Raw genomic sequence first — 57671 nt, forward strand, 5'->3', positions numbered from 1 at the left:
CCGAGGCCACCGGCATCACCACACCTGTCCTGTTCTGGCTCCAGGGCCCGCGCCGCGAAGCCAACCTCCGCGCACGGCTGGCCTCCCGCCCCGCCGCTCACCATCTGCCGATCGCGACCGCCTGCCCGTCCGCCCTCGTCGATCCCGGCGACGACTCCCCCGCCGGACGCTTCTGGCTTCCCCTGGATATCGGCTCATCCCGCTGCCGGCTCGCCGCCCTCACCCACACTTGGCCCCAGACGACCTCGAACAAACCCGCACACACGTCGTGATCCTCGCCGGAGCTGGAATCAAACTCGCCGCCGTGGGCGGCGTCCTGGCCGGAGGCGCCGCCGTGGTCACCGGCGCCGCCTCCGGCGGCACCCACCTCAACGACCTGGCCCGCCAACCCGGCACCGTCACCACCATCTGTGACTACGCCTCCTCCAGCCCCGGCATCGCCCGCGACACCAGCACCACCCGCATCCCTGGCCTCGACCTCACCCAGGCCGCCAATGCGCGCATCATCCTCCGGACCGCTGCCCAGCAGCGCCTGCCCACCCGCGCAGCCGTGATCGCCGTCGCCACCGCCCTCCAGGAATCCAACCTCGGCCATGACCTGACCGGCGACCACGGCACCTCCTTCGGCCTGTTCCACCAGAAACCCACCAGCGGCTATGGCACCCGCGCTCAGATCCTCGACCCCCGCCACGCCGCCCACGCCTTCTACTCCCGCCTCACCCACCTGGACGGCTGGCAGCTCCTCCCCCTCACCGAGGCCGCCCAAGCCATCCAGAAATCAGCCACACCCACCGCGTACGCCCACTACGAATCCCAGGCCGCCGACATCGTCCGATCCCTCGGCGCGGCGGCCACAACCACACCGCAGCTGACGGTCAGCGCCAAACACGAGATCAGGGCGGGGCTGATCACCACCGCAGCCGACAAGCTCCCCCGGGCCAAAGCCCTCGCCAAGACCGCTCGCTCGCTGCACAGCGTTCCTCATCCGCCGAGCACCTCCGTCATCGCCGAACAGTTCCAGAAGGACGCCGACCAGCTCTGCACCCAACTGGTCAAAGACAGTCCTGAACAACCCGGCTCACCCACCGGTTCTGGCCGGGGTGTCCTGGCCATCCGCGCCGCCATGACCCAACTCGGCATCCCCTACTCCTGGGGTGGCGGCGGACCAAGCGGCCCGAGCACCGGCATCGACCAAGGCGCCCACACCGTCGGTTACGACTGCTCAAGCCTCGCCCAGTACGCCTGGACCAAGGCCGGCGTCCACATCACCCGCACCACCGACACTCAATGGCACGACGGCCCCCACATCCCCCGCGCCCAGCTCCGGCCCGGCGACCTGATCTTCTTCGCCAGCGATCCCGGCAGCCCCGCCACCATCCACCACGTCGGCCTCAACATCGACGGCAAACGCATGATCCACGCACCCCAAACCGGCCGCACCATCGAAATCACCCGCTGGGCCGGCAACACCTACTACGAGTCCCAATACGCGGGAGCCGTCCGCCCAGTTCATGCAACGAGGCTGCGGTCACTTCCCTGAGCAACACGAATTCTCGTGCCATCGGCCCGCGCACCAAACGCCCCGTTGTGTCTCCCATCCCCCTTCAGGTTGGCGATGCCTCTTTGCGGCGTCGGCGGACCTGGTGATCGTTCCGGTTGGGCCGCAAGGAAGGGCGCACGGGCGGACGAACTCGCCCACACGCTGCTGCGTTCAACCCATGAACGCCGAGGTCGCCTTCACCGCCCTGGGCCGCATGACCAGCCCGCCGGTAGAACATCCGGCCAGGAAGCCTAGGCGGTCCACTGTGCGAACAGTGGCCAGTGCGGTGGCCTGCACGCCGGTGCGCACGACGAACTGCCAGACCAGCGGCTAAGGGCGGGATTAGGGCCTGTTCGCAGTTCAGATCATGGTGTTCGCCCTACGGGCGAACACCATGGCTGGTAGCACGCTGGTATGGCGCGTGGTGATGTGACGGACGACGAATGGGCGCTGATCGAGCCGCATCTGCCGTTGGGTGAGCGGGGGGCCTGTCCCTGACCTGCGCAAGCAGTTCAACGGGTGATGTGGAGGTTCCGGACAGGCACCCCGTGGCGGGACGTCCCGGCCGAATACGGGTCGTGGTCGACGATCTACGACAGGTTTCGGACGTGGGCGATCCAGGGCGTCATGCAGACGCCAGCGACGACGGAGGCTGATCCGGCTCAAGACCGCGCTGCTGGGGCGCTCTCGAGGCGGGTTGACCACCAAGACCCACCTGGCGGCAGACCGGCGCTGCCGCCCGTTGTCGTTCGTCCTCACCCCGGGACAGGCCACCGACAGCCCCAGTTCCAGAAGGTCATCGCCCGCATCAAGGTGTCGGTACGGGCCTGGCCTGGCTCGCCCTGCACTTCGGGATCATCGTCGACCAGGACGCCTCGTCCGGGCTGAAGCTCGGTGCGGCTGGGGTCGTCATCGCCGGGTACTACGCGGTCGCGCGGGCGGTTGAGCACCGCTGGCCTGTGGTCGGCCGGTTCCTGACGTCCCTGGCGTTGACCAGCCGGGGCCCGACGTAGAGGTAGCCTCACGCTGTCGGCGAGTGGGGAAGCTCGACCGGCACGACGGCCCGCCCTCCTTCGGGAGGGCGGGCCGTTGCTTGGACTGTCGACTCAGGCAGGCCAGACCTGAATCATGAATTGCTCTAGCCCCTCGGGGAAGCCGCGCGTGCGTCCCTGAACCTTCTTGCTACCCCGGCAGTAGATGCGGAGCCAATACCAGCCCGGACGCACCGTCAGGCTCGCCTGCGACGGCCCCTGCGTGACTGCCCAAGCTTCCAGCACGTCACCGTCAACCCTGGCGCGGATCTGGCCAAGCTGCGACCACGAAGCTGTGACGGGGCCGGGCTCTTGCTCCCACAGTTGAAGGGTTACCTGCGGGTAATGGTCTTCTCCTGGACTGATGACGTACAGGAAGGGCGCAATGAAGTCCAGACGCTCGCCAAGAGCAGGGGGCGAGCCCTCCGGCCCCTGGAGTTCTGCGATTTCCTGCAAGGTGAACTGATGGGCCTCGACCAGGACAAGGCCACTGCTCTCCTGCACGGGAGACGGCACCAAACCTCCACAGCTACCGGGCTCGTCAACGGGTGAGGCTCAGGGTACGGCTATCGGACCCAGATGACGAAGGGGTCACGCCAAGTGGTGCGACTGACGGGATCCTTGCCGCTCCAGTCCAGGATGCGGTCCTGGGTAAACCAGCCACCGAGCTTGGCACCGGCCCTCCGGTTGTCGGACAGATTGACCGGCCAGACGGAGTAGTTGCCAGGTACAGCCTTGGGATCCCAGGCCGGCGCGTCCGACCCCTCGTAGGTTGCGGCGAAGGGAAATTCATCGCAGTCGTCTCCGTGCGAGGGGTATCCCGGCCACTTCGCCTCACAGGTCCTGACCGACATTGCCCGATTCTCTTTGTACCGGTCGAGAATTCTTGTTTTCCTGCCGACCTTGATCTTCTTTGTTTGAGGATGGTAGAGGCGATGGAGCGGGTTGTTATTATTGCAGCCGGGAATCTTCTTGTTCTTGACGGTTGGGATTGTGGCCGCAGTGTTATGGCAGGCTTGCCACATATGGTTCGCGGATTCGGGCACTCCGTCACGCTTGGCACGACTGAACAGCAGATGTGGTGTCACCTGGTTGAAAATGGCACCCATCTTGCCGGTGATGTAGGCAGCTGAATCGAAACGTGCCGTCTGGTCAATCAAGGGCCTGTCGTTGGCGATAACCATCTCCGGGCTGTTCACCAGGAGTTGCCATCGCGTGAAGTTAACCTTCTCGGCGCCTTGGCCGATGTTACTGGGCGAGGTCATCTTCATGAGATTGTCGTAGGGCGCGTGCATCCACGTCGACACGCGCTTCATCGTGGTTGGACTAGCTCCTTCCTTGCACCCGGCATCGTTGCTGCGCATGGGGCCGCAGTAGATGTAGAACTGGAGACGAATGTCCAGCTTCGTCATGTCTCCGTAGGGTACGATGTCGACAACCTTGATTTGGAAATTGATCTCTCGCTTTCCATTGTGTCCCGCCCCCGTGACGGTGATGTGATAGTGAATTCCCCCTGTAATCTTCTTGTTAATTTGGTGGACGATCTCCCCATTGCCTTTTGTGCAGAAAAGAAAATGGCTTTCGACGATCCCTCTTTGGGGATTGCTGACTTTCTGCTTGGCGCAATCGGCAAGTGGGTCTGCGGCTGCCGCTGCGCTGAGTTCGGATCCAGGGTTGGCTGCATCGACCTCGTAGGAGTTCTCCTGGGTTCTGCGCTGAATCTCCTGAAGGGACATTGATTTGGGGCGCGCGCGAGGATCGGGAGGCGACTTCAGGGGCGCGGGTCGCGATGGATTGATCTCTAGAGGGCGCGAGTAGAAGAATCCAGCCTCCTTCGTCTGTGAAGGAGCTGCGGACGCGGCGGGCGCCCCCAGTGTGAGTGCTGTGATCACGGCCGCGGCCATGGCCACAAGTCGTCTGTGCATGCAGGCTTCCTTACTTCGCTGGTAAGGGGACGTGTCGTCACCGTCAAGGGTGGAGACCAGCTAAAGATCTTGGATCCTCGACGAAGCCTGCAAGAGGCGCGGCGTTAACGGCCAGAAGCGGCCGTCGACCGGCGGGGAACCTTCACAGCATCCGCTGCAGCCTCATGTGTCACTCGCGTGATGCGCCTGTCGCCACCACAGGTAGTGACGTGACGGCCGCAGCCCCTGTTGTCTGGTGCTCGCTGTCCTGCCGGACGGCGTTCCCCTGCCCAGGAGGCTCCCCTTGGCCGCTCGCCGTCCTGCCCGCGCCCTGCTCGCTACCGCCGCCATCACCGCAGCGGCACTGTCTCCGCTGACCGCGACAGCCGCATCCGCATTTACCGACCCCGGGACGCCACGGTCCAAGCCTGCACCTGCGGCGGACATCGACCCGGCACCGTGCGCCGAGCACCTCACCCCCAACGCCACTTACCACGCGGACGGCGCAAGCTACTTCACGGACTCCGAAGGCCGCCCCGAGCGGGCCGAAGCCAGCAACGTCACCCACAGTGATGCCGACCGCGGCTCTTGTCAGAGCAAGGTCGGCCACATGGCCGGCACGACGGGCTACGACGGAGGCCACTTGATAGCCGCAACATTGCACGGCGTGGACAGGCGCTATGATCTGGCGCCGCAGTGGGCCAGTGTGAATCGCGGGGCCTACCAGCACATGGAAGCCGGCGCTAAGCGGTGTCTCAAACAGCCCGGCGGCAAAATCCTGCACTACCGGATCAAGCTCACCTACCCCGACGCGACGACCTTGATTCCCGATGCCTTCCACGCGGATGTGGAAGTGGTGACCGCTGGAAATGCCCAGCAGAACATCAAGCTAGACTTCCCCAACCGCGAGCTCACCAAGGCGGAGTACGGGCGGCTGCGTGGCTCATACGAGGGGCTGTACAAAGCTGCCGGGTGTGGCGCTCCGGAGGCGACTGCCACCCATTGAGGTGGGTGTACCTGAGCAGCAAGGAAGCCCCGGCCAGTGGCCAGGGCTTCCTTGTGCCTGCCCTCAGGCGGGCAATGAACGCTGTCGCGAACCCTTGAAGGGGCGATGAGACGTGCAGTTGGGCCGATCAGCCCTGGTCGAGTGCGGCGCGGATCGCCTCGACCTCCTTCTCGGACGCCTCGGCCTCGCGGAAGGCGATCTCCCCGAGGACGTCACCCGCCTCGCTCGCCAGCGTCACCAAGAGGTAGACGTCCGGGTCGTCCACGACGGTGTTCGAGTTGCTGGACATGCTGCCTCCCATGAGTACGGATGGACGGTGATCCCTCAGGGGCGATGAGAGCGGCCTCGTGGGACTCAGCTCGGGTTGTGCGCCTTGGGGACTCCCGTGGATCCTCGGCGGCTCGATTCATGCTCGCACTCTGCGGAGTGCCACGTCTTGCTGTCAGCGGTCCGAAGGATGCCGCCCCCCGCACTCCGCCTCCTACTCAACGCACACCCCGCACACCAGACGCCCGAGCTTCAGCTCGGGCGTCTCGCTCCCGCTGAACGAACCGACCACGACATTCCCGCCAGACCGGATCACCGCAGAGCTTCAGAAGATCGCGACGGCCCCGCAGCCCCATTGGGAGCCGCAGCTCCGCGGGGATCTGCTTGCCCGGACCGCTGGCCGCATCCTCGGTGCCTCGGCTGGCGGGGTGGATTGCCTCCGCGAGCAGGCGCAGCTTCGCCACGACGTTCTCGTCGAGGCGGGCGCGGACCCTGCCGAGGTCAGGCGCTGGGTTGAGATCGGCCGGGAGCGGGCCGCGCGTTCTGGGCCTCCGCTCAGCGGGCTCTGATCGCGTCCCTGAGTGACGGGCCACAGTCGGCCCAGCCCGTGGGAGGGCATTGCCGCCGCGGCAACCTGGCCAACTGGAGGGGGAGGACGGGAGACATCGCAGGCGCCGCCACCGCCCTCCAAAGACTGCTACCCGACATGGTGCGGGTGCTGGGACCCGACCACCCCTACACCTTCCACACCCGCAGCGACCTGGCCAACTGGCAAGGGAAGGCGGGAGATGCCGCAGGCGCCGCCACCACCCTCCAAAAACTGTTGGCCGACCGGATGCGGGTGCTGGGCCCCAACCACCCCAACACCCTCAACACCCGCAGCGACCTGGCGTACTGGCGGGGCATCGCGGGTGAGGAAGGAGAGACTGCCCCCTAGCGCTCTCGTAACGACCGATTCCGAGAGAGCCCGGCAGGTGGCTCGAGAACAGGCCCACCGCCCCAGAATGTTTTCCTCGGGTGGCGCAGGCCTGAGCACCTGGCCATCCGCAGTAGGCCAGGCGGCGCCGTGCTGCGTCCAAACGCCAACCGCCCTTGAACAGGATCCACACGGCCCTCACGTACGAGAATCGACCGTGAGGACGTGAAGCAACACAGAGCCGACTGTGGAGCGGGTGGGGCGGAGAGCGATGGTGACGATCTCGGGGCCGTCGAAGGCGGGGGTGCTGTCAGGGCGGCGGGTGTAAGGGACTCTGCCGTAGTCGACGCCTTCGTTCAGGTCGCCGGTGGTCCACATGATGACTTCCTGTTCGCCCTCACGCAGAGGGAGGTTGGAGACCGGGCGGGTGGCGATGGAGTGTTCGGTGATGAGCCAGACCATGGGGACGGCCAAGGCCCAGCGGGTGGCACCGGTTTCCTTGGCCTTCTCGGCGGCGCGGAGTTCGAAGGCGCGGGCGGTGGTGTCGTCGCGAAGGTAGTCGTAGTCGCTGAGGATCACCCGGGGACGCCCGTCCAGGACGACGATGGCGGGACAGTCTTGGGCTCGGATGGCTGTCTTGACGCGCTCCACAACGTCGAGCAGTAGCGCCTCTGTGTGTTCGTTCATCCGGGCCTCCTGGATGGGGCGGCCGTGCGGCCTGCTGTCCTAACGGTAAGTGGACGCCAGGCCGCACGGCGGGATACGACGCGATCAGGTGAGTTCACCTCGGGCTGTTCCACCGAGCTTGCCGTCGCCGAGGTCGGCGGAGCGGCCTGCGGTGTGGCCTTGCCGGTATGCCTGTCCGTCGAATTTGCGGGCGCGCGGGGCTTTGCCGAGCTTGGGGAAGCGGCGTGTGAACTCGGCGTGGACGAGCTGCTGGCGGTTCATGAGCACCAGCTCACGGGATGCGGCGCCGGTATCACCGGCTGCCGCTTCGGTGTCCAGTTCCTCGGCGAACCGGGCGCGGGCGGCTTCCAGCTTGTCCTTGATGCCGTTGCCGAATCCGCGCATGAAGCTGCGGCGGACGGTGGAGGTCTCCGTGGTCCTCTCGCCAGGGGTGAGCCAGGCCGGCAGGTTCCGGGAGTGTGCGCGGGCAGCGTTGGCGGCGCTGTTCTCCATCTGGATCAGGACGGCGGGCAGCAGGAGCTTGAGGTTGTCGATCGTTGCGGTTGGGCCGACGATCAGGATCCAGCGGATGCGGTTGCTGGAATCGTTGGCGCGGAAGGCGACCTGACAGCCCATTCCTTCGGCTACGTCGCCGAGGGCCCAAGCGCGTTCCCTGCCGTGGCCGCCGCGTCCGGGCACGGCGTGTTCGTACAGGACGATCTCCTCCCGGGCGTCTCCGTCCGCGGCGGCTTCGAGGTCGGCGTCTTCGATCTCGTACTTGAGCATGAGCATGCCCGCCCGCGCGAATGCCGCCTGGCGTTCGGAGTCGGGGGTGTCGGGATGTTCGGCGAGAGTCAGGAGCTGTCTGATCCTCTGGATCTGCTTGGGCTTGTCCGCAGCCATGGAGAACCTCCGTCCGCTGGGATGCGAGAGGCACGGGCCGCCCTGGTGGGCGGCCCGTGGTGGAGATGGTCGGGGTCCTGGTCACCGCGCATACGACCGGTGCGTAACCCGCCGGCTTGCTCAGGTCGACCTGGGCGGGGTGCCGTAGGCGTCGCCGAGATTCTGCTGACCAAGGAGGTCGCGCAGCTTCGAAGGAGGGACGGCCTCGCTGACCACGACGCGAAGGAGAGCGGCAAGCGAGTAGGACGAGTCGGCCTCGTCGGCACGCTCAAGCGCGACGAGCGCCATCGCACCATTGCCCGCCATGTACGCCGCGAACGCGAGCAAGGTCGCGGGCGGGGCGGCGAAGTCGGGTGAGGTGCGGCGAAGGACATCGGCCCACAGGTCGATGTCGGCGTTGTCGCCTTCGCCGATCCTGACCACGGCCTCGTCCCGAAGGCGCAGGTTGCCAAGCAGAACGCTGAGCTCCGCGATCTCCTCGATACTGATCGGATTCTCCCTGGCGCGCGTCCTCGAACGCAGGTCTTCGAGCCGCTGGACGAACTCGGACACCGCTTCGGCCGGTGTCTTCCTCGGATCGGCGGACCAGACTCGCCAAAGGCGCCGTTCGGCGCGGCCGATGGCCTCCTGGACCTCCTCCTGGATGGTCTGGTCCGGCTCGATCATCTCGGCGAGAGCCTCACGCGAGGGCGCGGCGGCAAGCCCCATGTAGGTGGCCGTCGCGGCGACCACGGAGCCGGTCGCGTCGAGGGGCTTCCCCTCCAGCGGGCAGCAGGCGAGGTTGGCGCAGGTGAGCGACCACCAGCGTCCCTCGTGGACGCGCAGGCAGTCAGCGACGCTCACCCCGGCCCGCTCGAGCGCTTCATGGGCCCGATCGGCACAGGGCAACACGGCCTCCTCGGTGCCGTAGCCGATCAGGACGGCCTTTGCGAAGTGGTGGCCCGTGAGGATCTTGGCGATGCCCGCCTCGATCTCGAGTCCGAGCGGCTTCGCCTCGGGGCCTGGAAGGTCGATCCGGATGGCGGCGAAGTTGCGCGGTCCGTCGAAGGCGGCGACCACGAGGCTGTCCCGGGGGTGGAACCCGAGGAGGTAGGGCACAACGTTGATCACGTCCTCCGGCGTCCGGATCTTCATCGGTTCCAGCGGCTCACCGTCGGGACGGCCAGGGGTGGGAGGGAGCGGAGTGCTCATGTGTTTGCCCTTTCTGTTCGCCGGGCCGCACACGCCACGGCGCGCACAGGCCCAGCGAACGGGATTCGGAACGATCGGAGACCGCCGGAAGGGGCAGCGGCCGATGGGGATATGGCTGGTGGAACGGGCCGGAAACCGTCGGGATCAGCAGCGTTCGACGCGGAGGCCGTCGCGCGGTCCGCAGTGGATCCGCCGACGGGGGCACGCCAGGTCGGCGTCTGGGATGAGATGGACGAAGGTCTCGCCCTTGGTCGCGACCACGGGCAGAAACACCCGCTCGGATTCGTGCTCGACGGAGCCGAAGGTCTCGCTGTGGTGGCCGTCGCTGCGGTTTCGGCTGTACAGGGCGTCCTTCGCGGTGGACGGGTTGGTGAACCGCTCGGGCTCCCCCAGATAGGGGCGGCTGTAGCTGGGGCCGCCCCACCTCACGCCGTAGACCGTCATCACGGCTCCCGCTCGCGCATCCAGCGCCGAATGATCGCCTGGTGGCGCGTCGTCGTGGCCGAGTAGTACTCGTCCGGGATGACGGTCTGGCCGTCCCGCCGCACCCACGCGATGGGCGTGCGGTACGACAGGGCGACGTATCCGATCCCGGGCTGCTCGAAGTCGGCCCGGTAGCGGGTCGCCCACTCCTCCGGAAGGCGTCCTACCGCGTAGGGAGCGTCGGTCACCGCTGAGAGTCCACTGCCGGTCCTGAACGCCTTGCGGTGGGCGAGAAGCCGCCCGAGCATGCTGGAACGGCTGGAGATCTTGGGCATGGGTGAATCTCCTGTCGGCGTCGGCGGACGGGGATGGCTCAGCGGTTGGAGCACGCGGGCGAGATGTGCATGGGCGATCCGCAGTAGCCGCACATGTCGTCGAAGCTGAACGGTGCCAGCTCCTCGGCGTGCTCCTCACGCCAGTCGATCTGTTCAGGGGTGAGGTGCTCGGGGTCCTCCGAAGGCGTGATGAGGAAGGTCAGGATGGCCTTCGCCGCCTTCAGGTAGGCGTCTGTGGACAGTCGCTCCCCGACGGGCGAGCCCACGTCGCGCGCTTCGAAGATCGCCTTGCCGTCGCGGGTCAGCCGGTAGCCCCAAAGGATGCGGTCGTCGTCGGTACGTTCGGCCGGTTCGAGTTCGAGTGTGTGGGCGATGTCGATCGGCCAGCAGGCCGTGAGGTGGGACGAGATGCGCCACTTCGGCGGAAGTTCGATCACGTGGCTGGACGTCATGGGTCACCGTCCTGGGTGTGGTTGCGGGTTCGAGTGGCACGGCGCCCCCGGAGTCGTGGGCTCCGGGGGCGCCGTGTATCGGCCGTGAGTGGCGAAGGCCGCGCCGCTCGCGTGGGCTTCAGGTGAGGCGGACGGCCTGAACGTTGGCTTGGTAGCGCTGTCCGCGCACCGTGACCTTGCCGTTCGCCAGATAGCCCGATCGGCCGGATCGGAAGTTCTTGTGAGCGAGCGCGCGGGATGTGAGATCGACCAGCGCCGTCCCGATCTCTTCCGTCGACGCCTCGGGCGTCAACTCGGGGTCGCCCTTGGAGCCGACCAAGATCGCTTGTGCTTGCGCCTGGTAGCTGATCCCTTCGAGGACGACCCGCCCGAACGCATGGAATCCCTTGGATCCGGTATTGAAGGTCCGCTGTTCGAGCCTGTTGGAGATCATTCCCGCAAGGGCTTCCCTCATGTCCATTCTCGCCTCTCAGCGATCTCAGCCCGAAACAGTCTTCGGGACACGCGTTCAGGGAATCGAGGTTCGATCGCCAGAATGGAGCGCGGAGCGGGCTGGCGAACTCACCGTCACTTACATACGTCCGCGATCTCCGCTGGAACGTCCACCGCCATCATGATTCTTTTGAGATTTATGTCGATCAACATGAAACGACCCCCGGAATCTCCGGGGGTCGTCGAGGAAATCTCTAGGTGTTGCTCTGACCGTCACCCGCTATGCTTTCGCGCACCGCGTCCAGTCGGCTGGACAGCTCATGCCATTCGGCCTCGGCTTCGCGACGTGTGCGGATGACCTGGCGGCGCGAGCCGTAGGCTCCGCCGTGGCATTCCTGTGCCACGGCGGCGAAGACTCCCGCACGCCTGAGGTCGTCGGACTTCTCGGCCGTGTCGAGCATCTGTCGAAGCGTCGGGAACTCCGAGCCGTTACCCCACGCCGTCCGGAAGGTGATGGCACTGTTCTGCGCGAACGTCGTGTCGCGCAGGAGAGCGTGAAGAGTGCCGTCGGCAGGCTGCTGCGTGACCCGGTAGCCGTTGCGCTGTGCGGCATCCCGCACGGCCCAGCGGCGCAGCGTCGCACGCGTGATGGCCATCTGTTCGCCGTCACGACGCACGTAAACCCACTCCTGCGTCTCGGGCCCGGCGCCGCTTTCGGGGGTCGGTTCGCAGCGTGCGATGACGTCGCGCAGACGCTGAGCGAAGATCAGCACGGAGTCCTGGGCCGTGTCGTCGGACGCGTCGTCGGTACCGAACAACGGGTACCCGTTCTTGGTCACGGTCGCACTGCCGTTGGCCAGCTTGCGCGAGCGGGTCGCATCCACCTTGCGGCAGTATCCGCGCGCGATCGACCGGATCTCCGTCCAGTCGAAATCAGTGACGCGCGCCATGTCCTCGAACGTCAGAGTCTCACCCGGGATCTTACTCGGTCCATTCTCTCGAAAGTTCACGACCATGACCATTCTCCGTCCTGTCGACGCGCCGTGACGCGTGATCCTTTCTGGCCGCTCCTGGTGGGATCTTGATTGACCGGACACCGCGTCCGACCAACCCACTCGCTGATCAGACGCCATCTTCGGCCTTGACGTACTCGCACGCCGGTTTGGCGGTGCGACTCATCCGGTGAACGACCCACGTCCAGCCACTTCCGCACTGGTCCTCTTCAAAGCATCTGACGCACACCATCATTCGATTGGAGACCGAGGGGTCGGATATCAGGGTGCGCGTCACGTCCAGCCAGCGATGCGAATACCACAAACAAGAACGGCAACGAATCACTTCGACATCCATCGGAATCCCCTCCCTTTCGCCTTCTGATTCAATTGTCCTCCATCGGGTCACAGAAAGCAGGTGTGCGCGAAGGAGTACTTCTATGACCGAAAGGCAGGCACGCCTTCATCACCCCCGGAACTCACCCACGATCCGCGACTGCCGAATGGCCCCACCCACCAGCCGCCCGCCATTCGATCAGGGTTGACAGCGATCGATGCCCTCAGGACAGCGAAATATTCAAACGAATAGACCACCTCAGATCGACTTGAATACATTAAAGAACATCCCGTCCAATATTCACTGCGACGGGACGTTGGCGCATCCCCCACCCCGCCCTCTATCTCTCCACGGTCCCAGCCAGTCGGAGCGCCCAGCAGGACACCTTGCAGGTGATTTAGCTGGGCGAATGCACCCGGCAACCCACCCACCTGAGCAGGATGCGAAAGGGGGAGGTATTAGGGCACCACGCGGGAGAGCAGGTCGGCATGGCTGGGAACAGCCGATGACCTGGACAAAAGCCCTCCGCCCGCTCCCCCGGCCAGGCAGGCAGACGGGGGAGGCAAAGGAATGTCAACTGGGCGAGCTGGCAGTGCGGCTCGCCTGGCCTTGAACCGCCCCGAGCAGCCGCCGGTTCTGTTCGCACGTCCGTATATGCACAGGGCGCGGGGAACGGTGCCCCTGCACGCGGCTGGGGCATGGACTTGGCCAGGATTCCTGCACGGCACGGCCTTCTCATCCAGGCTAAAGAAGCTTTAGATCGCCACGGAACACGCCGATACAGCGTGACCTTCTCATCCGACAAGAATTCACCTGGCATCCCCAGGAACGCAGAGCCCCACCGACTACGAACAGCGACCACCGGGAGCGCCCGCCACCGGTGGCGAGGGTCCGGTCAGATCGGCGGCCCAAGATCGTCTCAGCGCAGACCCTAAGCAGGTTCGGTGCGCTCGGCGTCCAGGGGACCGAACAGCGGTCTTCAGCCTTGTCGCCACCGTGCTCGGTCTGGTCCTGGCGGCCTGGCAGAACTTCCTTGCTCGGTGCGCCAGGCGTGCTCGGCTTGTTTTTCTCCCTTGGGCGGCCAGGTGGCCGTACGATCGAATCGGCCTTCTCTTCTGCGGTGGAACAGGAGTCAGGATGTCCGACCTACCGATGACTGTCGATGAACTGAACGGCTTGGCTGAAAAGGGCGCCATCGCCGTGGTCGGGGCGTTCGCTACCGGCCTTTTCGCTACGGCGCGTGCGGGCATAGCCAGGCTGTTCGCCCGTGGCGGTGAGGATGCCTCGGCGGTGATCCAGTTGCTGGATAGCGATGAGGACGCGGTCAGCGGTGAGGAGGCGGAACGGCAGGAGGAAGCTCGGCGCATGCTCGCGCCCGCTTGGCAGTTGAGGTTGACTCAGCTGCTGCGAAGAGACCCTGACGCGCAGTCGGAACTCGACGACCTGTTGACCGAGCTTCAGGCCGCGCTGGCCGGAGAGCAGGCGACGTCGGTTCTGAACGTCGCCGTGCGTGATCACGGCACTGCCTATGCGGCTCTGCACGGCAACGTCATCCACCACGAGAGCGGGACCTACCGCGAAGGGCCGCGTGAATGACGACCCAGCGCATCCGGGTCGCCAGCGGGTTCGCCTACGGGGCGGTCGGGGCGGACATCCATGTGTTCGGGGACGGGACGCCCGTCTATCTGCTGCGACGACGGGTCGACGGGATCGAGCTCGATTCGGCGTGGATGCGGGCGCAGCCGAGCAGGCTGCTGGACGCGCGGGCCGAGGTCGTCGACTTCACCGGGAGAGATGGCGAGCTTCAGACGCTGCGGGCCTGGCGGGACGGTGAGCCGCACTTAGCGGTGCGGTGGCTGCACGGCGAAGGCGGTCAAGGGAAGACCCGGCTGGCCGGACAGCTCGCCCGGGAGTCCGCAGCGCGCGGCTGGCTCGTCGTCGATGCCGTGCACGGCACAGACGGGGCCCCGCCCGCCGAAGGCAGCCAGGATCTGAGTCTGGCCGGCAAGAGCGGTGTCCTGCTGGTTGTCGACTACGCCGACCGATGGTCGCAGACCGACCTGACCTGGCTGTTCCATAACAGGATTCTGCGTGGGCAGGTGCCCGCCCGTGTCCTGCTCATCGGCCGCTCGGCGAGCGGCTGGCCCGCGCTGACCGGGGCGCTCGACCGCTTCCGGGAGAACATCGACACCTCCGACCAGTTCCTTGCCCCGCTGCCCGACGACGGCGACGTCCGCAGGCGTATGTTCGATGCCGCACGCGACAGCTTCATCCAGCACTACCCGCAGGCTCGGGGGACGATCGGCCCGCCCACCGTCCTCACCGACTCTGGCTTCGGCCTGACCCTCACCCTCCACATGGCCGCGCTCGCCGCGGTGGACGCCGCCGCGTTCGGCCGCACGCCCCCTTCTGACATGGTCGGTCTCACCACCTACCTGCTGGGCCGAGAACACGAGAACTGGCAGAGCCTGTACGAGAGCGCCGACCGCGGCCTCGACCACCGGACGTCCGGCGAGGTGATGGCACGCGCCGTCTTCACGGCCATCCTCGCCGGCCCCGTCACGGTCGCCGAGGCTGACACCTTCTTGGCCACGGTCATGCCCGCGGCCGACGCCGGGCCGATCCGCGTCGACCACGCGCGCTGCTACCCGTCGACCGATGCCGTGAGCGTGCTACAGCCGATGCTGCCGGACCGGTTGGCGGAGGACTTCCTCGCCCTGATGCTCCCGGGGCACACGATCAGCGCGTTCCAGCCCGACCCATGGGCGACAAGCGTCCCGGGTCTGCTGCTCTCGTCCCCTGCAACGGCTGCCTGCGCACCTCGGACCCTCACGTTCCTGGCGGCCGCCACCGACCGGTGGCCGCATGTCGGGACCTCGGTCCTGTACCCCCTGGTCAAGGACCGACCGGCCACCGCCGTCGGCGCGGGCAGCGCCGCCCTGACCGCAATCGCGGAGATCGGCGCCGCTGACCGCACGCTCGACCCGGACCTGCTGGCCGTCCTCCAGGCAATCGAGCCGCTGCTCCCCGAGCACGAGCACATCGACCTCGACATCGGCGCCCTGCACGTCGCCGAGCGGCTGACCGCGCACCGGCTCAGCCACACCACCGACCCGCAACACCGCGCCCACCTGCATGCAAGGGTCGGCAGGCGCCGGTCGAGGGCGGGGTTGTGGAGCGAGGCTCTGTCCGACGCGGAGGAGGCCGTGCGGATCTACCGGCGGCTCGCCGACACCGACCAACGGTACCTCCCTCCCCTGGCGATGGAGCTCGACTTCCTGGCCGACACCCTGTCGCACCACGGGCGTTCGCGGGAGGCGCTCGTCCAGGCACGCCAGTCGGTCGCGATCCACCGAGGCCTGTCGGAGTCGGCGCCTGAACACGCCGGCACCCTCGCGACCTCCCTGCTGAACCTCGCGAGCCGCCTCACCGACCAGGGCCTGGCTGACGACGGGCTGATCGCCGCCGCGGAGGCCGTCGAGATCCGCCGCCGCCTCGCCGACGCCGACCCCGTCCACCTTCCGGACCTGGCTGTCGCCCACAACGACCATGGTGCGCTGCTGAGCGGTGCGGACCGGCACGAGGAGGCCCTGGCGGCGGCGGGGATGGCGGTCGAGATCAGCCGCGACCTGGCCATGACCTGGCCGGCGGAACACCTCCACCTCCTCGCCGGATCGGCGACCAACCTCGGTCGGCCCCTCCACGCCCTCGGACGGCACGCCGAGGCACTGGCCGCGACCGACGAGGCGATCGGTGCCTACCGCCGCCTCGCCTCCGCCAACCCGGCCGCGTACCGTCCGGCTCTGGTGCTCGTCCTGCTGAACTCCGGCATGATGCTCGGCCACCTCGGCTCGGTACCCGAGGCCCTCCAGCGGTCGGAGGAGGCCGTCCAGCTCGCTCGGCAGCTCGCCGAGATCGACCCAGTGCTCCATCGCCCCGTCCTGGTGAAGGCCCTGGCCGGCCACGGCGGGCTGCTGCTCAAGGCCGGGCGCAAGGACGAGGCCGTCGCAGCGCTGGATGAGGCCGTCCGTCTGGATGAGGTCGTCCGTCTGGACGAGGACCGGCGCGAGGCAGGGACCAGCGAGGAGGAGCAGGCGTATTGGCGCCGCATCCACCGCCTGGCAGGGCTCTATGAGGACCTCGGTGACCGGGCGAACCAGGCCCGCCTCCTGCTCAACCTGACTGCCGCGAGGTGGAGCAATCCGCAGGATGTCGTGGCCGTCGGCAGGCGAGCCGCGCAGCTCTACGCCGAGCTCGGCGACCGTGAGAGCGAGGTCGTGGCACTGACCAACCTCAGCGTTCATCTGGAGCACGTCGACCGCGAGGAGGCCATCGCCTTGAACGAGCGCGTGGTCCAGCTCTACCGCGAGCTCGGCAACCGAGATTTTGAGGCGGCGGCGCTGACGAACCTCAGCTCGATGCTGATCGGCGCGGGCCGTCACCAGGAGGCGGTCACAGCAGCCCGGCTGGCGCGCGGCCTATTCGCCGAGCTCAGCCATCCCGACACCGAGGGCGCTCCCCTCTACAACCTCGGCCGGGCGCTGCTCAACGCGGGCGAGACCGACGAGGCGATCGAGGTACTGCGGCTGGCGGCGAACGCCGACCGGGAGAAGGGGCGCGGCGAGCACGAGGACAGCGGCAGGCCCCGCGCTGAGGCCGACGCCCTTGAAACGCTCGCCGACGCCCTGGCCGCCGTCGGAAGGTTCGATGAGGCGGCGACCGCTCAGCGGCAGGCGGGGGTCCTGTTCGAGCAGCTTGGGAACAGCAACGAGATACGCCGGGCCCACCTGCGGCGCTGCGGCCACATGATCGAAGGGGGCAGGCGGACGGAGAGCATAGCGCTGGCGGAGCGGGTGATTGCCGCGTCTCGCTCGGCAGGGGACGGGGAGAGCGAGGCCCAAGCGCTGTCGTACTGCGGCGTCGCACTGCTAGATGACGAGCGGATCCAGGAGTGCCTGCCTCCTCTCCGCGAAGCAATCGCGATCTTCGGGGAGCTGGACGATCCGGCTCTCGCCGACCACGAAGCGGCCGCGCTGAACAATCTCGGCCAGGCGCTTGGTTCCCTCGGCCAGAAGGAATCTTCCGCCGCGGCATACAAGCGCGCCGCACAGAAGTGGCGGCAGTGCGGGCGGCGGGCCGATGAGCAGGCCGCGCTCTACCAGGTCGGCATGCAGAGCTTCGCCAATCACCGGCCGGAGGCAGCCGTACCGGCTTTCGAGGCCGCCGCCGAGATCTGCGCCGACTTGGGGAACGCCCCCGGCGAAGCCAATGCGAGGGTCGGCCTGGCCGCCGCGCTCAAGGAATCCGGGAAGTTCACGTCCGGAGCCGCCCAAGCCCGCCGTGCCCGCGAGCTGTTCATCGCCGAGGGCGACGCCAGCGGCTCAGACTTCGCGCTGCACATCCTGCGCGCTGCCCTCCACCGGAACAACCCACCGAAGGACGCCAGCCTCGAGCTATTGACGGCACGCCGATTCGCCGAGGCTGCAATCGCTGCGGAGCGCTCGGCAGCCGCCTACCGAGCGCTCGGCGACGACTGGGGCGAGGCGGACGCCCTGATCCGGTTGGGGATGGCGCTCAACGCGATCGACCGCCCCGCCGACGCGATCGCACCGCTGACCCGCTCGGTCGCCTACTTCAGTGCGACCGCCGATCCGGAAGGCGAGAGCCGGGCACTGTTCAGCCTGGGCGACTCCACGGCCGCCGTCGGCAGCCTCCGCGAGGCCGCCGCGCTCTACCGCCGCTGCTACGGCCTGCTCCGCGTCACGGGTGCCGAGTCCCTGCAGAAGCCGGTCCTGTTCGGCGAGGCCCGGGCCCTGTTCACCTTCGCGGCCAAGTTGACCGCCGCCCGGACACCGGGTTCGACCGCCGAACGGATCACCGCATTCCAGCGCGCGGCCGAGTGCTACAAGCTGGGAGGAGACCCGGTCAGCGGCGCAGTGGCCCTGGCCAACCTTGCTTGGGCGTTGATCGAGGCGGGCAGCCCCGACAAAGGGATCGAGGCGGGGCGCGAGTCCTTGGCCGTTCTCGGGGCGGCAGACTCTCCGAAATACGAGCAAAAGGCCCTCGACGTCCTGGGCAGGGCGCTGATGGCGGCCGGACCCGAGCACTACGAGGAGGCGATACCTGTGCTCAAACAGTCCGCCGAGCTCGCCCGCCGCCTCAACGACGACATCGAGGAGGGAGTCACGCTGATGCTCCTCGGCGCGATCCTCGTGGACACGGGACGGTACGCCCAGGCCCTGCCCGTCAACAAGCGAGCGGCGGAGTGCCTCGTCAGGGCGGGCCTGCACGGCCAAGCGCAGATCGCGATTGAGCAGGCGGACAAGGCGGCGAGCCGCCTGCGGAACGCGCCCGGCGGCCGCTAACCGCGTTCGTGTCCAGCGGCGCCTACGGCGTGTCCAACCGCCGCAACTCGGTGTTCTCCGCGAGCAGGCGCTTGATCTCCTCAGCCTCAGCTGTGGTCACGCCCGGCCGCTGCCCGGCGTCGATCTCGGATTTCCGCGCCCACGAACGCGCCGTCTCCGTCGTTTTGCCCCCAGCTTGGCGGCGACGGCCTTCATCGCCGACCACTCGCTGGGTAGTTCTGACGCACTTCCGCGAGCATGCGGACCGCACGCTCACGAAGCTCAGGAGGGTAGGGGACGGACGTGCCTTGGCTCGTTCTTCTCAGGGAATCGAGCCTCCATCAGAGCCGACGCGGTTCAGGGTCTTCCGGCGGATGGTTCGCCTCGCGCCAGTGCCCAGCCATCAGGTCCTTCACTGGAAGCCTGTGCTCTGGATCATCAGCGTGGGCGTCCAGACACTCCCGGCTGATGGCGAGTGTGGCGGGTCGTTTCAAGGAGGGCGAGTGTTTCGCGTTCGGGTTCCAGGCCGATCTCGTGCAGCCGCTTGCGGAGAAGGTGGAGCGTTCGTTTCGCTGCGTCGGTGCGACCGAGGCCAACCTGGATCTGGATGATGCGGCGGTAGACCTCCTCGTTGTCGGGGTCTAGATCGCGCGCAGACTCCAGCATCTGGAGCGCTCCTTCAGGCCCCTCGGATTCGGAGAGTTCGGCGAGCTGAACCAGCGCGTCGCATTGGGCGCGGGTGGCCGGGTAGCGGTGCTCGTCAAGCCACTCGTAGTAGGCGCCTTCGGCCAGTTCGCCCCGGCAGAGGGCGCTTGCTCGCTGGAGAGCGGAGACGCGCTCGTGGTCGGTGCGAGCGTTGCGGGTGTCGGCGAGGGCTGCATGGAAGTTCCACAGGTCGACGCTGATCGCTGTGCGGTCGATCCTGTATCGCTCGGACTCGGCGTAGACGAAGCGTGATGGGCTGTCGACGGTGTCGCGAAGCGCGTCGCGCAGGTGTCGCAGGGTGCTGTGGAAGCGGTCGCCAGGGTCGATGTCTGGCCAGAGGGCGGCGCAGAGTTCGTCGCGGGTCGCGCCTTCGGGGTGCAGGGCGAGGTAGATGAGCAGTTCCATCGCCTTGCCCCGGGCGCTGAGGGAGACGGATGCTTCTGCTTCCAGACGGGGGCGGCCAAGAACACGCAGGTGAATCGGCTGCGTCTGCGCAGGTTCCCTGCTGGTCGGGCCATTGCCGGACGCGACGAGGATGTCGCCTTCCTCGGAGAACATCGGGCGCTCGTCCGTGTTGGGAGAGCCGTCGGGCACATCGTCGATTTCGGGGTCGAGTGCGGCGTCGCCTGCGTTGATGATGCGAAGCAGTTCGGGAGCGTCGTCCTCAGTGACCAGGAACAGCGTGCTGCCTTGCAGAACGTGGGCCAAGGGGCCGGTGGCGCTGGTGACGGTGCCGTCCGTGCTGATGGTGCAGGTGGGAGCACCCACAGGGGCAGGCAGCAGGACGGATCCAACGCCCTGGCATCCGGCGTCGGGCAGGCCACGGACCACGTTCTGACCGGTCTTGGCGAAGCTGCCCATGGTGACGATGGTGGGTAGTGGTTCGCCCGGGTCGCCAGCCCTAAGGTCGTCGATACCGCTGGCGTGAGTGCTGGCGGCCATGGCTGAGCGGGTGCGCAGTTCGCGGGTGATGCGTTGGGCGACAGCGTCAGGGGTCGGCAGGATCTTCAGGCCGGGCATGGTGAGCCCGAGGGCTGCCGGGCCGAAGAGGGCTTCTGCGTCTGCGGCGGCGATGAGCAGGCGCGCGCGATGATGGCCGGAGTCGTTCAGGACGGCCAGGGCCAAGGCGCGGGCGACGTCCTGGGCGCCGGGGCCGTCCAGTCCGAGTATGAGGCCGCTGAGGTCGAGTTCGAGCGTGGAGCCGTCTGGCCGGACACCGACGGCGATCTGGGTAAGGGCGTTGATGGTGAAGGCGGCGCGGACCCGCTCGTAGTCGGTCGGCGGCGGGCCGGAGTCCGGGTCGTGGGCTTCGAGGCGGCGATGGGCTTGGCTGGTGTGGTGGACTGCGGGTTCGGCGGCAGGCTCGGGTGTGATCTGGACGCCGTGCGATGCCGGTGGGGTGATGTGGCGCCTGCGCCTGCGGAGTCTGGTGGCCGCGAGTGCGGTGGTGATTCCGGCGGCGAACGACAGCGCCAGCATGCTTCCGGACGGAAGGCTGACAGCATTTCCCGAGCCCCGCTCTATCCCCTGGTCGTGGTCGGGGGTGTGCTTGGCGTTGGGAGGCTTGTCGGGGATCCGCGGGAACGGCGCGACCACCGGGGCACGAACATCTTCGCGTTCGGGTGAAGGCGTGAGATGCGTCCGTGTCGGGGTTGCGGGAGCAGGTGTCGGCCCCGGCTGGCGCGTCGCGGCGGCCGGAGAGGGCGACGGCTTGGGCCGGCTCGGCGGGGCCTTGTGCGCTGGATGGGGATGCGGGGTGGGCCGTGGGTTCGTCGTGTGGGGAAGGCGGAGTTTCCAGCCTGGCCGGATCAGATCAGGGTCGCTGGCGACTTCCCCGTCAGGTTGCCGCCGGTCCTGGTTGAGATGCCAGACCTGCCTCCAGCGGGAGGCATCGCCGAGGTGGTGTTCGGCGATGCCCGAGAGGGTATCGCCTGGTTCGACCTCGTAGCCGTCCCCCTGCCGAAGGGCCTCCAACCCTGCGGAGGCTGGGGCCTGAACGTGGCCAGGCGGGGCAAGTTCGTGCGGCGGCGTGGTGAGCGTGACCGGCGGTGGTGTGCCCGCGGTCGCCGAGGAGGCCATTGCGGGCCCTCCGGCACCGAGCACGGCCGCAGTGACCAGGCTGGCCGCCAAGCGCTGTGGCGCTCCCAGACCAGGAAGCCTGGGCACTGCCGACAGTCCTCGTAGGCGCGCGATGATGTCGGTGGCAACCGCAATGGCGAAGGCTGTCCAGGCCGCCCACGCGATGAGCTTCAGGGCATCAAGCAGCAGCGTCCCGTCGTCTGGGCGCAGGAGCCGTCCGCTGACTTGGGTGAGGTCCGGAACGTGGCCAGGGACGGGCGAGCCCGCTGCGGCGAGCAGTCCGAGTGGCGCGCCAATCAGCAGCACGGCTAGGAGGGCCTGGGCGAGGACGGCGCGGATGATTCGAGTGGCCTTGATCCTCAACGTTGCTCCCCTTCCACGCCGGTCGCGAGGTCGGCCGTCGCGGCGGCGGTCTGCGTGACCGAGGAGATCCCGACGACGGACAACATCCAGGTCGGTTTGGTTACCGTCACGCGGACTTGAAGGGTCCGTGGTCCAGTGACGCTGACGTTGCCGCGGTGTCCCGTGGCGCTCAGGTAAGACTGAGCGGCCCGCGTCGCCGCGCCTCGGTCGACGACGAGGCGTTTGCCTGCGTAGGCGGCGGAGCGGTCGATTTGGCCGGCTCCGGCGCGAGCGGCTTGTTCGGCGACGCCGACGGCTTCCCATCCGGCGCGGAGTTTGGCTCCTCCGTCGACGGCCAGGCCGATGAACATGGTCAGGATGACGATGAAGATCAGCGCGTACGGGGTGATTGAGCCTTGGTCGTCGCGCAGGCATCTCATGTGCGCCCCCGGAAGGGGTCCAGGGGGCTGATGGAGTGGGCGCGTTTGGTGAGGCTGCCGATCATTCCGGGGAATCCGAGGTCGGAGAGGGTGATGCGGCACGAGACTGTGGCCGCGACGGTCGCGGGAGTGCCGGCCGGGCGGGCGAATCCGGCGGTCTCGACGTCGACGGCGGTGGATGCGCAGTGAACGCCGCCGCTGGTGAGGGAGGCGCGGGCCCCGGTGACGGCGGCCTGGCGGGCGGCCCACGGAGTGCGGGCGATGGAGGCTTCGCGGGCGGCGTCGCGCGCGGCGGCTTCGATGGTGCCAAGCGCAAGGGTCACTCGTCCGGCGGCGACGGCCAGCAGCAGGAGTAGGACGACGATGGGGAGGACAATCATCGTTTCGGCGGTGACGCTGCCGCGGTCGCCGGTGAGGGTGCTCATCGCGACGATCCGGTGGGGGTGGTGAACTTCTCGATGGCCCCGGCGGCATCGGCGTGGATGGGTAGCGATGGCAGGAACGGCACGAGAGACAGAGCTCGTCCGCCGACCCGGACGTGGACGGTGGTCGCGTCCGCGCGGGAGGTCGCGGTGACCGAATGCAGGAATCCTCCGGCTGTCTGGACGGCATAGCGCTGCGCGACCGAGCCACCCGACCTATGGGCGGCATGTTCGGGACGGGCCGCGCGGACGCCTTCCTGGGCCGCTGCCAGGGCGATGGAGCGGGCGAGGAACAACAGGCAGACCTGCGTGCACGCGAGGATCGTCATCATCAGGACAGGGACTGCGAGCACGGTCTCGACGCTCATGGCGCCGCGATCGTCCACCGTCGAGCAGCTGGCCCAGTTCCGCCGCCTCACTTCAGGTTGATCGAGTTGGCTTTGGAGATGATCTTCTGGCCGATGATCCCCAGGGCAGTGACCGCGGTGGCGACCAGGATCCCGATGATGATCATTGCTTCGGCCGACATCGCACCCTGGTCTTGGGCGCGGAGGCGACGCCAGCGGTCCCGGGCCAGCGTGACGGCGGTTGCCAGGTAGTCGAGTTCCCAGGGGAGCATGGCCGAGGTCCTCCTATGCGATGAAGAGGCGGTAGATGGCGGGGTAGGTGACGAGCAGCAGGAAGCCGCCGATGGACATGGCGATGGCCACTGGCATCTCGCTGGTGCGGGAGTTGGCACGAGCTCGGGCGTCGGTGAGGGCGGCGGTGCGCATGGACTGCGATTTCGCCAGCAGCGTTGGCAGGACCTGGGCGCCGATCGATCCGGCGTCCTCTGCGATGTCGGCGAGTTCGGTGAGCTCGGGAACGCCGACGCGTTGGCCGAGTTCGGCGAGACCGCGCCAGGGCTGTTCGCCAGAGCGGCGGGCCTGGCGCAGGACGGCAGAAATACGCTCAAAAACCCAACCTGTGCAGACGTCCGCCGGAGCGTGCAGCGCTTGGCTCGGCCCGGATCCGGCCGCGCGTTCCAGCGCCACCAGGTCCAGGTAGATGGACAGTGCGGCTCGGAACTCGCGGCGCAGTTCTGCCGCCTGGCGACGAACCGCGATATCCGGGGTGACGCCGAACGCCGCTCCCAGAAGCACCCCGGCCAGGGCCGGAAGCTGCCACGCCAGTGCGTTGCCGGTCGCGAGTGTGAAGGCGAGGTTGAGCAAGGTCGGGAACACAAGGCCGAGGAGTGCGTAGCCGAGGCGTTTGAGTACGAACGCCTCGACCGGCAGCCCGAGGACGTCCAGGTCAGCGTGCGGAACGTGGAAGCTCACCCAGCGGGTGAGCTGCTGAAGCCGGCCTGTCGCTTCGACGGGTGCGGCGCCTTCCAGGCGGGCCAGCGCGTCGGCCAGCCGCGGCGGTGCTGGGTAGAGCTCGCTGACCAGCACGGTCACCCCGAGGCCGATCAGCCCTCCTCCGGTGAGGGAGAGCAGGCTCATGTCCCCTCCCGGTCGGCGGAGGCGGGCGGGCCGGCCAGGAAGCGGCGTCCGATGTCAGGACGGCCGAGCCGGTGCAGCCAGGTGAACGCCCCGGCGTAGCACGCCGCGATCACCGCCAGGACGCCCTGGCCAAGCGCCGTGTCGAAGGGCTGAACATAGGAGCGTTGACACACGGCCGCCGTCGTGAGCACGAGCAGGATCCCGATGACCCAGCGGACGGTGGTCCGGTGCTCGGCGCGCGCGGCTTCGACTTCGCGGCGATCGGTGACGTCGCGGGCGACGAGTTCAGCCAGTCCGTTCAGCACCGCGCTCGCGCCGGTCCCCCGGCGGCGGGCGACCAGGATCAGCGCGGCAACGATCCGATCGGCGACCGGATCGTCCAGCTCCTCGGCGAACAGCCGGACGGCCTGCTCAGTCGGCATCCTCGTCACCGTGAGCCGCCGGGCGAGCGTCCGCACCTGCGGGGCGATCGGGGCCGGGACATTGCGGGTGGCGCTGGACTCAATGGCCTGCTCAAGCCCGCGCCCCGCCGTCAGCATGTCGGCGAGTCGACGCGTCCACTGCTCGAGCGCTTCCAGTTTGCCAATGCGGTCGCCGGCAGTGCTGCTGTTGACGATCCGCGGGACCACGATCGACGCCGCGGCCGCCGCAAGTCCCGCCACCGGCCATTTCGTCAGCGCCAGGACGACCAGGCCGACGGTGCAGGCGACGAGGAGACGTCGGAGCGAACGCGGGTCGGACAGGCGGCCCAGCATCTGTCTTGGCCCGGTCGGTGCGGGCCGGTTCTGGGATGGGCTCCAGCCATTCCAGCCCGCGATCACCAGCCAGAGTCCTCCCAGCACGGCGGGCACGCCCAAGGTGATCAGCAGGACGGACGCGTTCATCGCCCACCGCCTCCCGAACCCACCGGCGGCCAGATCGCGGCGCGAGCGTCCAGTGCCGCCGCGTCCAGGCCTGCCTCGAGCAGGTCTTCCAGGCACTGCGGGGGAACGTGCGGGACGGCGCGTCCGCCAGGTCCGGTGGGCCGGTAGATGTGGTTGCGGGCGGGCAGGTCACTGTCGGCCGGGGGCAGCACCTCGATCACTTCGGACACGACGCGCTGGTTGGTCCGGCGGTCCACGCGCAGGTGGACGACGAAGTCGATCGTCTCGCCGGTGTTGAGGTGGATCACCGAGGCGGGTGTGCTCGCGCCGCCAGCGCCGCGCGTCCACAGCATGACGATCCGGTTGAAGATCTGCTCGGTGCCGTCGGCGTGGATGGTGCACATCGATCCGGGGTGGCCGGTGTTCATGGCTTCGAACATCGGGATGATCTCGTCCGCACGGACCTCGCCCACGATGAGCCTGTCCGGGTTCTTGCGCAGCGCGTCCGGGATCAGCTCGTGCAGCGTGATCGCGCCCGCGCCCTCGGAGTTGGCCTGACGCGCCTGGTAGGCGACCACGTTGCTATGCCGCCGGGGCATCTTGTGCAGGAACAGCTCGAAGTCGCTCTCCAAAGTGATCAGCCGCTCGGCCGGGTCGATCGCCGCTGCCAGCGCGCGCAGCAGCGTCGTCTTCCCGGCGGAGGTCCCGCCGGTGACGATGATGTTCTTGCGGGCTCGGACGGCGGCGGACAGGAACGCGTGCAGGCTGCGGTTGACCGTGCCGAACCGCATCAGGTCATCCAGCGTGACATCGACGAGGCGATGGCAGCGGATGCTGACACAGGGGCGCTGGGTTACCGACATCGCCGCGCTGAGCCGGACACCGACGCCGCTCACATCGCGCTCCCCCGGCAGCAGTGCGGCGTTGGCCAGCGGGCTGGCCGTCGAGAACTCACGAGGCCTATAGCTCTTGTGGAGCACCCACATCTGGATCATGTTGATCAGGTCGTCATCAGACGCCGCGACCGCCGGGCCTTGCACGCGGGCACCATCGCTGTAGGTGATCCAGACCTGATCGCACGCGTTGATGTCGATGCTCTCCACCTGCGCGTCCCTGATGTAAGGCGTCAGCACACCCAGTTCGAAGCGCTCGTCATAGACCGCGTTGGCGAGACGACGTTGAGTGGCGAACCCGACCGGTGTCTCATCCACGAGCCGATCACGGGCCCAGCGCTGGACGTGCCCCTCGATGAGCGGACGCGCCGCCTCAGCATCGACCGTCTCCACGTCCTGAAGGTCATCGGTCACCGCCCGGGTGATCGCCACGACCGCGCGCCGGAACTCCTTGCCGGTCAGGTCGGCGGCGTCCGGCGGGTCCGGGGGCATCCGCTGAACGCCTGGTTTCGGTGGCGTGCGACTGGTCGCGCGCAGGGCCGGGGTGTTCACCGTCGACGGCGGCCATGTCGAACGCGGCGGTCTGGGGTTCACCAGTTGCCTCCTGCCATGGCTGCGACGTCTTGGTCTCCACGACCGGACGTGGCTTCCACGTGTGTGCGCATCGCCGTCGCCAGTCCGGCCACACCGTTCATCAGCGGCATGCGGCGCGATGCACGCCCGTGCCCGCGACCGTCCGACAGCAAGTCGGCCGAACGCGGGTCGTCCGGAATCTCGGCGATCACGGGTAGTCCGAACAGGGCTTCGCTCACCACACGCGCTGGATACTCACCCCAGCCGACCAGGCACAACGCCACCGGCACGTCCGACCCGACATGTCTCCCGAGCGCATCAAGCCGGCACTTGGCCGCTGTAACCTGCCGCAGGGTCGGACGCAGCAGCATCACCGCCATGTCGCTCGCCGCGACGAGATCCATCGGGGTATCGGCTCCGCCGACCCGCCCGATGTCGGCCACCACGTCAACTCCCGCCGAGGACGCCACCTCGAACGCTCCCCCGACATGGCCCCACGCTCCCTCAAGCTGAGCAGCCTCACGCGGATCACGCAGCCCTGGAAGTAGCAGCCACTCACGAGCAGATCCGTCGAGCGAGATGACGTTGTTCCACAGGCGCGCGGGATCCGGATCGTGCGCGATCGACAGCGCCAGATTCAGAAGGCCGGCGTCCGCTGCCCCCATCCGGCCACGCAGGAAGCCGGCCAGCACGTCGCCGCCCTTGGGATCGCACTCGGCCAGCAGCGCACGGCCGCTCCAGGAGTAGGTGAGCGCCAGCGCAGTCGTGGTCACACCGGGCGACTCCCCCGGCGACATCAACGTGTACAGGGCCATCACTGCCCCCGGCTCGCCAGGACCAGCGCGACCTTGCCATCAGCGGCACGCTGAGCGAGCTGGGGACCGTCCACGCTGGGCACGAGCAGATCGACGACGAGCTGCCCGTCCGCGTCTGGCGTGCCGGTGACCCGGTCCACCGTCCCTGAGACCTGGCCCGGGACGCCCGGAACCGGTGTCTTTTCGCTTGGAGCGTTCCCGCCGTCGTCCGGGGTGGCGACCACGATGACCCGGTCTCCCGGGTTGAGGCCGCGTGCTGGGAGGCGGCTCTGCTTCATCGCGACCGGAACAAGCTGCTGCCCCACAGCAGGACGCGGGTCTCGTGTGATGGCCGCCGGTGGAACGATCGTCCCCCGCCGCAGATCCACGGCCGCGAAGCTGCCGGCAAGACCGGCAGCCTGCTCGCCGGGGACCGCTGCCACCGGGCCTTCGATTCCGACGTCAACGGTGGCCAGGTCCGCCGAGCCGATCTTCTGCCCGATCGCCACGTCACGGGCCATGACTACTACCGAATGACGGTCACTCAACCGCAATGCCGCCTGGTTGGAGATCAGTGCACCACCCGCCATCACCAACACCCCCACCGCGATCACAGCCCGCCTGTGCTGCCGCGGCTGAGACGGCAGTCGCGGTGATCCCGCCTGCAGCGGCCCGCCCCTTCCTCCAGCCGAATCGACGGGTGCCCTCGGAACCCCCGTGCGTCCCAACTACGACCTCCTTTGGGTCAATGCCTGCCCCTCGGCAACCCGGACCGGGAAGCTGGACGATCTCGTTTGTGAAGGCAATGCGCCGCCAGCTCCGCCAGAGCCCACCCAGGTCGCGTTCCAAACGGCCTCGGCTGTGACCCGGTAGGCGGAGCCGGGCATCCCCGCTGAAGAGCGCTGGTAGAGGTAGGTGCAACCGGTGTCCTGTGAGGCTGGCGAGCGCGAGAAATCAAAAGGGGTTCCCGGCCCGTCGCACGTCACCGAAGCGTCGGTGCCCGGCCTCACGACAAGGTGGGATGGGGTCGCCGTGACCTGCGCCCAGACACCACCAGCCTCAGCCCGTTCGGTGAGCGGATGCCATCCCGACTTTGCGGCCCAATAGAACTCCCGCAAACCCACCAGGCTTTCCCGCCCCCGGGGTGGCGCCGTTTGCACCTTGAGCGCTGGAAGCACCAGGCGGCTAAGCGCCTCCTGCGCTAGCTCCTGCGGTGTCACCGAAGCAGCGGCGGACTCTATCGATGCAGCGTGATCCGCCGCGTCCGGCGAAACGTCCCGGCTGCAAACGTCCACGGTCGTCGTCGTGCCAGGCTCCACCACGCAGGTCGGGCGCGTCTCAGTGTTGTCCGTGGCACCTGGGACGTGGCCCTGGATGCTGCCGCCTCTGTGCGGCTTCGATCCCGGGACCTCAACGAATGCTTGGTACCCCCACGGCTCCGTCTTCGCGCCCTGGCGAGGGCCAGGATCAAGGGAAACGGCCGGGACCACAGTCGCCTGCCCAACCAGCAAGACGGATGTCAGGAACGTGGTGCCGAACACGGGCTCTCCAGGATCGATAGTTGCTTGAGCCGCCAGCGACCGTCCGGGTCGTGCTGCATCTCCGCAGCGATGTGCACATCCGCGCTGCCGGTCGTCCCAGAGATCACTGTGTGCGTCTTGGCTTTGGCAACTGCGGCATGCGAGGCGTCCTGGCAGTCAAGCAAGCGAGCCGTAGAACCGTTCACCTTGACCGACTGCACGTGGGCAACGACGTAGCCCGACGGCTCGATCCCCTTCCGCCCCCATTTCGCGACACCTTCCAGAAGCTGACCGGTGTGCTCGGGCTCGGAGTACGGAGTGATTGCCGCCCTTCCCTGATCAAGCGGCATGGTCGCCACCCGGGTCGAGACCGACCAGTACGTTGTGTACGCGTCGACGACTGCCTGTTCAACCGCCTTTGACGAAGTCGAGAGGCTTGCGGACGGGCTGCTGACAGTGCGGCTGTCCGCTGGATGCGCCGAGCATCCAGCGGCAAGCAAAGCTAGGCCTGTCCCTCGGGCAGCCCACCTCCGAGCGAGAGCACGCCGATCCGCCATCAATCCCCCAGACGACATTAAGTAGTCGTGCGAGTGCAATGAGTAGCGTAAGCAAGCGGCCTCTGCCTTGACAAGGACAAACCAGGAGTCCCTCCAGGGCTTGACAAGACCGCAATAAAGAAGCACGAGGATGCAACCTCCCAGCAGCCCCAAGTGCCCAGGCCCACCGGCCGGTCCAGCGCACACGCGGTGGCGGCGATACGGGGCACCTCCAGGCGCCCGGGACGCTGGACTCACCCATCGCGTCGCCGCCTTTTCCAGGCGAACTGCAGCGTTCTGCCAAGTCGCGCCGCCACCTTGGCGGCCAGAGCGCGGTGAGGTTGGGCACCGCAGCGGTCACGTTCGGAATGTGGCTTCGGCATCAACGAGATGGTGCGGGCGCCTTGGCGGTATCGGGAGTACCCGCGTTCCAGAGCGGGGAGCGGCATGAGCGGCCAGATCACCACCTGGCCGGTGACCTTGTCGACCAGAAGCACACGTTCGGACGACGGCTCAACGCGGATGGGTACCGGCGGCGGCTCGATCACCATGCTGCGGACGACATAGGCGTCGGCGATCTCGGTGACCGTGGAAACGACTTCACCGCGATCGGCTGGGCGTCGGCGTGGGTGTGCGCGTCGCCATGCCTCTGCGGCATCCACGCACGGCAACTTGTCCAGCTGGTGAGCGCCGAGCACATCGGCCATACGCCCGAGGGTTCGGCAGGCCGCCACCTTGCTTGTGCCGCATTCGCGGCATCCGGCGCCGGGATCGGGCGAGCCGGCCCAGGGACGGTGAAGGTCCAGGATGGCGTGGAGTGCAGCGGCCAGCACGATCACCGTCCTGGGAGCCTGCTGCAGAAACTCGGCCGATGCCTGGTCCAGAGCCCCGTCGGCGGCCAGACGGCGCCCAGTCCGGTCGAGGGCGAGGTGATCGGCCCGCACAGCCAGTTTCGCGGCAGCGTGAACGTATTTGACCAGCCGGGCATGGCTGTCGTCTGGCGTATCCGGCATGCGAACTCTCCAAGTCACGGGTATCGGCAATGGCGACGGAATGGCCAGGGCGCAGACGCGGCGGCGTTTCGCAGCACCGCGTCTGCGCCCCGGGTGCGCCTCGTCCAGCCCAGCCCTCCCGCCGGGCTGGGCGAGGCAGCTATCGGTGATCAGCGCGCGGTGCGCCGAGAGGACTGCTCCAAGGTGGCGACCACGTGTTCGGCGGTCTCCTGCAGATCGATGTGCGGATGCCGGTGGAGCACGCCACCGCGCGAGGTCCAGGCGAATGTCGTGCGGCACACCCACACGTTCAGGCTGGACGTCGCGACCAGCGAGATCCCGGTGGCCTCACTGGCCCTCCGCGCCGGGACACCGCGAGCAGCCAGGTTCATCGCCAGCCGCTGCGCGGCGACCACTGGGAAAATTGGCGTGGTGAGGCGCGGCCAGGCGGCAGGCAACGAGACCGCCATCCACACCGCCTTGCCTGACACGTGTTGGGTGGCGAGCCGGGGACGAGACGGGTGTGAGCCCCACCGGCTGGTGACCGCATCGACGATCGTCATGCCGCGGCCGCTCTCAGCCAGCAGGTCGCCGTCGTCAGGCTGCGGCAGCGTCTGGCGATCGGGGTCGAACACGCTCACCACCAGCTCAGGTGCAGGCCATATCCGGGCCCACACCGCCAGTTCGGACATGCTGTCCGGCTGATCTGGGCAAGTCCGGGAGGCGTGCAGGTGCGCGTTGGTCGCCAGTTCACTGACCGCCAGCTGGGCATTCTCGACAGCCTCGGTGCCGAAGCGCAGTGTCCGCATGACGTGACCGAGGTGAGTCCGTGCCGCCTGCGCACATCGGTCGTCGCCAGGCAGGGCCCATGCGCAGACGCCTCCGTATGGCAGGTCGGCGGGCTGGTTGATGGTCATCGCGACCTCCCGCTCACATCGGCTCGGTGGGAGTGGCACGGCCCCCGCCACCCCTGGCGGCCCTTCCACCGCAGCAGGCGAGCCAGCCATCCAGCACGCCGAGGACTCTCACCGCATTCGGAGCAGGGGCAGACGGACGAGGGAAACTTTGCGGACGCACGGGCGCCCTTGAGCTCGGGCACGGCTCGCGGCATCGCCGGATGGAGACGGACCATGGCCGTCGGCGTTCGCGTGTGATCCTCGGCCTGGGTGATCTGGTGGGCGAGGTCGTCGGGGTCAGTCGCGTCCCACAGGCGATCACGGCCCAGCGGGCGACGGCGCACCGCCCAGTAGCGGCCAGAGTGCTCTCCGAACCAGAAAGTGCGGGTTGGGAAGCGAAGGTGCAGGATGGCGAGGACCTCGTCCGGATCGCGTTCGACAACGGACCAGGGAGCGTTCGTCGCGTATGGCGGCGGGTTGAACGCCACGACGTGGCCGTGCAGAACTGGATCGCCCCTCACGGCTGCGAGATTCGTAGAGTTGTACATGGGGCTGGACCTCCTAGCAGTCCGGTCTCTAGGCCCCGGCAGGTGGTGCTACACCTGCCGGGGTCGCCCTCGTTCTTGGGCGGGGAACCGAGCGCTGATATGGCCGGGGCTACCCCCGGTCTGCCCGCGCAGGTCGAGCAGCGCGTCGAAACCAGAGGCTCGCGGCTGCGGTCGGTGGGCAGAGCCTGCTAGCCCCTCGAAGAGGACATGGAGAGGCAGGCCAGCCCAACCGACCACGACGACTAGCGGGCAGCGCGATAAGCAGTGCCCCTGCGGGCGCGGACGACAGCTCAGCAGCGGGGTCGGCCAGCAGGAAGCCTGTCAGTTGGCGGCCAGATCGCATGGGCGCCGACAGGTACCGACTGCGGCAGCTGATCACCAGCTCCGCTCACTTACCTGGCACTGAACCCGTTAGCCGGAAGGCAGCGTTGGAACTCAGCAAGTGGCCTGTCCACTCCGGCCACGGCCAACTCCGACGGCTGCCCGGCCGTGGCCGTCATCGCGTCGTCTGCTGCGCTATCGCCTCGGCGGACCTAATCCGCTCGGCCAGCAGGTTCTGCGCTTCGCACAAGATCACCAGCTCACTGACCGATCCTGCGGCGATCTCCTCGAGACAGCCGCGATCAAGCTGGTAGTCCGACAGCCCGCGCAGCCGGCGCGCGAGCAGCCGTTCGCCGATTCGCTCGGTGTGCCAGCCCGGGCACATGGCTCCCAGATCGACCCTGCTGTCGCTGAGCTCATCATTCACCGCCCGTGGCGCGTCTACCATGGCGGCACCTCCTTCGTGAGGTTGGGCCGCGCGGTCAGGCTGGGTTCCTAGGCCAGATGCCTGACCGCGCGGCGATCTTGTTCACCGAGTGCCTTCCAAGAAGCCGCCGACGAGTGCGTTCCGCAGCGCCGGTTAAAGCGCGGCAACGCATAGACCACGTCTCCTCGCTCACGATCAGTGATGTGAGGCACACTTCTAGTAGTGTGAAACAGAATCAGGCCGCGGGCAACATCTAGCGAGAATATTCTCCGAACATCGGAGGGTGGCTATGGGCACAAACCGGAACAACCCATCTCCAACCATGCGGCGACGACGACTTGGGGCTGAGCTGCGGCGACTCCGTGAATCAGCCGGGATGGTCGGCGACGAGGTCTCGTCGCGCCTGGGGTGGTACAGCGCCAAGGTCAGCAAGATCGAGACAGGCAGGATCACCGTCGGCTGGGGTGATGTCGCAGACCTGCTCGATCACTACGGCGTCCCTGCGGGAGAGCAGCGCGATCGCCTCATCGCGCTCGCCCGCGAGTCAAAATCGAAACGGCGTGATGAGTGGTGGCAACCCTTCAACGACATTCTGTCCCGCAACTACAAGACAGCCGTTGACCTGGAGACATCCGCGGTCTCACTCCGGATCTTCGAACCCTTCGTGATCCCCGGGCTACTTCAGAACGACGACTACGCACGAGCGATCATCAAGAGCCGCCAGGAGTACAACGAGGAGGAGGTCGAGCGGCGTGTCGAACTCCGCATGAAGCGACAAGCGGTCGTCGCCACCGGCGGCAACCTCGACATGTGGGTCATCCTCGACGAGGCGGCACTGCATCGCGAGATCGGCGGCCCCGAGATCATGAGCAGACAGCTCCGGCGCCTGCTGGAAGTCGCCAAGGCTCCGGGGGTTCAGGTTCAGGTCGTCCCCTTCAGCACCGGTCCGCACGCGGCGATGTCGGGATCGTTCGGGATCTTCTCGTTCTCAGAGGAGGCCGACCCCGACGTAGTGTTCGTCGAGACGATCGCGGGCACTCTCTACCTTGAACGCAAAGAAGACATCGCCGCCTCTAAGCTCGCTTTCGAGCACCTCCACGCGGCAGCTCGCGACCTGGCCGGATCCCTCGAACTGATCTCAGCGGCCGCGCGGACCTATGAGCAGCGATAGGGAGAGCAGAGCCCATGCCCCACAACTTCACAGATGCACAGTGGCGCAAGTCGAGCCGTAGCGCTCAGGCCAACGACCAGTGCATCGAGCTCGCCGACTTGGCGGATGTGGTCGCCGTGCGCGATTCCAAGGACCCCGACGGCCCGAAGCTGACCCTTGATGCCACCAGCTGGCGTACTCTCGCGCGCCGCATCAAGAACCTTAACCACGGCCGAGCCTGACGAGGCATTGGCACATCGAAGGGCCCTCGCCTCTCACCCAGCTGGGGGCCGAGGGCCCTTGAGCGGCGAATCCAGGAAAGCGATTTCCTAGTCGGTCCACGAGACCTCCGGCGTCAGCATGGTCGAGCACGCCGTTGCCACCCAGCCTGTTCAGCAGAATCCCCCAGCGTCATGGGGTGAGGCGCTGACGGATGGAGGTGATGACCAGGCGGGCCGGGCGGGTGAGGAGTAGGAGGCCGGTGACGAGGGCGGCGGTGGTCAGGACGCTGACGAACAGCCAGAGGTCCTGAGAGCCGAGTGCCTGGAGGAGGGCCAGGGCGATGCCGACTGGGACGGTGACGAGGGTAAACAGGACGATGGCGCTGTTGACGTGCCGGTTCTCGTTCTCGCGGCTCAGGCGGTTGAGGTCGTTGATCTCGGCGAGGATCTGGTCGAAGCGGGCTGGCAGCCGGTGGTGGCGGTGCAGGGCGTCCAGGATCGCGTTGGGTGTGCCGGACGTGGTGAGGTGCTGCCACCACAGGCGGTTGCGGAACGTGGTGAGCTGACGCTCCAGTTCCGGAAGCGTCCGCGTGTGGTCGTGGGCGAGCGCGTCGGCCAGGGCGTCTTCAAGAGTGCTGATGCCGTGTAGCTGGAGCAGGCCGATGAGCAGGGCGTCCAGGTAGATCGTCTGGGCGTAGAGCGCGGCGTGGTTGTAGAAGCGGTCGTGTTCGCCGCGGTCGGGCCGGGTGGCCAGCAAGGCGGCGCCGTCGCGGAGGACGAGCCCGCACCAGTCGGCTGAGAGCCAGATGCGTTCTCCAGCGGGGACACGGGTGCTCGGACGGTCGGGTGGGATGTCGGTGCAGTTCGTGCGGGTGGCCAAGGCCCAGAGCCACTGGTCCTGGCAGGACCAGCGGAGATATCGGGGGTGGCGGTAGATGCGCGGAAGCCGTCGGCCGTCGCTGGTGACGAAGGCCAGCGTGTAGGGGACGGCCTCGGGGCGGACTCGTGCCTGGCCGTCGAGGAACGGCTGTGGGGTGAAGCCGGTTGTGGTTCCGCGGCGCCGGGATAGTGACCGCACGACGTCGAGCGGATGCGTTGTCCGGACTGACAGGTGGGCGATGACAAGCCCTGTGGCGTTCGGGTGTGTGTCCGGGCTCAGTGCTTCGAGGCCGAGGACGGTGACGTCACCATCGGGCTGGTGCACGAACTTGTGCCAGCGGCGTGGCCGGTCCGCGGTGCCGAACAGCAGCTGGCTGGTGCGGGCTGGGTAGTAGGTGCTGCGGCCGACGGTGTCGGCGATGACGTCCTGATGGCTGAGTGGGAGGGGGCCTTTCGGCCAGTCCGGCGGGCAGGGGAACGTCGCCGGGTAGATCGCGATGATGATCTGCCGGACTGGGCGCGCCATCAGTAATAGGCCTCCACCTCGGGGAGATCGAGCTGGACGATGTAGAAGGCGTGACCGGGGCGTCCGGGGTCGGTGAGGAAGCGGACGCGTTCGCCCTTGCGTAGGTGGCGGAAGCCTTCGGTCACGATGGCGGTGTAGGCGAAGCCGAAGTCCTCACCGGTCTCATCGTCGTGGACGAGGTAGGTGGCGGCGCGTCCCGACGGTCCGGCGCCGTGGGCGCGGTGTTCGATGATGTGGCCGAGTCGCTGGTTCAATCGAGGTCCTCCACACAGCGGAATCCGACGACGTTGCTCGAGCGGTGGCGTTGGTAGAAGCCCTTGGAGGACGCCTGCATGGCACGGTAGGGGTTGTCGAAGGCCCCGCCGCAGATCACCACCATGTCGTCGTGACCGTTGAGGGTGGTCGAGGTCAGCTCCCATACGTTGCCGACCATATGCCGCACGCCGATCGGAGAGCGGTTACGCGGGTGCGTGCCGACCTTTTCGGGGAGGGCGTGACGGAGGCTGCCGCGTTCGTGTTCGGCGAGCCACGCCTCATAGGTGACCAGGGCGTGGCCAGCGTAGGCGTCGGCGCAGTTGGCGGCGTCGAGGTCGATGTCGTCACCCCAGGGGAAGAGGCGCCCGTCGGTGCCCCTGGCCGCGGCCTCCCATTCCAGGGAGGTCGGCAGGCGTTTGCCGGTGAAGCGGGCGTAGGCGAAGGCGCTCCACCAGTCCACGCAGACCGCTGGGTGATCGGAGTAGGCGGGGTTGAGGTAGTAGTCCTGGAGACGGAGCCGTTCCTGCCACGGTCGGTGCGAATGCCCGGCCGGCGTCTCCGGATGGTCCCATTGCGCCGATCCGTGCTGGTCGACGGCGGCGAGGAAGGCGTTGTACTCCCCCACTGTGACTGGGTACCGGTCGAACCGGACGGGCTGGGTGATCGCGCGGAGCATCAGATGGTGGGACGGGCCGACCAGGTACGTCCCCGCCGTCAGGACGCGGTCATCACGATCGAGGTCATCCTTGGCACGGTGATGAAGAAGGGCACGGATCTGTTCGGTGAGACGACCACCGGCGGCGGCCTGGCGGGCATCTGGTGACCGGAGGTGCTCGGCGGCGAGCAGTTCCTGGTAGGCGAGGTGGCTGAAGGCGACGCGCTCGGCGCCGATGCGGCGGAACAGTGGATTGAGCTGGTAGTTCTCCCAGCTGATGACGCCCTGGTCGAAGCAGCCGATACCGAGGGTGTTGCAGATCTCGGCCAGGCTGAAGGTCGTCCGTCCTTCGAGGACGGCCGTGCCGAAGAGCTCGACCGCCCGGGGTAGCCGCGTGATCAGGCTGGCGTCGGAGAACACTGAGATGAGGCGTGCCCACAGCAGGTCGGGCAGTGACTGTTCCAGGCCGGTGACGGCGGTCAGCTGCCGCTCCAGAGGAGAGATCTCCTCGTGCAGCCGGAGGGCCGAGAAGCGCGGGACCGACAGGGGGTCGATGCCCTGGGCGTGCAGTTGCTGCACCAGTCGTTCCGACATGAGCGTCGTGCCGTCCATCAGCCGCCGCACGTGCGGGGAGTCCTCAAGGAACGACACTCTCGAGCTCATGATGATGGTCGAGTTGGCCGACAGCACCTGTGCGAGCTCGCCGAACAGCTCGAGGAACCCGGCCTGCGTGTTGTCGGCGACGGCCTCGTCGACACCGTCGAGGGCGCACAGGATGGATCCGGACCGGGCGAAGTAGTGGAACACGTCGAAGACGTGCGAGGAGTCCACCGACATGAAGGGCGCGAGCGTCCGGGACACGAACTCGGGGAAGGTCTCATCGGGCCGCTTGAGGCTCATGTCGAAGTAGAACCGGTACCGGCGTGCGTCATCGTCGCGTCCGGCGGCGACGAGCCTCTGAAGCAGGACGGTCTTCCCGCTACCTGATCGGCCAACCAGCAGCAGGTTGCCGCTGCTTCTGGCCACCTCGTCCAGCAGTTGGTGAGCGTCCCCGATCCGGGAGACGCTCATGTCCGCGCTCTGCTGGCCAGCCGTCAGCAGCTCCGCCGCCAGTGGTACGAACTCACCCGGCATGGACAGCGTCACGGCCTGAAGGTGCGCCTCGATGTCGACTAGGGTGTCCATGAACCTGGAGTAGGCCACGACCCGATAGTCCTCGAACGCCCCGGTCACCACCTCGTCCGACTCCAGGACCAGGAACCGGGTCAGTTTGGGCAGGCGCGTGCGCAGAAGCTCGCCGCCGGTGCTGTCCAGCACCTGGTGGACCTCATCGACGTCACGGCTCATCAGCAGCTCGACGTACTCAGTGCGCAACCCAATCTCACGGCTGAACAGCTGGTAGACGGTGTGGGGCGTCAGCTCGAACCGCTTCACAGACTGGAATCCGAGCGTCAGGTAGAGCCCGGCGAGGAACTCAACCTTGGCCGCCACCTCCGGCGTCAGACGCGGAACCTCCCCGGTAAGCGCCTGGCTCCCGGTCGTGCTGAACCACGTCAGCACCTGCACCAGTCGCCGGACAGCCGTCAGACCGTCCTCCTCAGCGATGGTGTACCCGTCGTGCGCCGAACGGTTCCGCAGCGTCTGGATGTCGTGCAGCGCCTCCAGCACCGAGCCGCTCGAGATGTGCGGACGGCACCCCCGGATCAGCTCGCTGAGCGACTTGCCCGCCGGATCGCCCTGCACCTGGTGATGCCGCCACAGCTGCTTGAGGATCCGCTCGGTGATCTTCCCGACCCAGGAGACGGCGTTCTCCGGGTACCCGTCCCCCAGTGATCTGATCGGCCGCTCGAGGTCCAGCCCGAGATGATGAGCGACCCTCGAATGATCGTCCAGCTCGTCCTTGAGGTGCCGCAGGCGGGAGTCCAGCTCCACCGTCACGACGGCTTGCTCCCCAGGACGAACGCGAACCGGTCGACGAACTCCAGCCGCTCGCCGGGATGCTTCTCCTCGATCTCCGCGATGCCGCGTTCCAACTCTTCGTGGCTGAAGGCCGACAGCAGGGACATGTATCGGTTGCGCACCATCTGCAGGTACCGCTCCTTGCCGAACGACAGCGGGAACGACTCATAAGTCAGATGAGCCGACAACCCGGCACGTTCCAGATGATCAGCGATATCCCGCGGATCCGGCTGACGCTCCTCAAACACCCGCAACGCCGCCTCGAACAGCGGATACCCGATCGTGCTCGGCAGCATCACCACCAGCAGCCGTCCACCAGGGGCAAGCCGCTCCGCCAAGCCCGCAAGCACCACGCCAGGATCCTCAACGTGGTGGACGGACTCCTTCATCAGCACCACGTCGAAGCGCTCGCTCGGAAGGTCCACCCGACCGAACACCACGTCCTCGGCCGACGCCGTCACCGGCTCGAACTCGGCCCCGACCGGCAACTGCCCCAGCATCTCCGCCGATGGGTCGGCACAGATCACCCGTCCGGCGGCCTCGGCGAGACCACGCGAGTAGATACCGGTCCCGCACCCGAGGTCCAACACCCACTCCCCTTGCCGGGGAAGCAGCCGTTCCAAGATCCGCTGCGTCATCCACGAGACGAACCCCGGGCTGTACTCCCAGGCATCGTCGTAGTCTGCGGCCAAACGTTCGTAATGCGCCTGCGTCTCACGTGACACCACGGACTCGTCCTCCCAAAGGAACAGCGGGACCGTCCCTCACGCTAACCGCATGCACCCCCGGCATGGACGCCCCCACGATGGCCTCACCCGGACGCCCGAACCCCATACCGGCACTGACAGGAACAGCGGACGTGGACTGCGAATGCCTCTGCCCAGGTACGGCCTCCTCCCTCCGGCACTGCAGAGCTGAGAGGTCGGGAGCGGATTCACGCCAGGCGCGATCACGATGCCTCTCCCGACTCGATCCGTCCCTAAGATGAGTGCCCATGAGTGGGCCTGAGCGCTGGACAGCCGTCCTTGATGAAGTCTGCGCGGAGGTCGCCGCAGCAGCGCTCGGCAGCGACGAGGTGGCCGAACGACTCATCGTCGTCACCAAGCGCCGGGCGAGCATCCCGCACGCCGCAGGACTCGACGTCTACGAGAGCGGCGGAACGCTCGCCTTTGTCAACAGCTCCGGAGCCCCGTTCGTCGAGCAGGCCGACCATCTGATCAGGCGGCTGGCTCCCCTGGAGCCGGAAGCCGTGCTTCTGGCGGGCTCAGCCCTCACCGGACGGCCTGGCGGGCAATTCCGACGCGTCTTGGCGGTGCAGTTGTTCTCCCGTGTCGACGCGCTGCGGATGGCGAGGATCGCGCAGGTGGAGCCGTCCCAAGGCGCTGTCGAGACGATCCTCCCCTGGAAGGATGTGAAGCCTGGTCCCCCCGTGTGGGCCGAGCGGATCCTTCTCGAAGGCGGGCGACGATGACAACGCCGTCCGGTAACACCGCTGATCCGTTCACACAACACCGGATACGGATCATCACGCTCTCTAAAGCTGGAGAGATCACCTCCGACGTCCTTCAGCCCTGGAACTCCGTCTCCGTCACCAACACCCACACCAGCGAATCGCCAGGCTTCCCTGCCGCAGAGATCCCATCCGGAGTCCTCCATCGCACTGCTGACGGACGCGAGATCCTCCTGACCGTCGACGGGATCCGCCTGGAACTCGATGGACACGGCTCCGCCACGGCGCACGACGACCTCGGTGAGATTTCCGGTCCGGGCATCTTCATGGTCGTGGAAGTCCTGCCTCCGGACCCAAGCTGATGGAGGCACTGCCCTCCCCGGCCTCAGCCAGGGCCGCACACTGGGTCTCGGATTGATCGAGAACCGGCCGAACGTCAGAGGGAACTCCTAACCTCCTGGTGTGAACCTCCCACTTGATCAACCTCTGCTGCCCAGTACCGAGACGCCCACACCAGCGCCAGATGCTGAACTGTCGCAGGTCGCCGAAGAACTTCTCAAGCTCGATCCGCGGGGTGAGCGGATCGCCTCAGTCCTGCGGGCAACTTACGATCTGCTGCTGGATGGCCAGCACACAGGCCGGTACAAATGGAGCGAGCTTTACAAGACCGAGAAAACACATTTCGGCACGCTTCTAGAGATCAACCTGCAGCGCGAGTTCGGCTTCGCCGACGGCGACGCAATGGACTTCGCGATCCGTGGCATCGATGTGGACTGCAAATTCTCCGAGCGCAAGGCCAGGTGGATGATTCCACCCGAAGCGATGGGCCACATCCTTCTGGGGCTTTGGGCCAGCGACGAGAAAGGGATCTGGTCAGCCGGGCTCGTCCGCGTCCATGAGGATCATCTGAGCACAAGCAAGGGCAATCGCGATCGCAAACGCAACCTGTCGGCCAAGGGCCGAGACAGCATCCACTGGCTGTTCGAAGACAGGCCTCTGCCCGAGAACGTCCTGCTGCGGATTCCCCCGAAGGACGTCGACGTGATCTTCAACTGCTCGCCCCACGGCACCAAGCGGGTCGACATGCTGTTCCGCCTCGCTCACCAGCGCCCGATCCGCCGAGCGGTCGTGGCCACCGTCGCCCAGCAAGAGGACTACATGAAGCGAGTCCGCGGTAACGGCGGGTCACGCTCCAGCCTCCGCCCAGAGGGAATTGTCATCCTCGGCCAGTACACAAGTCACGCCGCGATCGCCGATGCCCTTGGGCTCCCTGTGCCAGGACCCGGCGAGTTCGTCAGCGTCCGGCTTGCCCGCCACACCAGCGATCACGCCGACGCTCCGTCGGTCCTGCTGGAGGGGACCCGCTGGGTGGTAGCCAGGCCAGACGACCCAGTCGAGTCGGCACCGAAACTTCCGAAGGTAAAGAAGAAGGGCGACAAAACGGACTGACCAACCCAGCATGGTCTGCCCAGCCAGGGATGGCCGATGGGTACGGCCTACCTGCCGGACAGCCACCTCCCTTCCGTCAGTCCTTCCTTGTAACGTCACCCTCACGCGCTGTGGAGGCCGTCGGCCCGACAGTATCCGTCACAACTTCGACAGCCTTCGGGAGAGGGACGTGCTCCCACAGCCGCACTACCCGCCATCCGGCAGCTTCCAGCGCAGCATCGGCGATGCGATCACGTTCGACGTTCCTGCGAAGCTTGGGTGTCCAATACCACTCATTGCTGGTCGGCTGGCGGCCATGTTCGGGACACACATGCCAGAAGCATCCGTCGACGAACACAGCCACCTTGCGGGCTGTGAACACGATGTCGGGCCGGACACGCACGTGATCCGGCAGATCAAGCCGGAAGTCCTTGCGGTACCGGTACCCCAGAGCATGCAGTGCACGCCGGAGGGCGATCTCGGGCTTGGTGTCAGAGCGCCGGTTGGCTCGCATGTTCCGCGAGCGTCCCTCGCTGGCCGGTTGCGGATAGGCTCCGGAAGCCCAAGCTTCCTGCCGCTTCTTGTCGCTGCTGTCGGCGGACACGATGACGTCGCTACTCACTTGTCTGGCTCGTCAGGGGGAGTCGTGCATGAAACTACTGTGTATGAGTACTACCCCGCTCAGCTCAACGCCATCAGGAGGCCGTAGTGTCAAGCTTTAAGGTCGTCGAGATCTGCGCTGGCGCGGGCGGCCAGACCCTCGGCCTGGAGCGCGCCGGCTTCCGGCATCGACTCGCTGTCGAGCTAGACCAGAACGCAGCCCGGACCCTTCGCCACAACCTGGTCCATGTCCTGAACTACAAGGAGAAAGAAGCCGAAGACACCGTTCGTGTCGGAGACGTGGCTGATCCCACCGTCTGGAACCCTGACGAGTACCACGGTGTTGATCTGCTCGCTGGCGGTGTTCCCTGCCCGCCGTTCAGCATCGCCGGCAAACAGCTGGGCGCCAACGATGAGCGAGACCTGTTCGCTTGGGCTGTGGAACTGTGTGGGCGGATGAAGCCCAAAGCACTCCTCCTGGAAAACGTCAAGGGCCTGAGCGGGAACCGGTTCACAGCTTACCGGCAGCACATCATCGACCAGCTCCAGGAATACGGGTACATCGCCAAGTGGGAGCTCTTCCAGGCTGACCAGTTCGGCGTCTCCCAGCTTCGGCCCCGTTTCGTCCTTGTCGCATTGCAGCCTGAGTACGCCGAATACTTCGAGTGGCCGACCCCTCTCACGGAACGCCCTCCCACGGTCGGGGAGTTGCTGCGAGATCTTATGGCCCAGGGTAACTGGAGCGAAGAACAGCTGGACCGATGGGTCAAGCAGGCGAACGGCATCGCCCCTACCATCGTCGGAGGCTCCAAGAAGCACGGCGGGGCTGACCTTGGCCCAAGCCGAGCTAAGGCAGCGTGGGAAGCGATGGGAGTCGACGGCAAAGGCGTGGCTGATGACCCGCCCGGCCCCGCCAACCCTCGAGTTAAGGGCGAGAAGCATCCAATGCTGACCGTTGAGATGGTCGCTCGAATCCAGGGCTGGCACGGCAAGGAATTCGCGGACTGGGAGTTTCTTGGCGGAAAGACTTCGAGATACCGGCAAATCGGTAATGCATTCCCACCCCCTGTCGCCAAAGCCATCGGCGAGAAAATCAGGGAAGCCCTCGAGAAGGAAGGCGCAAAAGTCTCCCTTGTAGAGAACTCTGAAGTCGTCTACGATCCGGTATACAAGTTCCTCCGAACTCGTAAGCGTCCAATCACAGTGGAGCAGCTGGTCGTCAAGCTGGCAGAGAATGGTACACCACTCAGCCAGCCCGAAGTTGAACGTCGCCTGGTGCATATCGAGCATGATTTCGATCTGAACAAGACCGAACGCTCCAACGGCGAGATCGCCGTCAAACTCGGCGACTTCAAAGCCTTCCTTGGCCAGGGAGATCACAGGCGGCACGAACAGTTCCTCAAGCATCGAGCGCAGATCAGCTAGCGTCTCGTATCTCCTGGAATCGATCGCCGAATACTGCCAACGAACTAACGACTCAGGGCACTAGTACTCCAGCCGTAGATCGCGATCTTCATGTTGCTTGGTTGGTCCGCCGTTTGTAGTGGCAGCTCTGGGCTGTGGTTTGGTGGCGATGCTGTGGCCCGCGGCCACCATCTGCTCATCTGTCTTCACACACCGATGATCACTGGTGGCCGTCCCCATGCCCGGGCCCTACCCGACCAACAAAATCACGATCTGCGGCTGGAGTACTAAGCGCGAGCCTCAGCCGAGGCTCAGCATCCGTAGGGCCTGTAGAGGGTGCAGTATCCTCGCCGACCCACGCGCCTCCAAGGGTGAAGGTGTCGCGTAGCAGTTCGGAAGTTTCGGACATCCCCATCAAGGTTGATCGGCTCCTCCAAAAGACTGACTGTCGGTGCCTGCTGCCAGACTGCTGAACATGACGATTCAAGCAGGCCTGCCATTCCCGCAGGATGCCGCTCAAGACTCGCGAGCGTTGGCAGCGGTGCACTCGCGCCGCAACATGTTCCGCACCTGGGAGCTCACAGGTGTGGCTATGAGCAAGATTCCGCGTGAGTGGCGAATTCAGTCTGGTCTTACGCAGCAGGTCCCTGACGACCTGGCCCCGTTCGTGGAGTGGTTCGACAGCCAGCCCGGGGCGCGAGAGCGCTTCCGGTGGGCGCTGCGTGACTCCCTCGATGAGTTGCTCGACGGTCAGCGGACAGGCCGCTGGGCATACCAGCACCTGACGAAAACCGAGAAGACGTATCTCGGCACGGCTGTTGAGGTAAACCTCACCAAAGAGTTCGAGATTTCGAACGGCGTGGACCTTGACTGGTCCATCGCGGGCCTCGACATCGACTGCAAATTCTCCAAGGATCTCGGTGGCTGGGAGATCCCGATGGAGATGTATCTATGTACTGACCACGGCGAACGGAGTGGTCGTGCCGACCACGCGGCAGCCGTGACCTGGATGAATGACGACACGAGCCATTGGGCCGCAGGCATCGTGCGGATCACCGATGAGCGCCTGCGCTGGAGGCAGAGACCGGATGCGAACGGTGACCGCGTGCGTGCATACAACCGAGACAACAAACGCAGGCTCTCGGACAGCGCCAAATCTGAGGTGTACTGGCTCTGGGGCGGCCTTCAGACAGATCTTCCGAGAAACTTGCTGCGCCATCTGGATGAGGATGCGCGCGAGCGGATTCTCACTGCCTCCCTGCCAGGACGCCCGTCGTCGGGCCAGCAGCGTCTGAATCAGTTGTTCCGCGAGGTGCAGGGACGGATCGTCGGCCGGCAGGCAGTGTTGACTGTTGGCCAGCAAGACGACTCGCCGAAGCGGGCCCGCGACACACGGATACATCTGCGCCCGGAGGGCATCGTCGTGTTGGGTCACCAAGGATCACATCCGCACGCCGCCCGCGCGCTCGGACTACCGGTACCAATCAAGGGTGAATGGATTTCCACCCGGCTCGTTACTGTCTCACCCGACGATGCTCGCCCGAAGTTCTCCCTGGACGGAGAGTGCTGGGCGCGTGCTCGTGAGAACGACCCGGTGACTCCTGCACCCGACCTTCCTGATTCACGGAAGATCGATGGACCCCAAAAAATAGATCATCAAATACCGCATGTCCGCGTAGTTGAAACAGTCTCTCGAAGGGAGATGCGCCTACCTTGATCTCCGGGATCTCGCGGCGATGGCCGCTCGGAGGGTGCCGGGCTCCTATCGGGACCAGGTCCAGGCCTTCGCTGCAGCAATAAGGACGACGGCTCGAAGCCGAGGCAGTACCGACGAAGCAGACGCCAGCCCTGACGACAACAGTCCCACACGGCTCACCATCGACAGCCGCTAGACACCGTCTACCTCGGCACGTTGCACGTGATCACGGTGGTTCATACTTTCGAAGAGCGGATGGTCAACTCTTCACCCCCTCCCCTGCCTACCTCCATATGCTGCAGGAATCAGCGTCCGACCTGCGATAACAGAGACGGGCGCCTTCTTGTTCCTCCGGTGCGCCATGGCGAGGGGCGGCAGCCTACGGTCGTCCGCGCCCATTAGTACTCCAGCCGTAGATCGTGATCTTGCTGGCGGGGGCCGCTGCGGGAACGCGAACGGCCACCGCTGATCATCGGTGTGTGAAGACTGAAGATCACGCGGTGGCCGCGGGTCACAGCGTAGACCCTGCCCGTTGGCAGGAGGCGTTCGAGGTCCTGATGGACCGGATCGCGGGACGGTTTGCGCGGGTTGAGCCCCAGCGGCGGGTGCGGCAGTTGGTACTCGGACTGCTTTCGGACCTGCCGCGCAAGAACTGCTGGACGATCGCCGAGTGGGCCGGTGAGGCGACTCCGGGCGGGATGCAGCACCTGCTGGGCCGTGCCAAGTGGGACGCCGATCAGGTGCGTGACGAGGTGTGCGACTACGTGGTGCAGCATCTCCACGACGACCAGGCGGTGCTGGTGGTAGACGAGACCGGAGACGTGAAGAAGGGCACGCACACGGTCGGCGTTCAGCGCCAGTACACCGGCACCGCCGGCAGGATCGAGAACTCGCAGGTCGGCGTCTACCTCGTTTACGCGGGCCGTCGCGGCCACGCCGCGGTGGACCGGGAGTTGTACCTCCCACGCTCGTGGAACTGCGAGCCCGAGCGCTGCCGGGCCGCCGGACTCGGCGATCAGACCGCGTTCGCCACCAAGCCGGAACTGGCCGCCCGCATGATCGGCCGGTTCCTGGACGCCGGACACCAGGCCCCATGGGTCGTCGGCGACGAGGTCTACGGCGGCAATCCGAAACTGCGGGCCGCACTGGAGGAACGGGGTTGCGGCTACGTACTCGCCCGCGCCCATCAGGTCCCCACTCACGCCGGGAAGTTCCGGGCCGACGCTCTGGCCAAGAAGCTGCCGCAGCGGGCCTGGCAGAAGCTGTCCGCTGGGGTCGGCGCGAAGGGGTACCGCTTCTACGACTGGGCCGTCATCGACCTCCCCCACCCCGGCCCCGGCCGCCACCAGCTGCTGATCCGTCGCAACCGCAGCACGGGTGAACTCGCCTTCTACCGCTGCTACTCGGCCCACCAGGTGCCGCTGGCCACGCTGGTGAAGGTCGCGGGATCACGGGTGGAGGAGACATTCCAGTCCGGCAAAGGCCTGGCCGGACTCGACGAGCACCAAGTCCGCCGCTTCGCGTCCTGGTCCCGCTGGGTCACCCTCGCCATGCTCGCCCATGCCTTCCTGGCCGTCGTCCGAGCCGACGAGCACACCCGACACCCCGCAACGGCCGACCTGATCCCGCTCACCTGCAACGAGATCCAGCGCCTGTTCACCACTCTCGTCGTCAGACCGGCCCACGACACAGCGCACCGCCTCCGCTGGTCCAACTGGCGCCGCCGCCATCAAGCCCGCGCGCAGGCAAGTCATTACAGCCGACAAGCCGCGAATCATGGATGAAGATCACGATCTACGGCTGGAGTATTAGGCGCCCAATTTTCCTGCCCAGTCCATGCGCGCAACAAAAGATTCAGGATCCAAGCCGCAAGGGCGCGGTGCCCGATGTACGATCCCCCGGTGACGTTGAAGCAGACGTTGCACCCGTGTCCTCTTCGGAGCGCCGACTCTAGAAGCAGGGCGGTAAGATCCGCCACAGGCGCCGATGAGCGCCGGAGGTCGAACCAGCGGGTGTAGATCTTGCTTCTCTGCCGCTCTCTGCTCACGGGCCCTGATCCGTGGTGTGGAGAAGCGAGAGCCGGTTCGGCGTCTCCCGGTTCCCGCCGTTCAACCTTGCGGGAACAGTTCCCGAAAGGTATGGGAGCCTGCGGAGGCCACCGTGACCAACACTGCGCCCGAACCGCACGATCTTGCGCGTCTTACGCGCCCCCTTCGGCGCCTGCCGGAGCTCGCCAGCCCTGTGGCCTATCGGCAATTGCGTGCGGCGTTCAAGAAGCACGAAATGAGCGATGCTGCTGCTAGCGCGCTGTCGACCATCTGGGTCGATCCTGAGGCTGTGGTGTCGCAGGTCGCCCATCCTCAGCGACGCCGCGTCCCCGGCGGTTATCTGTTGGTCATTACTGGCCGTGTCTGGTCAGGTCGGATCACACCAGACACAGAGAACCCCCGAAACGCCGATCACGTCCAGTTCGCGATCGCCGAGACCCTCGGCATCTCGCCTGTCGGACTGCCATCTGCGCGGGTCCACGGGGTCGGCGAGATGGCTATCCGCGCCAAGAGCCGGACGGCGTTGGCCGAGCAGCTTGAGTGGACGGTCGAGACGACACGATCCCGCAACGAGCCACACCCGAGCATCGCCGAGCAGGGCATCATGGACCCGCCCATCGGGGTGGCAACGACCATTATCTATGAGGACCCGAACGAAGCTCCGACCACCCACGTCTTCGTCCGCGAGGGATCGTCTCGGGTAAGCCATGCGCATTACCACCTCGGCCTGACGGCGGAGAACGCTCTCTTCGGCCTGCCTCGAAACGCTGCGACGATGCAGCAGCACGTCGACGAGATCAACCGTTTTGCCGGCAAGGATGCCGCCGAGATCGAAGAATCGGAGAAGGCAGCCATCCGGTGTGCGATCACAGAGTTCGAGCTGGTCATCGGGGTCGAGAAGGACGCACCTGACAGTACCGATCTCGCTGAGGCGATCAAGGCTCGGGTAGCGCAGGATCACCTCAACCCGAAGAAGAAGTGGACGGAGTCGTCGCGCCTCACCTCCCTCGCTGAAGAGTGTCTGGGTGCGTTGCGGAAGGCAGGCGCCATCCGTTCCGATGCTGAGGCTGATTGGCTCGGCGGCCGACTCACTCGTGCCGAAGCGATAGCCCGCAAGATTCCCGCTCACGGGGACCAGAGAGCCGCCCGTCTCGTCCATCTCTTCACGACGAATGATCCTCAGGCGCATAACGCCATACGCAACCCGATTGCCCTCGTCCTGCTGGACGAAGCCGACGGTAGTGTCACGCGGAACCGGCAAGTCCGTGGGAACACCAAGCTTCCTCTGGGTGTCGAACTCGTAGTTCGTGAGCTGCTCGGCGTTGCACCGGACAGGGCAGTGGCTGGGTTCCGAAAGTCTTTCATCGATGCTCTGCCGACGAACCTCAGCACACGCGCTTGGAGGCCGTCGCGCAGATCTCCCGAAGCTCTTTATGCGGCCGCGGCCCAGGAACTGGCGGCAGACCAGACAGGTGGGCCGGCAGGAACTGAACTGTGGGTGCGCGCCGCCTACGTGCTGGCAAAGCACAACAAGATTGGCGGGGGGCGCCACGACACGGGAGGAGGCGGCGATCGCCGTACCTCACGCGAGTTGATGGAGGACCTCCTGGGGTCGGACCTTGGCCTCCGTCAGCTTCGCCAGGCCGTGGAAGACGACCGCGATGGTAGTGAGCCTCGCTTGATCGACGCTCAGGGCCTTCCACGCCAAGACGCCACGGGCGAGGAAATCCCGATCACTAACGAACGCCTCCGCGTCAAGATCGCCCCGAAAGATGCCTTGAACACGGGCCCTTCCAACGGCGATGCCCAGACTCGCTTCAGGAACAAGGTCAAGGTTATGCGGGACAGTCTGCGTAACATGGAGAGCAGCATGCGCGACGTGGAGGGAATCGTTGACTCGGGCGGTGACCGAGTCATCGAGACGACAGGCCGAGAAGCCGCTCTGCTGATGAGCAAGCAGTTGTACAAGCTCTTCGAACGGGCCAACGCCTGGTACGGGGCAGCCTTCGATGGGCAAGCGAATCCCTTCGCGGACGACGAGCCAGAGAATCAGGACTCGGCCTGATGGACAATGAGACCTACCTCGCACTGTCCAGAATCTGTGGACATCACCTTCTCAGACCCTGCCCTGGGCCCTATGAAATTGACCCCGAAGAGATGCCCACGGCGTCCGCCGCGGTCTACATAGCCGCGGATGAACGTAATCAGGTCTGCTACGTCGGCTCGGTTTGCCGCCCCAGGGACCCCGAGGGTTTGGCATCTCACGTTCGCGAGTACCTCAAAGCGGTTCAGAAGACCGCTCGGTGGCGCTACCTCTATGTGCTCCCGCTTCGGTCCAACACTGCCGAAGCTGAAGTACGGGGAATCGCCGGCGAGGTCTCCGGATGGCTCCTCCCGTACGACAGGGAGCGTTGGTCAGGCTCTGACTAAGTTAGTCGGCAGTAACCGTCCTGGCTACGTGGTGCCAGGACGGTTACCGACCCGCGATCTGCTTCCCAACGCCAGCGAGGCCGGGGCGTGCGGCGTGGGCACTGGTCTCCGGCTACACGCGACCGTCCGCACATCCGCAACGTCCCAGCTCTCCCGCCAACGACCGCCGCCAGGAGCACCACCACCGCCGCCTTCGTCAGCGCCGGTTCATACGGGCTCGTAGCCGCCCTCTGCCCTCGCAGCGAACGCACGGCCCAGAAACAACAAACGGCAGACCAACCAAGCGACATGAGGATCACGATCTACGGCTGGAGTACCAGGAGGCACGCAGAACCGCCTAGTGCCCGGCTCTCTGCACGATCACTGAGGTCGTGCCCGCACCCCGGCCTGCGGTTTCGCCATGCCGTCAGAACAGCACCCAGTCGCAAGAGCCGTCAAGACGCGGACGGCAGAGGAAGACTGCACTCAGCAGTCTATGTAATCTTCTATCCGGATCGGACGCAGTCGACAAATCCGTCCGATCATTCGATTCCGAGGATCTCCTTAAGCTCAGCCTCGGCCATGAACCTGTACTGCTTATCCCTGGCCGTGTTGACGATGATCCTGGGGATGAATGATATGTCGAGGTCGAGCGAATCTAGCCGGTAGGTGTTGGCCCCTGCGACTTTTCTGGTGCGGATATCCAGGCCGAGCTCACGAAGCTCGCGAACGCGGCGCTCGGTGTGTACCGAGTCTTGGGTGACAAGCCGCAGCAGGTCCGCAGGGACCTCGCTTCCTTGACGCTGAAGCAGAATGAGGAACAGCTTCTCATAGAGGGGTGACCCATAGGGGACACTCAGATACGGAGCTGGCACACGGTCGCCGTACTGATCCTCCATGGTGCCGCGGAGCTGTCTTCTGAGGTTATGGAAGGTATCGCAGGGCCGGTCGAGGTCGATCTTGATGCGAGCTTTCATCGCGTCAGCGAGGACATGCTTGGCGTAAAGGTAGACGTCGAAGATGTCCTGGGAGAAGCTGTCGGACTCCAACTGACCGAGGAGGTCCTTGACTGCCAGAACAGCCTCAGGCCGGAGGCGGTTCCAGTCGTCGTGAGGGCTGGATGTGCTCGAGGGCATGCGATCTCCAGTCAGCGCACAGGCGATGTGGGCGGATATCTAAGGATATGCGCATCCTCACCAGCGTCCTGCACAGCTTCGAGGTCGCCCAACCATTCCCGCAGGAACTGCGCTCCTTGTGCGTCCTCGCTGCCCGCTCTGATGAAGCTGACCTTGTTGCCGAGCTTGACCCGGGGCATTCCGGGATCGGACCTGCTGAGCTTGTCCTGGAGGTCCAGGCCGGCGGCGAAGCGGCGGATGTCGGAAACGAAGTCCAGGACGATGACCTTGTCCTTGCCGGGGGCGAGCCGCAGTCCGCGGCCGAGCTGCTGGACGAAGATCCGGCGGCTATGGGTGACGCGCTGGAATACCACGATGTTGACGTCTGGTACGTCAACACCCTCGTTGAGGATGTCGACAGCGCAGAGGATCCCAGTCCGGCCATCGGCGAAGTCCCACAGGATACGGCTGCGCGTGGGTACGTCCATCGCCCTACCGTCGCCGCGCTTGGAGGCGATGACCTCGGCGTGAGTGAAGCCGAGGGCGTTGATCCGTGCGGCCATGCGCTCGGCGTGATCGATGGTCCCGCAGAAAACGATGCCGCGCGGATTGGGCTGCTCCTGCCACGCCTCGGCAAGGCGTTCGACGACGGCATCATCCCATTCCTCGATGAAGAGGGTGCGGTTGATGCCGCGGGGAGACAGGGCCGGGTGCTTGGACGAGAGTCCTTGCGCTAGGGCGTCCCAGTTGATGTTATCGGTGAACATCCGGTAGTCGACGTTCGAAAGGTAACCCTCGCGTAGTCCCCGCACAAGGTCGATGTCTACGACAGGGTGGTCGAACCAGCGGCGCAAGTCCGCGCCATCTGGACGCCAGGGGGTAGCGGTCATACCCACGAGGAAGGCGCCGCCGTCCCCGGCGGACAGCTCGCTGAGGACAGCGTCATATGCGCGGATACCAAGATGGTGGCATTCGTCAACCATGACGAGGTTGAAATCCGGGAGGCCGCGGCCCGCGGTGACAGCGGTGGCAACGCTGTCCACGCATGCGAACACGACATCAAGCTTGTCCAGGGTTCCGGGATCTGGACGTTCGTGCCCGTTCCACACACCAGTGGCTGCGGTGGCGGGAAGCAGCGGCCAGAATGACCGCTCAAGCTGGTAGACCAGTTCATTGCGGTGAGCAAGGACGAGCGTACGCGAGCCTGGACGGAGGGCCGTGAACCGGCGGTGGAACTCGGCAGCGACAAAGGTCTTGCCGAGCCCTGTGGCGAGGACGACCAGAGCGCTGCGGGCGCCATTGAGCAGTTCCTCAGCTATCCGGTCGACGGCGCGAGCCTGGTAGGAGCGCAACTCGTACCTGTCGGGGAACCGCGCCGCGAACGAAATCTCGGGAACCCGCTCTGCCTGCCGCTTCAGTGTCCTGCGTTCCCACAGCTGGAGCGGAATGCCTTGAGCGGCAAGCTCTCGTTGCTGAGCGTGAACCGAGGTCTCAAAGCCATTGAGGCTCACCAGAACGGGAACGTCGGCCTCGTAACGCTGGCATGCCGCGATCGTCTCGGCGACCGCAGCGGGGCCGACGGGCCTCGCCCAGCGCTTCATCTGGAAGAGCCAGCGACGCCCGTGGAAGGTGCCGACGACGTCGGCGCCGCCATCGCCAGACGCGCCGACTCGCTGAACTGCTGTATAGCCCAGGCCCAGCAGGAGTCGCTCAACGACCCGCTCGAACGCCTGCCAGCCGGTGTCGTCGAGGTACCGGTCCGTGATGATCCGCTGGGTCATGCGAGTTTGTCACCAAGAAACTCGGCGGCTGCACGGGCGCGGACAACGATGAGCCGCTCGGGCTGCTGGTAGCGAAGGTAGGAGGCGCAGTCCTCCAGGCAGCGCTGATACTTGGTGGTCAACTCGGACTGGAGGGCTTCGGCGGCGACAGGCAGGAACTGTTCGGCACTTGGCCAGGGATCGCTCCATACCGCCCCGCCAAACCAGGCCGACGGGAAGCGGCTGAAAAAGACGGCGAGCGTCTCAGGGGTGCAGTATCGCAGGTAGCCACCGGCCTTCAGGTGGTCGAGCTCCGCTAGATCCACATCGGCGCTGATCATCTCGTTGGCCATGGCGGACTGCTGCTCGCCGGTGAGCTCGGCGTAGAAATCCTTAGCCTGGCCGATCTCTGCGGCGCGGTCGACGATTCCTGCCATCAGGACTCCGATCGCCTGGCGTACGGAATCGGCGTTCTCGGTCACCGCCTCGCCCCATCCCTGCATCAAGACCTTTGTGGAAAGCGTCCCGATGGAGTGCCCGGGCTGCCCTGCAAGGTTCTGGTGAAGGCTGTAGAGGTACTGAGCAACCTCGGACGCAATCACATAAGCGGGCCGGACTCCGTTGGCGAATACAGCATGCCCGAGGTCGAGGTAGACCGTGAGGTCCCCGGTGGTGCGCTCGGTGATGAGTGGGACGGGCGGCTGTCCATGGCTGGGAAGGATCGGGCGATGGACGTTCCGGACTCGGACGTCGAGCGGGCTGCTGCACTTGCCGTTGCAGAGTTCGATCCACAGACCAGTGGTACTGAGCTCGCTGTTAGCGTCCGATTCGGCATGGAGCACCTGAGGGGTGGCTGGGTGCGGCTCGCCTTCGGTTAGTCCGCAGCTGGCGCACTGGGTGACCCCGGCGGCGTTGTCGGTAGCGCAGAAGGAGCAGGTCCAGGGGAAATTGATCTCGGGTTTCTGGTCTGCGCCGCAGACCGGGCAGAGGTCTGCCTGCTTGGCGATCACCTGGCCACAGTCAGCACTGAGGCACTGCTTGCCGATGAGAATCGCTGCACAGCCACCGCACGTCTCGGCACCCTTGACGTTCTGGAAGCCACAGGACGCGCACTCGGGCAGCTCCTCGATCGGCGGCTCGTTCGCGGTCTCGACCAGCTCCCACCACTTGACGTCGTCGTAGTAGCCGGTCTCCTTGTTCAGGAACCGCTGGTAGTACTCCCGCTCGACCTCGCGCGAGATTCGGACAGCTTTGCACTTCGCCTCGTCATAGACGCCCATGTAAAGGTCGGCACGGCCGAAGTTCCTGACCTTCCGGTAGCCCTGGAAGAGCAGCGAAACTGGTGTCGTGTTCTTCTCACCGTCGGGCCACTGGCTAGGCAGCAGCGAACCGCCTCGCAGATACCGCATGGCTGTCTGCCACTCTTCGGTTGAGACCTGGAAGTTCTGCTTCTGGAAGTCGACAGGAACGTGGTCGAGATGGATTTCCCCGATGATCCTTCCGTACTGCTGGTCGATCGGGTATTCACGTTCTGAAGTTCCCTTGACCTCGTCCTGATAGGTGAAGAACGCGTCCTTCTCATAGGTGCGGATGGCGCGGCCATTTCGGATCAGGTCGATGCCGAAGTCGCTGGCGTCGTCGAAGCGCTGGATTCCGACCCACCCCCGGATGTGCTCGGCGACCTCCCGGCTCTCAGTCCCACCGCAGCGCGGGCAAGCATCGCGGCCGTCGAAATCCGCGCCATCCTTCAAGCATCGCCGGGACCGCGTCAGCTCCTCATCGATGGGGATCCGCGCTGGGATCTTGCCGTGCCCCGTACGCTCGACATATCGCTCCTCCGACCAGGCGCAGTGCTCCAAGCCACGGCAGGGCTTTCCGTTCACGGTCATCTTGACCGCCTTGCCTGAGTCGCTCCGCAACAGCGTCGCGTAACGGCGACCGATCCTCTCCCGCAGACTGTCCTTGGTCATGCGCGCGACGTCACGGATGAAGCCGTGGTTGGCGTCGCCTTGCGGCCACCAGCCTTTCACCTCCACGATCGTGCCGTGCTGCAGGCCGGGCGGCCGTTCGACGGTCTCGGCAGTCACTTCAAACCTCTGGTCCTTGATCAGCTTGGGCAGGTCCAGCGTGACTTGAAGCGCGCGGTCCTCCCCTGCACGGACCGAGATCACGCGAGTGATCCGCCCTAGCTTGCCCGTGGCGATGTTGAACCCCATGCCGAACAAGCCCAGAGTGTCGTAGTGGTTCTTGGAGGTGAAGCCGGCCCGCATCGCATCAGCGATCTGGTCGGCGGTAAGACCCGGGCCGGTGTCCCGTACACGGACGACACCCTCGCCTCGGTCCACCGCGGCCGGCCCGGGAACATCGATAATGACGTGCCGGACCGCCGACGGCGTCCCCGCAACCTCAGCTGCGCGAAACGAATCGATAGCGTTGTCGATCAGCTCACTCAGAGCGTCCAATGGGGAGATCGGCGTGCGTGTCAGCGCGACCAGCACTTCCGGGGTCGGGGTGATATCGAGCAGCTTCTGCGCCATTTGATCCGCTCTGCCTGTTCGTCGGTCGGTGTGCCGATGCCTGCCCGGACTATCAGGCATCCATACTCGGCTGATCCGGGGCGCCGAAACCTGTGACGCTCCCGTGATGGTGGGCAAGCCTGAGCAGACGGGTCCGGTCGACCTGCGGGCTCGCCTTCAAGATCGACGCGAACCACGGAGCGATGAACACCGACATATAGGGCAGCTCGCCAGGCTGGAGGACGTCCCCGGCCAGTGACCATCCCGGGCCGGGATGCGCCTCCGGCCGGAGAACGGCCTGAAGGTCAAAGAGCGGCTCATCCACTCCGGTATCCCGAAGCTCGAGGTCGCGGGTCACACCGATCAGCCACCACTGGAAGATGCGATCGGATGGCCGGGTCAGTGCCTGCCTAATCGCCTTGCTCGACAGGCCCGCAGCGCGGTAGGCAGCCAGTGCAAGGTCCTCGTCGGGGACCCGCTGGACAAGATCCTTCTCGGGCAGGAACGGCTGGTCGTCGCCGACAGGCTCCGGCGCCGGGCGCTTGAGCTCGTCGATCGTGCTTGTCGCGAGCTGCGCGCCGAGGAACCTGGTGACGTCCGCGTAGAAGGCCGCTGTCCCGGCGATAAGGAGCCGCGCCCCGGTCCGTTTCTCGAACTCATCGATCAGGCCCGGCCACGGACGCTCCTCCTGGCCGAACCCCTTGGACTGGTACCAGTCCTGCTTGGTGTCACGCGAGACGAGGACGACCCTGGCACCGGGCGGGAATACCTGGGCGTGCGCGATCAACTCCTCCCAGAGCAGGAAGTCACCCGCGGCTCCGAGGTCGGTCTCCTTCCCGCTGTCCGCGAAACCAGGGGGGATCTTGTTCGGAAACCTGAAGCTGGTGGCGAGTTCCACGCGCGCTCTCAGCAGGCTGTCGTCTGGTGGTTCGCCGACCCGGTCGCCGTACAGAGCAGCGATCTGCGGCAGCAGAGTGTCCTGGCCTTGCGTGAAAGTCGTGGAGCCGAAGTCACCTTCATCCTTGGCTCTCTTGATCCGATCGATCAACTCGGTGCGCCACGGATCCATGAGCTCTTTGAACTGGCTCTCAGTGATCAGCTCGTCGAGCCCGTCCGCAGCCTGGTTCCCCGCGTACTCTTCGAGAAGCTTCGTAGCCTCGGCTACAGCGTCGCCGATCCGGCTCCAAGCCTCACCGAACTTCGCCGACACCCGCTTCGGGGCATTGTGCAGCGCGTCGATCCGCTTCTGGATGACCCCGGCCCTGCCGCGGACGAACTCCAGTCCCACCTGATAGGGCATCCACAGCCGACTGGAGACTTGACCCAGCACAGCAAGCAGCTGCTGCCGGGTGTTAGGCGTGTACTGGTAGAGATCCAGCAGAACATTCGCGTCCAGGACGATCGTCCCGTCTGCGAAGAAACCTCTGCGCTCTGCCTCGGTAAGGCTGCTGTTGGGCTGGATCCATGCCCGGTACTGCTGAAGCAGCTTCGGTTCCTTCCCAGCCTCCCCGCTCAGCACCACAGCGCCTCCTTAACCAGGTCCTCGTGTGATCTTAGAGCGGGCAGAGTCTCAGCTCCGGCGCTTTTTGCTTTCTGCTCCCGCCCGCCCCCGGCCAGCTGGCGGCGTCGGCACTCCGAGGCGACAAGCTCGATCGCACCGCTGATGTGATCTCGGATGCCGATCTGGGCCGGTGATCGAGTGGCGCGTGCCTCCATGCCCCCAGGGAGGCAGTAAACGCGACCAGACCCGCATGGCGACAAGCGGATCTCAACGACACCGAACGGTCATGCCGACAAATATCCTGCGGCTGTGTTCGACATCGAAGGCACGCAAGGTAGGCGGCATCGAACTCCTTGATCATTCTCTTGAAGGCCACACCGATGCCGCCCTCACTCTGCCGGCGCGCTGCGCCGCATAGGAAAGTTGGGTGTCTGGAGCTACAAATTGGCTGCCTCCCGGTTGCGGACGGGTGCTGTGCAATCCTCCAAGCAACCGCGGTGCGCGCGAGCGCGGTGGTATTCACCACGGCCACCGGTCTCGAGTAGGAAGCCGACTCCGGCCTCAGCGCCTGAGACTGCCAGCCATGACCGCAAAGCAGGTTGCGCAAGCGCTGTATGCGGGCAGCCAGCACAAGTTCCGAGCGCCGTTCAGTCGGCGGCCGGGAAACGGTGCTCGAGCCAAGACTGGACCGCGGCTCGCGTGCCGTACCCGTGGCTTCGGAGGGCATCCACGACGTCGCGGGCGCAGATCAGCGCGATTGGGTGCCCGTCCTCACGGACCTCCTTGTAGACCTGCTCGTGGAAGTACGACGTCGTGACGAGGACCCCGAACTGGCGATGCCGGATGCGTGAGATGAGCCGCGCAACCTCTTTAACCCCGACACCCCGGCCTCCCGGGTTGTAGCACTTGGCCTCCAGGGCAAACTCCACGGGGACCTGATCGGCTGTTGGCCCGAGCAGGTACTCACCAACAGCGTCGCGACCGCCGTCACGGCTCTGCCGGGTCACCTCGCATTTCCCTGTGGCAGGGGCAAGCATCCTCCAGATCTCGACCGCGCATGCCTCGAAGCCATGAGGGTCAGCGAAGTGCCGATAGACGGCTTCGATGATCTGCTTGCCCACCGGATCATCGGGCAACTGCTCGGTCTTACTCCGAACCGTGGTCGTCGATGGGGCGAGAAGCGGCAAATACGAGCGCGAGTCGATCCACTCCCGCCATGGGGCAGGGCACGACGAGCCAAGCGCCTCCCCACGGGCAAGCTCGCGGATCCAGGACCGGGCCACTTTCGGAACGTCGAGGACGGTGAAACGGGAGCGGTAGTTCTGGAAGCGCTGGCCTCTCGTGGAGCGCCAGATGGCTTGCAGCTCATCGTCGGGCGTGAGACTCGGGCCGCCAGGCGCGAGCAGCCCGCGGAACCGAACGTTCCGGCCTGTGGGCGCGGCCTTCTCAAACAGGAAGAACGGAGGAACCTTGGCGCGCTCAGCCGGATCATGCGTCCATCCGAAGACGTCACGAAGCAAGACGT

General features: G+C 66.3%; 50 protein-coding genes and 2 pseudogenes (1 of these 52 running past the window's edge). 16 read left to right on the forward strand and 36 right to left on the reverse strand.

Annotated elements, in window-relative coordinates:
* The 3 genes and pseudogenes from AB0L06_RS41725 to AB0L06_RS41735 all read left to right on the forward strand — a co-directional run.
* Positions 1 to 272, forward strand: a 272-nt coding sequence (locus tag AB0L06_RS41725; RefSeq protein ID WP_500237117.1) for a hypothetical protein, incomplete at its 5' end; no start/stop codon positions are given.
* Between the two features lie 32 nt (positions 273 to 304).
* Positions 305 to 1540 carry a C40 family peptidase gene (locus tag AB0L06_RS41730; RefSeq protein WP_500237119.1) on the forward strand — a complete coding sequence of 412 codons (1236 nt, stop codon included), beginning with the start codon at positions 305 to 307 and terminating at the stop codon, positions 1538 to 1540.
* Between the two features lie 516 nt (positions 1541 to 2056).
* A pseudogene (locus tag AB0L06_RS41735) lies at positions 2057 to 2428 on the forward strand (transposase); the annotation flags it as partial.
* 218 nt (positions 2429 to 2646) lie between these two features.
* On the opposite strand, the gene AB0L06_RS41740 reads toward AB0L06_RS41735, so the two are convergent.
* On the reverse strand, positions 2647 to 3075 hold the full coding sequence (locus AB0L06_RS41740) for a hypothetical protein (protein ID WP_500237121.1): 429 nt from the start codon (positions 3073 to 3075) through the stop codon (positions 2647 to 2649).
* Positions 3076 to 3137: 62 nt separating this feature from the next.
* Positions 3138 to 4496, reverse strand: a complete 1359-nt coding sequence (locus tag AB0L06_RS41745; protein ID WP_500237122.1) for a NucA/NucB deoxyribonuclease domain-containing protein — start codon at positions 4494 to 4496, stop codon at positions 3138 to 3140.
* Between the two features lie 283 nt (positions 4497 to 4779).
* Here AB0L06_RS41745 and AB0L06_RS41750 point away from each other — a divergent pair, with 283 nt between their 5' ends.
* Positions 4780 to 5481 carry a DNA/RNA non-specific endonuclease gene (locus AB0L06_RS41750; RefSeq protein WP_500237124.1) on the forward strand — a complete coding sequence of 234 codons (702 nt, stop codon included), beginning with the start codon at positions 4780 to 4782 and terminating at the stop codon, positions 5479 to 5481.
* Between the two features lie 127 nt (positions 5482 to 5608).
* Here the strand turns inward: AB0L06_RS41750 and AB0L06_RS41755 are convergent, their stop codons facing one another.
* Complete coding sequence (locus AB0L06_RS41755; protein ID WP_500237126.1) at positions 5609 to 5770, reverse strand: hypothetical protein; 162 nt, start codon at positions 5768 to 5770, stop codon at positions 5609 to 5611.
* 585 nt (positions 5771 to 6355) lie between these two features.
* Here AB0L06_RS41755 and AB0L06_RS41760 point away from each other — a divergent pair.
* On the forward strand, positions 6356 to 6685 hold the full coding sequence (locus tag AB0L06_RS41760; protein ID WP_500237128.1) for a tetratricopeptide repeat protein: 330 nt from the start codon (positions 6356 to 6358) through the stop codon (positions 6683 to 6685).
* A 177-nt stretch (positions 6686 to 6862) separates the two neighbouring features.
* On the opposite strand, the gene AB0L06_RS41765 is transcribed toward AB0L06_RS41760, so the two are convergent.
* From AB0L06_RS41765 to AB0L06_RS41800, 8 genes are all read right to left on the reverse strand, one after another.
* A complete protein-coding gene (locus tag AB0L06_RS41765; protein WP_500237130.1) occupies positions 6863 to 7351 on the reverse strand; it encodes a hypothetical protein in 489 nt (162 codons plus the stop codon).
* Between the two features lie 84 nt (positions 7352 to 7435).
* A complete protein-coding gene (locus AB0L06_RS41770; protein ID WP_500237132.1) occupies positions 7436 to 8233 on the reverse strand; it encodes a DUF2786 domain-containing protein in 798 nt (265 codons plus the stop codon).
* A 120-nt stretch (positions 8234 to 8353) separates the two neighbouring features.
* Positions 8354 to 9424, reverse strand: coding sequence for a DUF4192 domain-containing protein (locus tag AB0L06_RS41775; RefSeq protein ID WP_500237134.1), 1071 nt, complete (start codon positions 9422 to 9424; stop codon positions 8354 to 8356).
* Between the two features lie 144 nt (positions 9425 to 9568).
* Positions 9569 to 9868 carry a hypothetical protein gene (locus AB0L06_RS41780; RefSeq protein WP_500237136.1) on the reverse strand — a complete coding sequence of 100 codons (300 nt, stop codon included), beginning with the start codon at positions 9866 to 9868 and terminating at the stop codon, positions 9569 to 9571.
* Entirely contained in the window at positions 9868 to 10182 is a 315-nt protein-coding gene (locus AB0L06_RS41785) for a DUF8033 domain-containing protein (protein WP_500237138.1), read from the reverse strand. Before AB0L06_RS41785 ends, AB0L06_RS41780 begins: the two co-directional genes overlap by 1 nt.
* Before the next feature lie 38 nt (positions 10183 to 10220).
* Positions 10221 to 10634, reverse strand: coding sequence for a hypothetical protein (locus tag AB0L06_RS41790; protein WP_500237139.1), 414 nt, complete (start codon positions 10632 to 10634; stop codon positions 10221 to 10223).
* Between the two features lie 118 nt (positions 10635 to 10752).
* The gene (locus AB0L06_RS41795) at positions 10753 to 11088 is read right to left on the reverse strand and encodes a hypothetical protein (protein WP_500237140.1); all 336 of its coding nucleotides are present in this window, start codon (positions 11086 to 11088) and stop codon (positions 10753 to 10755) included.
* A 232-nt stretch (positions 11089 to 11320) separates the two neighbouring features.
* Positions 11321 to 12088 (reverse strand): hypothetical protein, encoded by a 768-nt coding sequence (locus AB0L06_RS41800; RefSeq protein WP_500237141.1) that lies wholly within the window; start codon positions 12086 to 12088, stop codon positions 11321 to 11323.
* Between the two features lie 1444 nt (positions 12089 to 13532).
* Between AB0L06_RS41800 and AB0L06_RS41805 the strand changes: the two genes are divergently transcribed.
* Positions 13533 to 13991 carry a hypothetical protein gene (locus AB0L06_RS41805; protein ID WP_500237143.1) on the forward strand — a complete coding sequence of 153 codons (459 nt, stop codon included), beginning with the start codon at positions 13533 to 13535 and terminating at the stop codon, positions 13989 to 13991.
* Positions 13988 to 18760: a tetratricopeptide repeat protein gene (locus tag AB0L06_RS41810; protein WP_500237145.1), complete on the forward strand. Its 4773-nt coding sequence runs from the start codon at positions 13988 to 13990 to the stop codon at positions 18758 to 18760. The genes AB0L06_RS41805 and AB0L06_RS41810 overlap by 4 nt, the downstream gene beginning before the upstream one ends.
* A gap of 37 nt (positions 18761 to 18797) precedes the next feature.
* Here AB0L06_RS41810 and AB0L06_RS41815 read toward each other — a convergent pair.
* The 15 genes and pseudogenes from AB0L06_RS41815 to AB0L06_RS41885 all read right to left on the reverse strand — a co-directional run.
* A pseudogene (locus AB0L06_RS41815) lies at positions 18798 to 18999 on the reverse strand (IS3-like element ISMyma3 family transposase); the annotation flags it as partial.
* A 178-nt stretch (positions 19000 to 19177) separates the two neighbouring features.
* Positions 19178 to 21886, reverse strand: coding sequence for an AfsR/SARP family transcriptional regulator (locus AB0L06_RS41820; RefSeq protein ID WP_500237146.1), 2709 nt, complete (start codon positions 21884 to 21886; stop codon positions 19178 to 19180).
* Entirely contained in the window at positions 21883 to 22305 is a 423-nt protein-coding gene (locus tag AB0L06_RS41825) for a Tad domain-containing protein (protein ID WP_500237147.1), read from the reverse strand. Before AB0L06_RS41825 ends, AB0L06_RS41820 begins: the two co-directional genes overlap by 4 nt.
* Positions 22302 to 22730: a TadE/TadG family type IV pilus assembly protein gene (locus tag AB0L06_RS41830; protein ID WP_500237149.1), complete on the reverse strand. Its 429-nt coding sequence runs from the start codon at positions 22728 to 22730 to the stop codon at positions 22302 to 22304. Before AB0L06_RS41830 ends, AB0L06_RS41825 begins: the two co-directional genes overlap by 4 nt.
* The gene (locus AB0L06_RS41835; protein WP_500237151.1) at positions 22727 to 23095 is read right to left on the reverse strand and encodes a TadE family protein; all 369 of its coding nucleotides are present in this window, start codon (positions 23093 to 23095) and stop codon (positions 22727 to 22729) included. The genes AB0L06_RS41830 and AB0L06_RS41835 overlap by 4 nt, the downstream gene beginning before the upstream one ends.
* A 47-nt stretch (positions 23096 to 23142) precedes the next feature.
* Positions 23143 to 23346, reverse strand: coding sequence for a hypothetical protein (locus AB0L06_RS41840; protein WP_500237153.1), 204 nt, complete (start codon positions 23344 to 23346; stop codon positions 23143 to 23145).
* 13 nt (positions 23347 to 23359) lie between these two features.
* Positions 23360 to 24211, reverse strand: coding sequence for a type II secretion system F family protein (locus AB0L06_RS41845; RefSeq protein ID WP_500237154.1), 852 nt, complete (start codon positions 24209 to 24211; stop codon positions 23360 to 23362).
* On the reverse strand, positions 24208 to 25032 hold the full coding sequence (locus AB0L06_RS41850) for a type II secretion system F family protein (RefSeq protein WP_500237156.1): 825 nt from the start codon (positions 25030 to 25032) through the stop codon (positions 24208 to 24210). The genes AB0L06_RS41845 and AB0L06_RS41850 overlap by 4 nt, the downstream gene beginning before the upstream one ends.
* A 59-nt stretch (positions 25033 to 25091) precedes the next feature.
* Positions 25092 to 26459 carry a TadA family conjugal transfer-associated ATPase gene (locus AB0L06_RS41855; RefSeq protein WP_500237159.1) on the reverse strand — a complete coding sequence of 456 codons (1368 nt, stop codon included), beginning with the start codon at positions 26457 to 26459 and terminating at the stop codon, positions 25092 to 25094.
* Positions 26460 to 26557: 98 nt separating this feature from the next.
* Complete coding sequence (locus tag AB0L06_RS41860; protein ID WP_500237161.1) at positions 26558 to 27355, reverse strand: hypothetical protein; 798 nt, start codon at positions 27353 to 27355, stop codon at positions 26558 to 26560.
* On the reverse strand, positions 27355 to 27948 hold the full coding sequence (locus AB0L06_RS41865) for an SAF domain-containing protein (RefSeq protein ID WP_500237162.1): 594 nt from the start codon (positions 27946 to 27948) through the stop codon (positions 27355 to 27357). Before AB0L06_RS41865 ends, AB0L06_RS41860 begins: the two co-directional genes overlap by 1 nt.
* Before the next feature lie 905 nt (positions 27949 to 28853).
* Positions 28854 to 29204 (reverse strand): hypothetical protein, encoded by a 351-nt coding sequence (locus AB0L06_RS41870; RefSeq protein WP_500237164.1) that lies wholly within the window; start codon positions 29202 to 29204, stop codon positions 28854 to 28856.
* Between the two features lie 440 nt (positions 29205 to 29644).
* Positions 29645 to 30403 carry an SUKH-4 family immunity protein gene (locus tag AB0L06_RS41875; protein ID WP_500237166.1) on the reverse strand — a complete coding sequence of 253 codons (759 nt, stop codon included), beginning with the start codon at positions 30401 to 30403 and terminating at the stop codon, positions 29645 to 29647.
* Between the two features lie 149 nt (positions 30404 to 30552).
* Positions 30553 to 31299 carry an ATP-binding protein gene (locus AB0L06_RS41880; RefSeq protein WP_500237168.1) on the reverse strand — a complete coding sequence of 249 codons (747 nt, stop codon included), beginning with the start codon at positions 31297 to 31299 and terminating at the stop codon, positions 30553 to 30555.
* 1023 nt (positions 31300 to 32322) lie between these two features.
* Positions 32323 to 32595 (reverse strand): hypothetical protein, encoded by a 273-nt coding sequence (locus tag AB0L06_RS41885; protein ID WP_500237170.1) that lies wholly within the window; start codon positions 32593 to 32595, stop codon positions 32323 to 32325.
* 301 nt (positions 32596 to 32896) lie between these two features.
* On the opposite strand from AB0L06_RS41885, the gene AB0L06_RS41890 reads away from it, so the two are divergent.
* Positions 32897 to 33745: a helix-turn-helix domain-containing protein gene (locus AB0L06_RS41890; protein ID WP_500237225.1), complete on the forward strand. Its 849-nt coding sequence runs from the start codon at positions 32897 to 32899 to the stop codon at positions 33743 to 33745.
* A 14-nt stretch (positions 33746 to 33759) separates the two neighbouring features.
* Positions 33760 to 33966 carry a DUF397 domain-containing protein gene (locus AB0L06_RS41895; protein ID WP_500237172.1) on the forward strand — a complete coding sequence of 69 codons (207 nt, stop codon included), beginning with the start codon at positions 33760 to 33762 and terminating at the stop codon, positions 33964 to 33966.
* Positions 33967 to 34135: 169 nt separating this feature from the next.
* Here AB0L06_RS41895 and AB0L06_RS41900 read toward each other — a convergent pair whose 3' ends face one another.
* The 4 genes from AB0L06_RS41900 to AB0L06_RS41915 are packed head-to-tail and all read right to left on the reverse strand — an operon-like array spanning position 34136 to position 38947.
* Positions 34136 to 35350 carry a hypothetical protein gene (locus AB0L06_RS41900; protein WP_500237174.1) on the reverse strand — a complete coding sequence of 405 codons (1215 nt, stop codon included), beginning with the start codon at positions 35348 to 35350 and terminating at the stop codon, positions 34136 to 34138.
* Positions 35350 to 35604 (reverse strand): hypothetical protein, encoded by a 255-nt coding sequence (locus tag AB0L06_RS41905; protein WP_500237175.1) that lies wholly within the window; start codon positions 35602 to 35604, stop codon positions 35350 to 35352. Before AB0L06_RS41905 ends, AB0L06_RS41900 begins: the two co-directional genes overlap by 1 nt.
* On the reverse strand, positions 35601 to 38198 hold the full coding sequence (locus AB0L06_RS41910; RefSeq protein ID WP_500237177.1) for a formylglycine-generating enzyme family protein: 2598 nt from the start codon (positions 38196 to 38198) through the stop codon (positions 35601 to 35603). Before AB0L06_RS41910 ends, AB0L06_RS41905 begins: the two co-directional genes overlap by 4 nt.
* Complete coding sequence (locus tag AB0L06_RS41915) at positions 38195 to 38947, reverse strand: class I SAM-dependent methyltransferase (protein WP_500237180.1); 753 nt, start codon at positions 38945 to 38947, stop codon at positions 38195 to 38197. Before AB0L06_RS41915 ends, AB0L06_RS41910 begins: the two co-directional genes overlap by 4 nt.
* Before the next feature lie 266 nt (positions 38948 to 39213).
* Here AB0L06_RS41915 and AB0L06_RS41920 point away from each other — a divergent pair, with 266 nt between their 5' ends.
* The 3 genes from AB0L06_RS41920 (at position 39214) to AB0L06_RS41930 (ending at position 41118) form a co-directional block, all read left to right on the forward strand.
* Entirely contained in the window at positions 39214 to 39690 is a 477-nt protein-coding gene (locus AB0L06_RS41920) for a hypothetical protein (RefSeq protein WP_500237182.1), read from the forward strand.
* Positions 39687 to 40031 carry a hypothetical protein gene (locus tag AB0L06_RS41925; RefSeq protein ID WP_500237184.1) on the forward strand — a complete coding sequence of 115 codons (345 nt, stop codon included), beginning with the start codon at positions 39687 to 39689 and terminating at the stop codon, positions 40029 to 40031. The genes AB0L06_RS41920 and AB0L06_RS41925 overlap by 4 nt, the downstream gene beginning before the upstream one ends.
* Before the next feature lie 100 nt (positions 40032 to 40131).
* A complete protein-coding gene (locus AB0L06_RS41930) occupies positions 40132 to 41118 on the forward strand; it encodes a NaeI family type II restriction endonuclease (RefSeq protein ID WP_500237185.1) in 987 nt (328 codons plus the stop codon).
* 76 nt (positions 41119 to 41194) lie between these two features.
* On the opposite strand, the gene AB0L06_RS41935 is transcribed toward AB0L06_RS41930, so the two are convergent.
* Entirely contained in the window at positions 41195 to 41719 is a 525-nt protein-coding gene (locus AB0L06_RS41935) for a very short patch repair endonuclease (protein ID WP_500237186.1), read from the reverse strand.
* Positions 41720 to 41805: 86 nt separating this feature from the next.
* Between AB0L06_RS41935 and AB0L06_RS41940 the strand changes: the two genes are divergently transcribed.
* From AB0L06_RS41940 to AB0L06_RS41955, 4 genes are all read left to right on the forward strand, one after another.
* Positions 41806 to 43122: a DNA cytosine methyltransferase gene (locus AB0L06_RS41940; RefSeq protein WP_500237187.1), complete on the forward strand. Its 1317-nt coding sequence runs from the start codon at positions 41806 to 41808 to the stop codon at positions 43120 to 43122.
* Between the two features lie 454 nt (positions 43123 to 43576).
* Positions 43577 to 44818 carry a NaeI family type II restriction endonuclease gene (locus AB0L06_RS41945; RefSeq protein WP_500237188.1) on the forward strand — a complete coding sequence of 414 codons (1242 nt, stop codon included), beginning with the start codon at positions 43577 to 43579 and terminating at the stop codon, positions 44816 to 44818.
* A gap of 536 nt (positions 44819 to 45354) precedes the next feature.
* Positions 45355 to 46581 (forward strand): IS701 family transposase, encoded by a 1227-nt coding sequence (locus AB0L06_RS41950; RefSeq protein WP_500237227.1) that lies wholly within the window; start codon positions 45355 to 45357, stop codon positions 46579 to 46581.
* Between the two features lie 376 nt (positions 46582 to 46957).
* Positions 46958 to 48910: a hypothetical protein gene (locus AB0L06_RS41955; protein ID WP_500237189.1), complete on the forward strand. Its 1953-nt coding sequence runs from the start codon at positions 46958 to 46960 to the stop codon at positions 48908 to 48910.
* 886 nt (positions 48911 to 49796) lie between these two features.
* On the opposite strand, the gene AB0L06_RS41960 is transcribed toward AB0L06_RS41955, so the two are convergent.
* The 5 genes from AB0L06_RS41960 to AB0L06_RS41980 form a co-directional block, all read right to left on the reverse strand.
* Positions 49797 to 50390, reverse strand: coding sequence for a KpnI family restriction enzyme N-terminal domain-containing protein (locus AB0L06_RS41960; RefSeq protein WP_500237191.1), 594 nt, complete (start codon positions 50388 to 50390; stop codon positions 49797 to 49799).
* An 11-nt stretch (positions 50391 to 50401) separates the two neighbouring features.
* Entirely contained in the window at positions 50402 to 52150 is a 1749-nt protein-coding gene (locus AB0L06_RS41965; protein ID WP_500237193.1) for a DEAD/DEAH box helicase family protein, read from the reverse strand.
* Complete coding sequence (locus AB0L06_RS41970) at positions 52147 to 54666, reverse strand: ATP-binding protein (protein WP_500237195.1); 2520 nt, start codon at positions 54664 to 54666, stop codon at positions 52147 to 52149. The genes AB0L06_RS41965 and AB0L06_RS41970 overlap by 4 nt, the downstream gene beginning before the upstream one ends.
* A gap of 52 nt (positions 54667 to 54718) precedes the next feature.
* Entirely contained in the window at positions 54719 to 56164 is a 1446-nt protein-coding gene (locus tag AB0L06_RS41975) for a PIN-like domain-containing protein (RefSeq protein ID WP_500237197.1), read from the reverse strand.
* Positions 56165 to 56793: 629 nt separating this feature from the next.
* Positions 56794 to 57671, reverse strand: the 3' portion of a protein-coding gene (locus AB0L06_RS41980) for a restriction endonuclease (protein ID WP_500237198.1). 319 nt of this gene lie beyond the right edge of the window; only the last 878 of its 1197 coding nucleotides appear in the window; its start codon lies off the right edge, out of view; its stop codon occupies positions 56794 to 56796.

The organism is Spirillospora sp. NPDC052269 (assembly GCF_040679435.1).
Lineage (GTDB): Bacteria > Actinomycetota > Actinomycetes > Streptosporangiales > Streptosporangiaceae > Spirillospora.

Excerpts from the sequence above, each read along its gene's own strand:
- AB0L06_RS41745 (WP_500237122.1), bottom strand. The coding sequence starts at position 4,496 with ATGCACAGACGACTTGTGGCCATGGCCGCGGCCGTGATCACAGCACTC.
- AB0L06_RS41755 (WP_500237126.1), bottom strand. The coding sequence starts at position 5,770 with ATGTCCAGCAACTCGAACACCGTCGTGGACGACCCGGACGTCTACCTC.
- AB0L06_RS41765 (WP_500237130.1), bottom strand. The coding sequence starts at position 7,351 with ATGAACGAACACACAGAGGCGCTACTGCTCGACGTTGTGGAGCGCGTC.
- AB0L06_RS41770 (WP_500237132.1), bottom strand. The coding sequence starts at position 8,233 with ATGGCTGCGGACAAGCCCAAGCAGATCCAGAGGATCAGACAGCTCCTG.
- AB0L06_RS41775 (WP_500237134.1), bottom strand. The coding sequence starts at position 9,424 with ATGAGCACTCCGCTCCCTCCCACCCCTGGCCGTCCCGACGGTGAGCCG.
- AB0L06_RS41780 (WP_500237136.1), bottom strand. The coding sequence starts at position 9,868 with ATGACGGTCTACGGCGTGAGGTGGGGCGGCCCCAGCTACAGCCGCCCC.
- AB0L06_RS41785 (WP_500237138.1), bottom strand. The coding sequence starts at position 10,182 with ATGCCCAAGATCTCCAGCCGTTCCAGCATGCTCGGGCGGCTTCTCGCC.
- AB0L06_RS41790 (WP_500237139.1), bottom strand. The coding sequence starts at position 10,634 with ATGACGTCCAGCCACGTGATCGAACTTCCGCCGAAGTGGCGCATCTCG.
- AB0L06_RS41795 (WP_500237140.1), bottom strand. The coding sequence starts at position 11,088 with ATGAGGGAAGCCCTTGCGGGAATGATCTCCAACAGGCTCGAACAGCGG.
- AB0L06_RS41800 (WP_500237141.1), bottom strand. The coding sequence starts at position 12,088 with ATGGTCATGGTCGTGAACTTTCGAGAGAATGGACCGAGTAAGATCCCG.
- AB0L06_RS41805 (WP_500237143.1), top strand. The coding sequence starts at position 13,533 with ATGTCCGACCTACCGATGACTGTCGATGAACTGAACGGCTTGGCTGAA.
- AB0L06_RS41810 (WP_500237145.1), top strand. The coding sequence starts at position 13,988 with ATGACGACCCAGCGCATCCGGGTCGCCAGCGGGTTCGCCTACGGGGCG.
- AB0L06_RS41825 (WP_500237147.1), bottom strand. The coding sequence starts at position 22,305 with ATGAGATGCCTGCGCGACGACCAAGGCTCAATCACCCCGTACGCGCTG.
- AB0L06_RS41830 (WP_500237149.1), bottom strand. The coding sequence starts at position 22,730 with ATGAGCACCCTCACCGGCGACCGCGGCAGCGTCACCGCCGAAACGATG.
- AB0L06_RS41835 (WP_500237151.1), bottom strand. The coding sequence starts at position 23,095 with ATGAGCGTCGAGACCGTGCTCGCAGTCCCTGTCCTGATGATGACGATC.
- AB0L06_RS41840 (WP_500237153.1), bottom strand. The coding sequence starts at position 23,346 with ATGCTCCCCTGGGAACTCGACTACCTGGCAACCGCCGTCACGCTGGCC.
- AB0L06_RS41845 (WP_500237154.1), bottom strand. The coding sequence starts at position 24,211 with ATGAGCCTGCTCTCCCTCACCGGAGGAGGGCTGATCGGCCTCGGGGTG.
- AB0L06_RS41855 (WP_500237159.1), bottom strand. The coding sequence starts at position 26,459 with ATGCCCCCGGACCCGCCGGACGCCGCCGACCTGACCGGCAAGGAGTTC.
- AB0L06_RS41860 (WP_500237161.1), bottom strand. The coding sequence starts at position 27,355 with ATGGCCCTGTACACGTTGATGTCGCCGGGGGAGTCGCCCGGTGTGACC.
- AB0L06_RS41870 (WP_500237164.1), bottom strand. The coding sequence starts at position 29,204 with ATGCCGCTTGATCAGGGAAGGGCGGCAATCACTCCGTACTCCGAGCCC.
- AB0L06_RS41875 (WP_500237166.1), bottom strand. The coding sequence starts at position 30,403 with ATGCCGGATACGCCAGACGACAGCCATGCCCGGCTGGTCAAATACGTT.
- AB0L06_RS41880 (WP_500237168.1), bottom strand. The coding sequence starts at position 31,299 with ATGACCATCAACCAGCCCGCCGACCTGCCATACGGAGGCGTCTGCGCA.
- AB0L06_RS41885 (WP_500237170.1), bottom strand. The coding sequence starts at position 32,595 with ATGGTAGACGCGCCACGGGCGGTGAATGATGAGCTCAGCGACAGCAGG.
- AB0L06_RS41890 (WP_500237225.1), top strand. The coding sequence starts at position 32,897 with ATGCGGCGACGACGACTTGGGGCTGAGCTGCGGCGACTCCGTGAATCA.
- AB0L06_RS41895 (WP_500237172.1), top strand. The coding sequence starts at position 33,760 with ATGCCCCACAACTTCACAGATGCACAGTGGCGCAAGTCGAGCCGTAGC.
- AB0L06_RS41900 (WP_500237174.1), bottom strand. The coding sequence starts at position 35,350 with ATGGCGCGCCCAGTCCGGCAGATCATCATCGCGATCTACCCGGCGACG.
- AB0L06_RS41920 (WP_500237182.1), top strand. The coding sequence starts at position 39,214 with ATGAGTGGGCCTGAGCGCTGGACAGCCGTCCTTGATGAAGTCTGCGCG.
- AB0L06_RS41925 (WP_500237184.1), top strand. The coding sequence starts at position 39,687 with ATGACAACGCCGTCCGGTAACACCGCTGATCCGTTCACACAACACCGG.
- AB0L06_RS41945 (WP_500237188.1), top strand. The coding sequence starts at position 43,577 with ATGACGATTCAAGCAGGCCTGCCATTCCCGCAGGATGCCGCTCAAGAC.
- AB0L06_RS41950 (WP_500237227.1), top strand. The coding sequence starts at position 45,355 with ATGGACCGGATCGCGGGACGGTTTGCGCGGGTTGAGCCCCAGCGGCGG.
- AB0L06_RS41960 (WP_500237191.1), bottom strand. The coding sequence starts at position 50,390 with ATGCCCTCGAGCACATCCAGCCCTCACGACGACTGGAACCGCCTCCGG.
- AB0L06_RS41965 (WP_500237193.1), bottom strand. The coding sequence starts at position 52,150 with ATGACCCAGCGGATCATCACGGACCGGTACCTCGACGACACCGGCTGG.
- AB0L06_RS41970 (WP_500237195.1), bottom strand. The coding sequence starts at position 54,666 with ATGGCGCAGAAGCTGCTCGATATCACCCCGACCCCGGAAGTGCTGGTC.